Below are 57,671 nucleotides of genomic sequence, written 5' to 3' on the forward strand. Positions count from 1 at the left end.
GGGCCCCGGATCATTCCCGACCCGGTAGGGGCGCTGCGCTGTTCGGGCGCGGACCGTGTGTAACGATCCCGGCGCCCGGATCATTCCCGGCCTGGCGGGGGCGGGTTCGGTGCTGCGCTGTTCAGGCGTGGACCGTGTGTAACGATCCCGGGGCCTGGATCATTCCCGGCCCGGCGGGGGCCGGCGCGGTGCTGCGCGCGGTGGCCGTCGAGGCGAACGCCGTTAGTGGGGGCGTCGGAGCCAGGGTGCCAGCCACGGGACGGTCGCGAGGATGGCGACCGCGAGGGCGGCGATCACCCCTTGGCCTATTCGCCCCGCCGTGACACCCGGTGCGTGGTCCAGGACGTAGTTGGCGTACCCGTTGGCGAGGGCGTCGGTCAGGAGCACGAGGGCCCCCAGGACCAGCCCTTCGAGGCGGCGGAGCAGGAGCAGCCACGCCGCGAGCGGGTCGAGCACCGTCAGCGAGACGAAGTAGGCGGCCAGCCAGGGCGGCATCGAGGGGTACGGGTTCAACCCTCCCACGACGATGTGTGTGACGTGCGCTCCCGTGCCGTAGGCGAACACGACGACTGCCGCGCCGACCGCGAATCGCACCGGGAAGGGCACCCCGGCCCACCGGGCGCTCACGGGCTGACCGGGCCCGTGGCGTACGCGAGCAGCACCGCCTGGGCCCGGCCGCGCGCGGCGACCGCGGCGGCCACCGTGCGGGTTCCATCGAGCCGTACCGTCCCGGATCGCACGGTCACACCTTCGCAGACTTCGCCGCGGCGGCGCATCATCCCCCGTGTCCAGCCGCCCACGTGACCCCCCCATCTCGGACCGCCGGGCCCGCGGATCGGGCAGGTGCTCCGGAACGAGTGCCCGCCGCGCGCCGGGATTCCACGGTGCCGCCGGTATTCTCGCCGGTATTCTCGCGCCGCCGTGAAGGCTGGAGCACGGGGAAGGAGCGCGCCATGAACGGACCGGTGCTGCCAGGCTTCCACCCGGACCCGAGCGTGTGCCGGGTCGGCGACGACTACTACCTGGTGTGCTCCAGCTTCGAGTACTTCCCGGGCGTGCCGATCTTCCACAGCCGGAACCTCACCACCTGGCGGCAGATCGGCAACGTGCTGGACCGTCCCAGCCAGTTGCCGCTGGAGCGTGCATCGCCGTCCGGTGGCATCTGGGCGCCGACGATCCGGTACCACGACGGTCGCTTTTGGATGATCACCACGAACAGCGGCCGGGGCTTCATCGTCACCGGCGAGCGGCCGGAGGGCCCATGGTCGGAGCCGGTCCCGATCGACCTGCCCGGCGTGGATCCGGATCTGGCGTGGGACGAGGACGGCACCTGCTGGTGCACGTTCTCCGGCATCCAGCAGGCCCGCATCGACCCGCTGCGTGGCAAGGTCCTCGAAGGACCGTGGCCGGTGTGGTCCGGCGGCGGGCTGGCCCACCCGGAGGCGCCGCATCTGTACCGGGTGGACGGTTGGTGGTACCTGATGATCGCCGAAGGCGGGACCGGGCACGGGCACTGCGTGTCCATCGCCCGGTCCCGGTCGCCCCGGGGCCCGTTCGAGCCGGGGCCCGCGAACCCGATCGTTTCGCACCGCAGCACCACTTCGCCGATCCAGAGCACCGGCCACGCGGACCTGGTCCAGGCGGTGGACGGTGCGTGGTGGATGGTGCTGCTCGGTACCCGCCCGCGCGGCCACTTCCCGGGCTTCCACGTGCTGGGCCGGGAGACCTTCCTGGCCCCGGTCACCTGGGTGGACGGCTGGCCGGTCGTCGGCGATGTGGGCGCCACGACCACGGCGGCCGGTGGGTCGAGCGCCGCTTGCGGTCCCGCCGCAACCACCGCGGCCGGTGCGTCGAGCGGCGCCCGCGTTCCGACCACGGCCACCGGGGGCGGGTGTCGGGACGACTTCGACGCTCCCGCGTTGGCCCCGGAGTGGATCTCGCCGCGCAGCCGCCCGGACGGCTCGTGGGCGCTGGACGCCCGGCCGGGCTGGCTGCGCCTGCACGCGACCGGGTCGAGCCTCGACCGCCCCGGCCACACCTTTGTGGGCCGCCGGCAACAGCACGCCGATTGTCGGGTCAGCGCGCGCCTGGACCCCGGTGGGGGTCGCGCGGGCCTGTCGATCCGGCTGGATGAGGCGCACCACTACGACCTGGAGGTGGCTGGCGGGCGGGCCAGCGTCATCGCCCGCATCGGCCCGCTGCGGCAGGTCGTCGCCGGCCGGGCGGTGCCACCCGGCCCGGTGGAGCTCGTCGTCCGGATCCGGACCGCCGACGTGCTCCCGCCCGCCGTCACCGCCGCGGATCAGGTCACCGCGGGTCCGCTCGGTCTCGCCCCCGGTCCGGACACCATCGGCTTTCACCTCCGATCGGCCGGCGTCACCGACGACGGGCGGCCGTTGGCCGAACTCGACGGCCGTTACCTGTCCACCGAGGTTGCCGGCGGGTTCACCGGCCGCGTGATCGGCGTGTACGTCACGGAGGGCCACGCCGACTTCGACTGGTTCGACATCCGGCCGACCGGGGTCGACTCGGAGTGAGTGTCTGACCGGAGCGGCGTGGCGCCGTCATGCCGCCCGGCCGGCCAGCCGGGAATTTCGCGGTTAGTTAGGCGGGAGCCGGATCATGTGGCGGTGGACCGTTTGGCGAATTCCGCTCAGCTTTCCTCCGGCGAGGAATTCCATGGGGAATAGCTTCGTGCCCGTTCGCGAGGGGGAGTAGCCATCAGCAATGGCCGATAACGGGAAGTAGATATCTCCCTGCCACTTTCAACATATATCGCATGGGGGGGCTTGCGGCAAGACCCGGGTCATGCCGCAGAATCGCGGGCCGGAGCCGGAACGTCGCGGAAATGGACGCGCGACGTGCGCGTGCGCGAAGGCTCCGAGATCGGAGTTGATGACGTGAACCCGTCGACGGACAGCGCGTTCGATCTTCCCGACCGCCTCTCGTCGAAGGCCGACCCGAGCCTGACCGCCGGCGACGAGCGGCATTTCGCGGCCATCGCGGAGAGCCTCGAGCGGTCGATCGCCGAGCTGTCCGGCCGCCTCGACGCCGAGCGCAAGGCGCCCGGCGGCCTGGGCCAGGCGGCGATGGACCGCGACATGGAGGTCTACCGGCTGACCGCGCGGCTGCGCACCCTGCGCCGCTTCGGTCTGGATCTGTGCCTCGGACGCATGGTCAGGGCGGACGCTCCCGAGCCGGTGTACGTCGGCCGGCTCGGCCTCACGGACGGCGCGGGTCGCCGGCTGCTGCACGACTGGCGGTCCCCGGCGGCCGAGCCGTTCTTCGCGGCGACCCACGCCACCCCGATGGGGCTGGCGAGCCGTCGCAGGTACCGCTGGACCCGAGGCCGGATCACCGACTACTGGGACGAGGTGTTCACCCCGGACGGGCTCGACGGGCACGCCGCGCTGGACGACCAGTCCGCCTTCATCGCCAGCCTGGGCGGCAACCGGTCGGCCCGGATGCGGGACGTGCTCGGCACCATCCAGGCCGACCAGGACGCCATCGTCCGGGCGGGCTCCGGCGGCGCTCTGGTCGTCGACGGCGGCCCGGGTACGGGCAAGACGGTCGTCGCCCTGCACCGGACCGCGTACCTGCTCTACTCCGACCCGCGCCTCGGTCACCGTCGGGGCGGCGTGCTGTTCATCGGTCCGCACCAGCCGTACCTGGCCTACGTGGCCGATGTCCTCCCCAACCTCGGTGAGGAGGACGTGCAGACCTGCACCCTGCGGGACCTCGTCGCCGAGGGAGCCGCGGCGACGGTCGAGGCGGACCCGTACGTGGCCCGGTTGAAGTCGTCCGCGGATCTGGTGAGGGCGATCGAGGCGGCCGTCGGGTTCTACGAGGAGCCGCCCGCCACGGGGATGACGGTGACGACCGACGAGTCCGACATCTGGTTGAGCGCCGACGATTGGGCCGAGGCGTTCGACGCGGCGGAGCCCGGTATCCCGCACAACGAGGCGCGCGACCTGATTTGGGCGGAACTGCTCACGATCCTGATGGACAAGCACGACGGCGACGACGCGGGGGAGTTGCGCCGCCTGTCGCTGGCGTGGAACAGGGAGTTGCGCACGGCCTTCAACCGCGCGTGGCCGCTGCTCGAAGCGGCCGACCTCGTCGGTGACCTGTGGTCGGTACCCGCCTACCTGCGCAAGTGCGCTCCCTGGCTCGACCCGGACGAGGTTCGGGCTCTCCAGCGCGCGGACGCCCGGGCGTGGACGGTGTCCGACCTGCCACTGCTGGACGCGGCCCGGCAGCGGCTCGGCGATCCGGAGGCGTCGCGGCGCGCGCGCCGGCGCAGCGCCACCACCGCCGCCGAACGCGAGCGGATGACCAGGGTCGTGGACGGCCTGATCGAGGTCGCCGACGACGCCTACGGTGTCGGCCTGGTGACGATGCTGCGCGGCGAGGACTTTCAGGACGCCCTCGTCGACGAGGCCGCCCTGCCCGGCACCGAACCGGACCGGCTCGCCGGCCCGTTCGCGCACATCGTCGTGGACGAGGCCCAGGAACTCACCGACGCCGAGTGGCAGATGCTGCTGCTGCGCTGCCCCTCCCGGAGCTTCACCATCGTCGGGGACCGGACCCAGGCCAGGCACGGGTTCACGGAGTCGTGGCGGGAACGGCTCGAGCGGATCGGGCTCGACCGGATCACCCTGGCCTCGCTGACCATCAACTACCGCACGCCGACGGAGGTCATGGCGCAGGCCGAGCCGGTCATCCGGGCCGTGCTCCCGGACGCCAACGTGCCGACCTCCATCCGCGGCAACGGCCTTCCCGTCGGGCACGGATCCGCCGCGGATCTGGGCCCGATCGTCGAGACCTGGCTCGCCGCGCACGCCGAGGGGATCGGCTGCGTCATCGGCGACCCCACGTTCCCGGCGACGGCCCGGGTCCGGTCGTTGACCCCGGAGCTGTCGAAGGGGCTGGAGTTCGACCTGGTTGTCCTCGTCGATCCGGAGGCGTTCGGCGACGGCGTCGAGGGGGCGGTCGACCGCTATGTCGCGATGACCCGGGCGACCCAGCAGCTCGTCATCCTCACGAGTTCCTGACGCCGGCCGGGCCACCGTGGTCGCCGCCCGGCACCCGCTCGGTCAGTCCGTAGGTGCGCACCGCGGTGCCGGCGAAGATCTCCCGCCGGCCCGCCTCGGGCAGCCGCGGCAGGGCCTCCCGCAGAGCGGTACACACACCGGCGTAGTCGGCGACGAGCAGGCAGACCGGCCAGTCCGAGCCGAACATCAGGCGTCCGACACCGAACTCCTCGACCGCCACCGCGACGAACGGGCGCAGGGCGTCCACCGTCCACCCGGGGCCGGCCTCGGTGACCATCCCGGACAGCTTGCAGGTGACGTTGCCGTTGGCGGCCAGGGCCGCGAACCCGTCGCGCCACCGGCGCAGCCCCGCCGCGCCCTCGTCGATCCGCGGCTTGCCCAGGTGGTCGAGCGCGAACCGCAGCCCGGGGACGGCCCGCGCCGCCCGGGCCGCCGACGGTAGCTGATCGGCCCGGATCACCAGGTCGAACACCAGCCCGGCGGCGCCGATCTGAGCCAGGCCGCGGCGCACCTCCGGCCGGTCGAGGTAGTCGGGGTCCGGTTCGCCCTGGACCTGCGAACGCACCCCCACGAGCAGGTCGCCGCCGCGGAGGCGCCGGTACCGGGCGACGGTGGCGGGCACGCCGCCGCCCGCGACGTCGATCCAGGCCACCACGCCGAGGATCGGTTCGGTGTCGGCCGCGTAGCCCAGGAACTCGGCCACCTCGTCGGGATGGCATCGGCCGCCCTCGACCAGCACCGTCCCGTCAACCCCGGCGGTGGCCAGTTCGGCGCGCAGGTCCTCGGGGGTGAACGGCCGCCGGATCGGCGCCAGGCCCGGTTCGTCGAGCCAGCGGTAGCCCCGCTCGGGGCGCCACAGGTGGTGATGTGCGTCGATAATCATGTCGCCTCCGTCTCGGTCGGCGCACACCGCCGTCGGTGCCGCTCGGCCGGGCACCGCCGGCCGCCACGGCCCGTCCGGTGGGCGGCCGGCGGTCACGGGCGTTGCCGGCGCCGGTTGGCGCCCGCCGTTGCCGCGTACCGGTCCACGAGGTGCTCGTGCCGGTGGTCAAGGTACTCGATCGCCGGGCCCTGCGCGCTCCTGTGACGGCCACGAAGGCGCGGTGCGGTTCTTCGATGCCTGGTACGGCGCGGTCGGGGCGGGAGTCGGTGTGGGTCCGCGGTTGCGGCCGGTCGCCGGGTTGATCGGGGCGTAACCTGGGGCACTGTCACGGCGGGGAAGGCATCGCCGAACACGGCCGTCCACTCCTCCCGGGCGATCTGCTCCGCCCGCTCCCACGGCGGGACGTAGCGCATGCCCGTCGCGTAGTCGCACACCAGTCCACGGTGCTCCCACACCTTCTCGAAGGCGTCCGCGTACCGGTCGAGCAAGGGTCCGGCGTCGGGGTGAAGATGCGCCTTCTGGATGGTGAAGGTCTCCCCGAGCACCCGCAGGGTGTGCGGGAATGCCGCCGGATCGTACGGCGCCGGCGCTACCAGGTCTCGGTGTCCATCATCGAGTTCTTCCAACGGCCCACCGTGGCCGCGATGACCCAGGCGATCCGCCGACGGCGGGCGTCGTGAGCGGGCCGGACGGCGGTGCGTGTGGGGCGGCGCTGCTGCGTCACTACTTCTTCCACGCCGCCCGGCGGCATCCCGACACCCCCGCCCTGGAGTTGGCGGGCGTCCGGTTGAGCTACCGGGAACTGGCTGACCTCGCCGAGGCCGTCGCGGCGGACCTGCTGGCCCTGCCCGGCGGCCCACCACGTCGGGTGGCCCTGCTGGCTGGTCGCGGTCCGGCCGCCTACGCCGGGTACCTCGGTGTGCTGCGCGCCGGGGCGGCGGTCGTGCCGCTGGACCCCGGGGGGCCGGCCGGCCGCAACGGCTCGATGGCGGCGGCGGGGATCGACGCGCTGGTCAGCGACGGCACGGCCGCCGGTCAGGCGGAGGAGATCGGGTCCCGGACCGGCAGCCGCCGACTCGACCTGACCCCGGCCGGCGAGGTCACCGCACCGCGCGCCGCCGGTGCCCGCCCCGCTGCGCCCATACCGCCGGACGCGCTGGCCTACGTGCTGTTCACCTCCGGCTCGACGGGCGGCCGAAGGGGGTGCCGATCACCCACCGCAACGTCGTGCCGTACATCGGCCACCACCAAGGACGGTGCGGCGCGGGACCCGACAGCCGGTGGGCGCAGAGCGGTGAGCTGACCTTCGACGCCTCCCTGATCGCGATGTTCTGTGCCTGGGGGGCCGGCGGCACGCTGGTCGTCCCCCGTCCGCGGGAGCTGATGTCGCCACGCCGGTTCCTCGCCGAGCACGCCATTACGCACTGCGTGCTGGTGCCCTCGGTGATCTCGATCGCCACCGCGCTGCGCGGCCTGCCCGCCGGGTGTCTGCCGGACCTGCGCTGCACCGTCCTCGGGGCGGAGCGGGTGACCCTGGCCCAGGCGAGGGCCTGGCGGGCCGCGGCTCCCCGCAGCCGAATCGAGAACGCGTATGGTCCGACCGAGCTGACCATCTGCTGTACCGGATACTGGCTGCCCGACGACGAGTCGCGGTGGCCGGACACCTTGAACGGCAGCGTCCCGATCGGCCGGGTCTACCCGCACCTGGAAAGCGTCGTGATCGGCGACGACGGACGGCCGGCGGAGGAGGGCGAACTCGGCGTGCGGGGGGTGCAGCGGTTCGGGGGCTACCTGGACCCGGCCGACAACGTGGGCCGCTTCCTGACGTTCTCCGCTGGGCAGGCGTCGGTGCTGGGGCCGGGGGAGCCCCTGACGGACCGGCACTGGTACCGCACCGGCGACCGGGTCCGCGCCGAGCACGGCGAGCTCGTCTGCCTGGGCCGGCTGGACGACCAGGTGAAGATCGGCGGCCACCGGGTCGAGGTGGGTGAGGTCCAGGCGGTCCTGCGCGGGCACCCCGGGGTGGTCGACGTCCGCGTTCTGCTGCTGGACACCGGGGACGGCGCCCCCCGGTTGGTCGCCGCGTACACCGGCGCCCCGGAGGTGGCGGCGGACCTGACCGCGCTGGCGCGGGCCCAACTCCCGGCGTACATGCTGCCCGGACGGATCAGGTGGTTCGCCCGGCTGCCACTCGCGTCCAGCGGGAAGGTCGATCGCCGGGGCCTGATCCGCATGCTGGCCGACCGCGATGCGGCTCCGGCGGGAGGTGACCGGTGAACACCTCGACCGGCGGGATGCTGGCCCGGCTCACCGACCCGGCCACCGCCACGCTGGAGCTGGTGCTGTTCCCTGGCGCCGGGAACGGTCCCAGCGCGTTCAGCGGCTGGCAGCGGCTGGTCCCCGCGGTGTGGCGGGTCGCCGTGGTCTGCCTGCCGGGCCGGGAGAGCCGGGTCGGTGAGCCGTTCGCGCCATCGGTGCCGCGCGCGGTCGACGAGGTCGTCCCGGCGATCCGGTCCTGGCACCGCCCGGGCGCCCTACTGGTCTTCCTGGGGCACAGTCTGGGCGCGTGGTTCGCGCTGGAGGCGGCGTTGCGGATGGCGGCGGACCTGCTGGTGCCGGTCGGCTGCGGTCCGCGGGAGGGGCCGTTGACGCACGGCGATCCGGACCTGGCCCTGCTCCGGAAGGCGATTCACGAGCAGGTCGTCGCGGCCGGGATCGAACCCGATCTGCTGGACGAGGTGGTCGAGGCGACCGCGGCGGTGATGCGGGGCGACATCGCCGCGTGTCACGGGTACCTGCCGCCGCACGCGGGCCTGAGCTGTGACGTGGTCGCCTACCACGGGCGCGACGACCGGCCCGCCGCTGGATCCTGGGCCCGGTACACCCGGGGCCGGGCCGACGAGGTGGAGGTCGGCGGCGACCACCACTTCGTCAAGCGGACCCCGCAGGAACTGATCCGCGATCTGGACCGGCGGGTGCGCCGGGCCGGGCGGGTGCCGGACGGGAAGGGCGAGGTGCGGTGGTGAGTGGAACCGGCAGGCAAGACGCGACGCGGGCGGCCGATCGCGGTGCGGCGGGGCCTTTCGACCCGGCCGCCGTGAACCTCGTCGATCCCGAGCTGTACGCCAGCGGCGACCCGTACCGGATCTGGGCGGTGTTGCGGCGGCACGCACCGGTCTACCGGCACCCGGCCACCGAGATGCCCGCCTTCTGGGCGGTCACCCGCTACGACGACGTCAAGGAGGTGTACCGGGATCACGAGACGTACAGCTCAGCCCGGGGCATCCTGCTGCGCCCGGAGCGCGACGGACCGGACCCCGGAGGCGGCCGTACCCTTGCCCTCACCGACCCGCCGCGCCACCGCGAACTGCGCTCCCTCGTGGAGCGGTGGTTCGCCACCCGGGCCGTACGCGGGCTGGCGGACACCATGCGGCCGGCGGTGCGGGAGCACGAGATCGAGCCCGGCGACCGGGTCGTGCTCTGGATCCCGTCGGCCAACCGCGACGAACGGGTGTTCGACGAGCCCGATCGCTTCGACATCGGCCGGCGACCGAACCGGCATCTCGCCCTCGGCGCCGGCCGCCACTTCTGCCTCGGCTCCGTCCTGGCGCGCGCCGAACTGACGCTGCTGTTCACCGAGTTGCGCCGGCGGGCGGCGAGAATCGAGCCGGCGGGCCCGCCGGTCCGGTTGCGTTCCATCGTGGTCAACGGACTGGAACGGCTCCCGGTCCGGCTCATCCCCGCCGCCCTGTGACCGAACCGATCCCGGCACCCCCAATCCTTCCGGGTGAATTCCCGAACCGGCGGCATGACCGCAAAAACGACGGGTAGCGCCATTATTCGACGCATTCAGAATTGTTTACCGATCGGCCGTGACGGTGGGCAGTGTGGCGTATTCCGGTCCATGCTGCGGCCGTCAACCGGTGTGACACAAGGGATTCCTGCTCCGCAACGGTGGTCGGGCGCTCGGGTTACGAGCGGTTCGGACATATTTCTCGGACCGGTTCGTCGGGCGGGATTCCCGACGTTTCGGCGCGTTCTCTGCGGCCCCTTTAATACGCTCCCTGCGTGACTCCCGACGAAGCCGACCCGGGCATCTCCGCGCGCCCGGCGACCCCCGGTCCCGACCGTGCCGGCGAACCCGAGCACGCCACGATCCCGGTCTTTGTCGACGCGACCGGGCGGCGCAAGCGCGTGGTGCAGGCGGGGGTCGGCGTCCTGGCCGCGGTGGGCCTGACCTATACCGGGCTCGTCGCCCTGAGCCTGACCCACGGGCAGGGCAGCCCCCTCATCGCCGATCTGGCCAACCCGGTGCGCACCGTGGCGCCCACGCCGGCGCCGACGCGCACCCCGGGGCCGAAGGCGATGCCGCCGGTTCCCGCGCCGCGGCCCGAGCGGCCGGCGACCCGTACGGGGGTGTGGAGCCAGACCCCGCACACCAAGTCACCCGCGCGGCCGGTGCGCCCGTCCACGCCCGCGCCGACCCAGCCGAAGCCGAGCCCGCCGACGCAGAGTCCCCGGCCCTCCACGACGCCGACGCCCGGCCCGACCCGGTCCACCTCACCCACGCCCGTGCCGACCGCGCCGTCGAAGCGCCCGGCTCCGTCCGCGACGGACGGCAAGACTGATCCGCCGCCGACCACGGCCGGGGCGCGGGCCGAAGCCACCAAGACGTCCGGCGCCGGGAAGGCCGCCGGCGCCAAGAAGACCACCGCCGGGGCCACCACCGCAAAGGGATCCACTCGCTGATGAGCACCGCCATGCTGCCGGCGCCGCCCGGCCAGCCGGGCACGCCCCCGAAACTCCGCCGGCGCGTCCTGCCGCGCCCGCGGACCGTGGTCATCGCCCTGCTGCTGCTCGCGTTCGCCAGCCCGCTGGCGGTCGCCGCGTACACGAACTCGCAGCTGACCCCGGACATGGTGCACGAGGTCGGCGACCAGGACCGGGTGCCGGAGGCGGTCCACGACGGGGGACCGATCATCAACGCGACGGGACAGCAGCCCCGGTCGTACCGGCTGCCGCCGAAGACAATCGCCCTCACCTTCGACGACGGACCGGACCCGTCGTGGACCCCGCGGGTGCTGGACGTGCTGCGCCGGCAGGGAGTCAAGGGCACCTTCTTCGTGATCGGGTCGCACGTCGTGCGTCACCCGGCGCTGGCCCGCGCCGTCGTGGCCGGCGGGCACGAACTCGGCCTGCACACGTTCACCCACCCCGACCTCAGCACGCTGCCGGCCTGGCGGCGACGGATGGAGTACTCGCAGACCCAGATGGCGATCGCCAACGCGGCCGGGGTGAAGGCGTCCCTGCTGCGGTTCCCGTACTCGTCCGAGGCGCAGGCGGTGGACAACGCGGACTGGCCGGTGCTGCGGCAGGCGGGCGGGCTCGGCTACCTCGTCGTGATGGAGGACACCGACAGCCAGGACTGGTCCCGGCCGGGCGTGGACGCGATCCTGCGCAACATGACCCCGCCGGACGACCGTGGGGCGATCATCCTGATGCACGACGCCGGCGGTGACCGGTCGCAGACCGTGGCCGCGCTGGACCGGTTCATCCCGGCGATGAAGGCCCGCGGGTATCGCTTCACGACGGTGACCGAGGGGCTGAACCTGGCGCTGTCGCCGGGCGGCGGGGCGACCGCGAGGCAGCCGGTCGCGGAGAACCCGGCCGCGTCGCCGGCGGAGCGGCGGCGCGGCGCCTCGCTGGTCCAGGCGGTGCGGCTGGCCGACGCGACGATCCTCGTGCTCAAGGTGCTGTTCCTCGTGGTCGGGCTGCTGACGATCGCGCGTAGCCTGCTGCTGCTCGTGCTCGCCGGCCACCACGCCCGCCGCCGGCGGGCGCCGGACTGGTCCTGGGGGCCGCCGGTCACCGCGCCGGTGTCGGTGATCGTGCCGGCCTACAACGAGCACAAGGGCATCGCGCCGGCCGTCCGGTCGCTGGCCGGCGGCGACCATCCGGAGATCGAGGTGATCGTCGTCGACGACGGCTCCACCGACGGGACGGCGGAGATCGTCGAGGGACTCGACCTGCCGAACGTGCGCCTGCTGCGCCAGCACAACGGGGGCAAGGCCCACGCCCTCAACGCCGGACTGGCGGCGGCCCGGCACGACCTCATCGTGATGGTGGACGCGGACACCCAGGTCGCCGCCGACTCGATCCGCACGCTGGTGCAGCCGATGGCGGACCCGGCGGTCGGCGCGGTCGCCGGCAACGTCAAGGTCGGCAACCGGCGTAGCCTCATCGCCCGGTTCCAGCACATCGAGTACGTGATCGGGTTCAACCTCGACCGCCGTCTCTACGAGGTGCTGCGGTGCATGCCGACCGTGCCCGGCGCGCTGGGCGCCTTCCGTCGCGGGGCGCTGGCCGGCGTCGGCGGGATGAGTGACGACACCCTGGCCGAGGACACCGACGTCACCATGGCGCTGGGGCGGGCCGGCTGGAAGGTCGTCTACGAGGAGCAGGCGTACGCCTGGACCGAGGCCCCGGTGGCCCTGGAGCAGTTGTGGCGGCAGCGGTACCGGTGGAGCTACGGCACCATGCAGGCGATGTGGAAGCACCGCCGGGCGCTGTGGGAACGCGGCGCCTCCGGGCGCTTCGGCCGCCGCGGGCTGCCGCTGCTGGCCGTCTACGGGGTACTGCTGCCGCTGCTCGGCCCGGTCATCGACCTGATGGCGGTGTACGGGCTGCTGTTCTTCGGGTGGGGCCCGGCGGCCGGCGCCTGGCTGGCGATGCTCGCGGTGCAGTTGCTGACGGCGCTGGTCGCGTTCCGGCTCGACCGCGAGCCGCTGCGGCCGCTGCTCGTGATGCCGTTGCAGCAGTTCGCGTACCGCCAGGTGATGTACCTGGTGCTGGTGCAGTCGGCGCTGACCGCGCTGACCGGGGTCCGGCTGCGCTGGCAGAAGTTGCTGCGTACCGGCGATGCCACCCTGCCGCCCCAGCCGGGCCGGGACGCGGGCCGGGAGGTGCCCGCGAAGGTGGACGCCGAGGCGGGCTCCGGGGTGAGTCAGGAGGTGAGCCGAACATGATCGACACCGTCGGGACGGGGAGCCGATCCGCCACGCGCGACCGTTACATCGACACGCTGCGCGCCCTGGCGCTCGGCCGAGTGATCATCTACCACATGTTCGGCGTGGCCTGGCTCAGCTTCGCCTTCCCCGCGATGGGCGTCATGTTCGCGCTGGGCGGCTCCCTGATGGCCGGCTCGCTCGACCGGTCGCCGGAGGATGCCGTCACGAACCGGATCCGGCGGCTGCTGCCGGCGCTGTGGGTGCTCGGCCTGCTGCTGGTCCCCGCGATGCTCTGGCACGGCTGGCGGGACCACCCGACCTGGCAGACCCTGCTGCTGTGGGTGGTCCCGGTGGTCCAGCCGCCGGGCAACGAGTGGGCGGCGCCGGTGACCGAGGTGCTGTGGTACGTGGTCGCCTACCTGTGGTTGGTGGTGCTCTCCGCCCCCCTCCGCTGGCTGTACCGCCGCGCCCCGCTGCGCACCACACTGCTGCCGCTGGGCGCTCTCGCGCTGCTCGGGGTGCTGCCGCCCGTCGCCCACGAATCGGTGCAGTCCACACTGGTCGACCTGGCGACCTTCGGCGCCTGCTGGATCGTCGGCTTCGCCCACCGGGACGGCAGCCTGCGGCGCCTGTCGCTGCCGCTGCTCGCCGTCCTCGCCGTGGCCTGCCTCGGCGGCGGTGCCGGGTGGGCGGTGACGCACCCCGGTGACGAGGGGCTGGACCTCAACGACATCCCGCTGGCCCAGGGCCTGTACTCGCTCGGCTTCGTGCTGCTGGTGATGCGGGCCGCGCCGGCGATGGCCTGGCTGGCCCGGGTGCGGGTGCTGGACCGGTTGGTGGGGCTGCTCAACGCCCGCGCCGTCACCGTGTACCTGTGGCACAACGTGGCGATCGCGGCCTGCTTCATGGTCGGGGACGACGCCTTCCAGGTGTGGCGCCTTGACAACTCCGCCGCCGGGGCGGCCTACCTGGCCGTCGCGCTGGCGCTCCTGTTGGTCCCGGTGCTGGCGCTCGGCTGGGTGGAGGACGTGGCCGCGCGGCGGCGACCGCGCCTGTGGCCCTGGAAGCCCCAGGCGGGCCGCGGGGCGGGTCCGGTGCCGGCGCGAACGCGGAGGCAGACCACCGCGGTGGACAAGGCGCTCGCGGCGCCGGCCGAGGGGGCGACGGGCGCTTCGGGCGTCGCCGGGTGAGCCGGGGCCACGCTCAGCCGTCCGGCACCGGGACGGGTTCGGCCAGGGCGGGCGTGGATTCCAGCGGCAGGGCGGCGTAGCCGCGCCGGTACCGTTCGTCGGCCAGCACCCGCCGTACCGCCGCGTCCATCCGCTCCGCCAGCCGGTCGTCGAGGAACCGCTCCGGCTTGTCCTTGTCCACGCCGCCGGTCATCGGCAGCACGACCCCGATGCCCAACTGCTCGACCCGCGGCCCGATCAGCATCTGGTCGCCGAAGAACGGCACGACCACCATCGGCACCCGGTACAGGATGGCCTCGTGCAGGCTGTTGCTGCCGCCGTGGGTGACGAACACGTCGGCCTCGCTGAGCACCCGCTGCTGGTCCACCTTCGCCACCACGCGCCAGTTCGCCGGGTACCGCGGCAGCACGGGCCTGCCCTGCGTCGCGAAGACCACCGCGACCTCGGGTGCCGCCCACCGGCGGGCCAGCCCGGCCACGCACCGCCGGATTCCCCGCCGGGTCTCCTCCTGCGCGCACCACAGGTTGTCCATCACCTCGGTACCGAACGACAGGTAGACCAGGGCGGGGCCGGAGCGGTCCTGCCGCACCGGGTGCCCGTCGGACGGGTAGCCGGCGAACCGGTACCGGGCCGGGTGCCGGTTGGCCAGGAAGTCGGGCGGGGTCACCGCCGGGTAGGACCACAGCAGGTTCAGATCGCCCGGCAGGAACAGGCTGTTGGAGATGAGTTCCACCTGATCCGGCCGCACCGCGACCCCGTACCGCCGCGCGATGGCGGCCAGCGCCGCACGATTGTCCGGGGTGGACACGCTGCGGGCCAGGTACCCGTGCTCCACCAACGGCCCCATCAGCCCCGGAACCGAGCACCAGGACGGGATGCCGAGCACCCGTCCCACGAAGTAGCCCTCGATCGCGCAGAAGTCGTAGAGGATGAGGTCCGGCCGGAACGCCCGCGCCGCGGCCAGGCACTCGTCTAGCACGTCGCGGACCCGGGCGAAGACCCGCCCGGCCGCGGTGTTGGTGAAGGCGGCGGCCGCCTCGGGGGCGATGACGGTGGCGCCGAGGTCACCCAGATCGGGCGGGGTGTTGTTCCGGTCGACCAGCACGAACCGGAACTCGTACTCGGCGCGGTACTCACGCACCAGGCGCCGGAGGACGTTCAGGTGCCCCTCGTTCGGGATGGTGAAGACGAGTATCCGCCGGCCGCACCCCGGCACCGCTGACCGCACCGCGTGACCACCCCCGGGCGCAATTGTCGGCCGGCGTGCTGGCCCGCCGCTGGCGGTTCCGGCGTTACGGTGCGGTGGTGGGCGGCCGGACCGGCGTGGCGCGGCGGGTGGGTGACCTGCTGTCGCGGATGACCCTGCCGGAGAAGGCCGGGCTGCTGTTCCACCCGATGATCGCGATGGGGCCGGGCGGCCGGATCGCCCCCGCCGACCCGGACTACGGGCTGCTCTGCGCGCGGGAGATGATCCAGCGCTGGCACCTGAACCACTTCAACCTCGTCAACGGCGGTTCGCCCGGTGAGCTGGCCGAGTGGCACAACCGCGTGCAGGATCTGGCATCCGGTTCCCGGCTCGGCATCCCGGTCACGCTGTCCACCGATCCGCGGCACGGGCGGTCGGCGAACCCGAACACGGCCGTGCTCGCCGGCCCGTTCTCGGTGTGGCCCGAACCGCTGGGGCTGGCCGCGGCCCGGGATCCCGCGCTGGTGTACCGGTTCGCCGACACGGTCCGGCGCGAGTACCTCGCGGTCGGGCTGCGGGTGGCGCTGCACCCGCAGGTGGACCTCGCCACCGAGCCCCGCTGGCCGCGGGTCGTCGGGACCTTCGGCGCCGACCCCGCCCTGGTCGGCGCCCTGGCCGGCCCGTACGTCCGGGGCCTGCAGACGGACGTCCTGGGCCCGGACAGCGTCGCGGCGATGAGCAAGCACTTCCCCGGTGGCGGGCCGCAGCGCGACGGCGAGGACCCGCACTTCGCCCGGGGGCGGGAGCAGGTGTATCCGGGTGGCCGGTTCGACGACCACCTGCGCCCGTTCCGGGCGGCGATCGGGGCCGGCACGTCGCAGATCATGCCGTACTACGGGATGCCGGTCGGCACGCCGTACGAGCGGGTGGGCTTCGCCTTCAACGCGGGCGTCATCACCGGTCTGCTCCGCGGGGAACTGGGCTTCGACGGCATCGTCTGCACCGACTGGGGTGTGCTGACCGACGCGGCGTTCCACGGGGAGCCCCGGCCGGCGCGGGCCTGGGGCGTGGAGGGGCTGACCCCGCTGGAGCGCGCCGGCCGGGCGCTGGCGGCGGGCTGCGACCAGTTCGGCGGCGAGGCGTGCCCGGAGCTGGTCGTCGACCTGGTGCGCGGCGGAGCGCTCGACGAGCGGCGGCTGGACGCCTCGGTGCGCCGGTTGCTGCGGGAGAAGGTGACGCTCGGGCTGTTCGACCGCCGGCACGTCGACCCCGCGGCCGCCGAACGAACCGTGGGCCGCGCCGACTTCCGCGCCGCCGGCCTGGCCGCGCAGCGGGCCTGCGTCACGCTGCTGCGCAACGCCGACGTTCGATCGGCCGCGCGGCTGCCGTTGCGGCCGGGGCTGAGGGTGTTCTCGACCGGCGTGTCCCGCGAGGTGCTCGCCCGGTACGCGGTCGTCGTCGACCGCCCCGGGGATGCGGAGGTGGCGCTGCTGCGCATTCAGGCGCCCTACGAGCGGCGCGGTGGGGAGGTCGAGTCGTACTTCCACTCCGGGTCGCTGGCCTACCCGGCCGGGGAGTTGGCATCCGTGCTCCGGATCGCCGACGCGGTGCCCTCCATCGTGGACGTCTATCTGGACCGGCCGGCGGTGCTGACCGGTCTGATCGCGCACGCCGCCGCGCTGCTGGTCACGTTCGGGGTGAGCGACGAGGCGCTGCTCGACGTGCTCACCGGTCGGGACGCCCCGCGCGGCCGGCTGCCCTTCGACCTGCCCCGGTCGATGGCCGCCGTCGCGGCGGGCCGCCCCGACGTGCCGTTCGACGACCCCGACCCGCTGTTCGGCTACGGCCACGGGCTGGGCTACTGACTGAAGGTGGCCCGTGCCGGGAAGGGGGTACCCGGCCCGCGACCGCGGCCCGCCCGGGGAAAGGAGTCCGCCGTGCGCATCGGTCTGATTTCCACGCCGTGGACCGTGCTCCCGCCGCCCGCGTACGGCGGCATCGAGAGCGTGGTCGACGGGCTCGCGCGCGGGTTCGCGGCGGCCGGGCACGAGGTGCTGCTGGCCGCGTCCGGGGACAGCACCATGCCGGTACCGCTGGTGCCGGGCATGCCGCCGGCCGATCCCGGCGGAACGTGGCTGACGGAGGCCGAGCTGGGCCACGTGGTGCGCGCGTACCGGGCGATGGCCGGGATGGACGTCATCCACGATCACACCCTGGCCGGCCCGCTGTACCTGCACCGGCCGGCGGGCGTGCCGGTCGTGACGACCAACCACGGCCCGTTCCGCCCGGAGCTGTGGGACATCTACCGGGCGATGGATGGCCAGGCGGCGCTGGTCGCGCTCTCCCACCACCAGGCGTCCACGGCCAACGGCCTGCGCATCGCGCGGGTCATCCACAACGGCATTGATGTGGACGCGGTACCCGTGGGCGACGGCGCGGGCGGGTACTTCTGCTTCCTCGGCCGGATGAGCCCCCGCAAGGGTGTGCGGGAGGCCGCGCTGGTCGCCCGCGCGGCCGGCGTGCCGATGCGCATCGCGGCGAAGATACAGGACCGGAACGAGCAGGAGTACTACGAGAACGCGGTCGCGCCGCTGCTGACCTCCGATGTGGAGTTCGTCGGCGAGCTGGGCGCGCGGGAGAAGTACCGGTTGCTCGGCGGCGCCACCGCACTGGTGAACCCGATCCAGTGGCCCGAGCCCTTCGGGCTGGTGATGATCGAGGCGCTCGCCACGGGTACCCCGGTGGTGGCCACGCCGGCCGGTGCCGCACCCGAGATCGTCGACGACGGCGTCACCGGCTTCCTGCGCGCGGACGTGGCGGCGCTCGCCGCCAGCCTGGGTGAAGCGGGCGGCCTGGACCGGGCCCGGTGCCGCCGCGAGGTCCGCGGCCGCTTCACCGCGGCCCGCATGGTCGCCGACCACCTGGGCCTGTACGCCGACCTGCTGAACCGGTAACGCGGGCGGGTGCGGATTTCCGGGAATGTGCCACCCGTATACCGGAAGGTCTTTGAAAGTTTCGGCACCCTGGCTATATTGACGGTTATCCATTAGCCGACGAGCAGGGGGCGATGTGAGACCTGTCATGGGCCGAGCGGTGACGGCGGCCGCGGTCGCCGCGGTGTGCGCGGCGGCCACCTTCCTGGTATTCAGGGCGCAACCCGCGGGCGCCGCCGACGAACAGCCGTGGACGATGGGCGGCCAGAACATCAGCAACACCCGATCCAATCCGAGCGAGTCGATCCTCAGCACGTCGACCGTCGGGGGCCTGACGCTGAACTGGAGCTACACCACCCGGGGCGACGTGTCCGCGACCCCGGCCGTGGTGGACGGGGCGGTCTACTTCCCCGACTGGGGCGGCTACTTCCACAAGGTGGACGCGAGCACCGGCGCGGTGATCTGGTCCCGTGCCGTCTCGTCGTACGTGGGCGCCAGCGGCACGGTGGTGGCCCGCACCAGCCCGGTCGTGGTGGGCAACACCGTCTACATCGGTACCCAGACCGGGGCGCGGGTGCTGGCCATCGACACCGCCACCGGCAACCTGAAGTGGAACACCCAGGCCGACTCGCACCCGGACGCCATCCTCACCGGCGGCGCCGTCTACTACAACGGCGTGCTGTACGAGGGCGTCTCCTCACTGGAGTTCTCGCACGCCACGGAGCCCGGCTACGACTGCTGCACGTTCCGCGGCAGCCTGGTGGCCATCGACGCGGCGACCGGGGCGCTGAAGTGGAAGTCGTACACCCTGCCGGACCAGGGCCCGGGCGGCGACATCTACAGCGGGGCCTCCGTGTGGGGCACCACGCCGAGCATCGACCCGGCCAGCAACTCGATCTTCGTCGGTACCGGGCAGAACTACTCGGTCCCGCAGAGCGTGGAGCAGTGCCAGGCCAACGGCGGCACGCCGGCGCAGTGCCTGGCGTCGTGGAACCGCAAGGACTCCATCGTCGCGATGGACCTGACCACCGGCGCGATCAAGTGGGCCACCGGGCCGGCCCGCTTCGACGTGTGGAACTTCGCCTGCCTGCAGGGGCCGTCCCCGCAGAACTGCCCGAACCCCGGCCCCGACCATGACACGGGCGAGGGCACGCACCTGTTCGATCTGCCCGGCCCGAACGGGACGACCCGCCGCGCGGTCATGGCGGGCCAGAAGAGCGGCGACGTGTGGATGCTCGACGCGGCCACCGGCGAGATCATCTGGGGTACCTCGGTCGGCCCCGGCTCGACCCAGGGCGGCATCGAGTGGGGCACCGCCAACGACGGGCAGCGCATCTTCTTCACGGAGAGCAACGCCGGTAACGAGAGCCACCGGCTGCCGAACGGCCAGACGATCAACTACAGCTCGTTCGGCGCGCTGGACGCGCGGACCGGGCAGGTTCTCTGGCAGGTGCCCGAGCCGCACGGCGGGCGCTCGATCGGCCCGGTCACGTACGCCAACGGCGTGGTCTACGTGGGCTCGATGAACAACTGGATGTACGCGCTGGACGCCAACAACGGCCGGGTGCTGTGGCAGTACCAGGGCGCGGGCTCGTCCAACGCCGGGCCGGCGATCGTCGGCGGCAAGCTGTACTGGGGCAACGGGTACGCGCGTGGCGGCACCGCCAGCACGCGGTTCTACTCGTTCCGGGTCCCGGGCTCCCCGACGAACTCGCCGACCGCCACGCCCACCGCCACGCCGACCAGGACGCCGACCGCCTCCCCGACCGTCTCGCCGACGGTGTCACCGACGGTCTCCCCGACCGTCCCGCCGACGACGCCGCCGAACGGCGCGTGCGGCGCCACGTACGTCATCGTCAACCAGTGGCCGGGCGGGTTCCAGGCCGAGGTGACGGTGCGTGCCGGCAGCCGGGCGATCAACAACTGGACCGTCACGTGGACGTTCGCCAACGGCCAGACGGTCTCGCAGTTCTGGAGCGCCACCATGACCACCAGTGGCGCCAACGTCACCGCGCAGAACGTCTCCTACAACGGCGCGGTGCCGGCCAACGGCAGTACCTCGTTCGGCTTCCTCGGTGCCTTCACCGGGAGCAGCAACGCGGTTCCGACCCTCACCTGCGCCGGCTCGTAACGCCGCACGGATCGAGGCCGGGGGCGGTCGGTGCCGACCGCCCCCGTAGCCGGGGACCGCCTCGCCGGATCAGCCGATGAGCTGACCAGCCTCCGCGGCGGGTCCGGCGACGTGACTCGGGTCCAGCACCCGCGACAGGAACGAGCGGGTCCGCTCGTGCCGCGGCCTGCTGAGCACCTCCGCCGGTGGGCCCTGCTCGACGATGCCGCCGCCGTCCATGAACACCACCCGGTCGGCGACGTCGCGGGCGAAGGTCATCTCGTGCGTGACCACCATCATCGTCATGCCGTCCTCGGCGAGCCCGCGCATCACGGCCAGCACGTCACCGACCAGTTCCGGGTCGAGCGAGGAGGTGGGCTCGTCGAAGAGCATCAGTTGGGGGGCCATCGACAGCGACCGGGCGATCGCGACCCGCTGCTGCTGGCCGCCCGAGAGCTGGGCCGGGTACGCCGCCTCCTTCTCGAGCAGGCCGACGCGGGCCAGGTGCTCCCGGGCGATCCGCTCGGCGCCGGTGCGGTCCCGGCGCAGCACCCTGCGCTGGGCGACGGTGAGGTTGTCCAGCACGGTCAGGTGCGGGAACAGGTTGAACGCCTGGAAGACCATGCCGATGCCGCGGCGCACCGTGTCGATGTCGACGTCCGGGTCGGTGACCTCGACCCCGCCGACCCGGATCCGGCCGGCGGTCGGCTCCTCCAGCAGGTTGACGCAGCGCAGCAGGGTCGACTTGCCCGACCCGGAGGGCCCGATCACGCAGACCACCTCGCCGTGGCCCACGTCGAGGTCGATGCCCTTGAGCACCTCGATCCGGCCGAACGACTTGTGCAGCCCCCGGATCTCGATGGCGGGCTGGTGCGGGCGCGCGCTCATGGAGCAGATCACCTGGCCTTCGCGTAGCGCAGTTCGAGGCGGCGCACCACCTGCGACAGTGGCAGCGTGATGAGCAGGTAGGTCAGGCCGGCGACGAGCAGGGGAGTGGCGTTGACCATGTCGTTGAGGGTGTCCCGGCCCATCTTGGTGATCTCGATGGTCTGCGCGGTCACCCCGAGCAGGTAGGCCAGCGAGGAGTCCTTGGTCAGCAGGATCAGTTCGTTGGTCAGCGGTGGGATCACGATCCGGAACGCCTGCGGGATGATGATCGTGCGCATCGCGGTGAGGTACGACATGCCGAGCGTGCGCGCCGCCTCCATCTGCCCCTTCGGTACGGCCTGGATGCCGGCGCGGATGGTCTCGGCCATGTACGCCGCGGCGGTCAGTCCGAGGCCGATCGCGACCTGGCCGATGACCCCGCCGGGGATCTCCCGGTCCGGGAACGCGATCGGGATGCCGTACCCGACCAGGAACAGCACCAGCAGCGCGGGCAGCCCGCGGAACAGTTCGATGTACGCGGTGGCCACCCACCGGTACGGCGCGACCCGGGACAGCCGCATCAGCGCGAGGACCGTGCCGAGGATCAGGCCGAAGGCGAACGCGGCCACGGTGTAGACGACGGTGTTCCGCAGGGCCACGACGATGACCCTGGGGAACATCGAGGCGATGATGTCGGTGCGGAAGAACGCCTCCCGTAGCCGCCCCCAGTCCGCGGCGGAGAGCACCGCGGCGACGACGGCGGCGAAGACGGCGTACTGGAGCAGGAGGATCAGCCGCTCACGTTGGCGGCGTCGCAACTTCACTCGTCGGCGCTCCTGGCGGGAAGGAGGGGGTTAGCGGGCGGGCGCCTTGCCGATCCACCTCTCGTAGATCTGGTGGTAGGTGCCGTCCTGCCGGGCCCGGCCGAGCACCTCGTTGATCTTCTTGAGCAGTTCCGGGTTGTCGTCCTTCTTCACCGCGAAGCCGTACTGCTCGCCGGTGTCGAACTCGGCCGTGACCTCGAACCCGCCGGGCTGCTCCTTCAGGTACTCGGTCCACACGGGCAGGTCGCTGACGCCGGCCTCGACCTGGCCGTTGGCCACGCCCTGCTGGAGTGCGGCGAGATCCTCGAACTCGACGAGGATCAGGCCCTTCTCCTTCTCGAACTGGCGGACGTAGTCGCGCGCCGTGGTCGCGGACTGCACGCCGACCCGCTTGCCCCGCAGGTCGTCGAGCGACCGGTACGGCTTGCCGGCCTTGACCAGCATCGCCTGGTTGGCGGCGAAGTACGGGTCGGAGAAGTCCAGGACCTTCTTCCGGTCCTCGGTGATCGTCATGCCGGCCGCGGCCGCGTCACACTTGCCGGTGTTCAGATCCTGGCCCGACTTGATCCCCTCGAACGGCGTGTCGACGATCGCCTGCTCGACGCCGAGTTCCTTGGCGACCAGGTCCATCACGTCGATGTCGAACCCGATCACCTTGCCGCTGGTGTCCTTCGACTGGAAGGGCGCGTAGGGCAGGTGGGTGCAGACGGTGAGCTTGCCCTTCGCGACGAGCTTCACCCCGCTGGCCTGGGTCTCGCCCTGGTCCTTCTTCGCGCACCCGGTCAGGGCGAGGGCGGCGATGGCGATGACGAGGCCGGCCCTGCGCACGGTGGTAGCTAACCTCACGGCGGTTCCTTCCGGTTCGGCCGCTGGTGGGGGCCCGCGGCGGCGGCCAGGCTGTGCGGTCGACGGCCGGGCGCTGCCACCCGGTTTCGCGACGGTACATCTCGGCGTCGGACCGTACGCCATCGCCCCCTGTGGAACGTCCGCGACGCGCCGACGGCCGGCGCAGCTACCGACGCGCCGGTCGTCATCGGGCTGTTGACCTCGGAAAACAGGCTTGCCGTGACCGTCCCTTCCGGATCGCCCGCGACCGTCTCTTCCGGACTTTGCCCGCACGGCCGTCCCTTCCGAACCGTGGGCGTGGTCGTCCCGGCCGGGCCCGCGTGCCGAGCGGCGCGGCGCCGGGTCTCACTCCGTGCCGAGGGCCTCGACCACGGGGCGGCGGACGGCGCGGCGGGCCGGCAGCACCGACGCGGCGAGGGCGGCCACGATGGCCACGGCGAGGATGACCCCGAGCCGATCCCACGGCAGGACCACCGCGAACTCGCCGCCGATCGCGTTCAGCAGGCCCATTCCGCCCGCGCTCACGGCGGTGCCAAGGCCGATCCCGAGCAGCGCGCCGACCAGCGAGATCAACACCGCCTCGACGGCCAGCATGACCCGCATCCGGGTCCGGGTCAGGCCGACCGCGCGCAGCAGCGCGTTCTCCCGGGTGCGTTCCAGGACGGACAGCGTGAGCGTGTTGGCCACGCCCACCAGGGCGATCACGACCGCCAGGCCGAGCAGCGCGGTCACGAACCCGAGCAGCGTGTCGACCGTGCCGGTCAGCGACTTCTTGTACCCGGCCAGGTCCATGAAGGACACCGTCGGGTAGTCCGCGACCACCGCGTCGACGGCGGCCTGCCCGGCCTGCTCCGTGACCCCGGCCGCGAGGTCCAGGTCGGCCCGGTAGCCACGGGCGTCCGGGAACAGCGCGGCGAAGTCGGCGTCGGGCAGGGCCACGTTGTGCCCCGGGGGCACCGCGCCGGTCCGGTCGTCGGCGCCGCGCTTCATCACCACGACCGCCGCGACGGTGAACTCCCGGCCCCCGACGGCGAGCCGCGATCCCGCCCGCAGGCCGCGCTCCCGCGCCAGCGGCTCGTCGACAACCGCCGCGCCGGCGCGCAACCGGGCCACGTCGCCGTCCACCACCCGCTCCACCATCCGGGCCAGCAGCACCGGGTGCGCGGCGGCCACCCGCACCCCGCCGGACACCCGCGTCCGCTGCTCGTGCACGATGCTCAGCTGCGGCAGCGCCCGCAGCCGGGGCAGGAGCGTCGCCGGCAGGTGGTCGGCCGTCGAGGTGAGCACATAGTCCGCACCCACCTCGTTGTCCACGCTGCGCTCGATGCCCGCCTTGGTGCTCTGCGCGCCGACCACGAACGCGGCCACCAGCCCGACGCCGATGACCAGCGCGGTGGCGGTCGCGGAGACCCGGCGCGGGTTGCGCACCGCGTTGGCCACGGCCAGGCCGCCGGCGGCGCCGAACACCCGCCGGACCGGCCAGCCCAGCAGCCGCACCAGGGCGGGCACCAGCACCGGGCCGAACAGCACGATGCCCGCGAAGGCGAACACGCCGCCCGCGGCGACCGACAGCGGGCTGCCCGTGGCGCCGGCGGACACCAGCGCCGCGACGCCCAGGGCCAGGGCGGCGGCGCCGAGGCCGAGCCGCACCCATCCGGCACCCCGCGCGGGCTGGACCGCGGCGTCGGTGAGCGCGGCGACCGGGGGCACGCGGGTCCCCCGCCAGACCGGCGCCAGCGCGGCGCCGACCGTGATCGCCACGCCGGCCACCAGCGGCACCGCGAAGCCGGAGCCGGTCAGCGTCAGCCGGCCCGCGATCGGCGTGCCCATCGCCCGGAGCAGGGCGTGCACGCCGGCCGCGATGCCCACCCCGGCGGCCACCCCGGCCAGCGACGCGACCAGGCCGGTCAGCGCCGACTCGAGCAGTGCGGAGCGGAACACCTGCCCCCGGGTCGCACCCAGCAGGCGGAGGAGCGCCGTGCGCCGGGTCCGCTGGGCGAGCACGATCGTGAAGGTGTTGGCGATGACGAAGGCGGCCACCAGTACCGAGATCGCGGCGAAGGCCAGCAGCGCCGACTGGAAGCGGCCCACGTCGCGGACCGCCTCCCGCAGGCCGTCGTCCAGCAGTTGCCGGTGGGTGCGCACGACCGCCTCCGCGCCGACCACCGCCCGTACCCCGGCGGCCAGGTCCGTGTCGGAGACTCCGGGCCGCGCCGCCAGCAGGATGCGGCTGTACCCGTCGGCGCCGGTCACCGCCAGCGCGTCCGGGCCGGTCAGTCCGATGTAGGCGCCGCCGTAGTCGCGTACGCCGCCGGCCACGTCCACCACCCCCACCAGGGTGTACCTGCCGGCCGCGCCGCCCTCCCCGCCGATGCGCACCGGCTCGCCGAGGGTGAACCGCTGCCTCTCGACGGTCCGGGTGTCCAGCACGGCCTCCCCGGTGCGCTCCGGGAACCGGCCCGCGGCGAGATCGTACGACCGGAGACCGGCGTCGGCGGGCACGCTGGCCACCACGGAGAAGCCCGGCACCGGGCGGCCGTCCCGACCCACCACACCGCCGCCGCCCAGCACCTCGCCCTCGGCGGCGCGGACCCCTTCGACCGCCCGCACCCGGTCGACCACGGCCGGCGGGATCGTCGTGTCGTCCCCGTACCGGACGGCCACGTCGGTGTGTCGGTCGAACCCGCCGACCCGCTCGTACGAGGCCGCCCGCATCCCGTCCGTGACCATCAGGGTGCCGGCGATGAACGCCACGCCGAGCACGATCGCGATCGAGGGCAGGGCCAGCCGCAGCGCGTCCGCGCGCAGCGAGGACAGGGTCATCTTCACGACGTCGACGCTATGGGCGGCACGCCCCGGTGGCCTCCGCCCGCGCTCTCGATCCGTGTGCCTCGCCGGTCGCGACGCGCCGCCCGGCGCCTCCCCCTCAGGTCGCAGGCGCCGTGCGACCGGAGGCGGTCAGGGCCTGCTGGCGAGCTGGGTGAGGTTCCCGCGTCCTGGTCGTCGACGAAGACGCTGGCCAGGTTGATGCGGATCATGTTTCCTCCCGAGGAATGGGCCACCGGTCGGCGACCGCGCGCAGGGGGGCGAAGTCGGCGTGGTGGACCTTGTACCGGCCGCGCCGTTCGGCCGTGACCAGCCCGGCGGCAGCGAGGATGTCGAGGTGCTGGGAGACCGCCTGGCGGGAGGAGCCGATGCCGTGCCGGGCCGTCAGGCGCGCGCAGAGTTCGACGAGGGTCTGCCCGTCCCGCTCGGCCAGCTCGTCGAGGATCGCCCGGCGGGTGGGGTCGGCGATCGCGGCGAAGATGTCGGTCACGCCTGGGTGCGCGCGGATTCCGGCGCGGGCATCGTGGACTCCCTTCCCGGCCGGCGGGTGCCGGCACCACCGGCCACAATAGGCAAGTAGGAGCTTGCGTGTCCAGTCCGTGCGCCGACCCGACCCTCAGGCGCCCGGCCTGACCAGCCCCGTCTCGTACGCCAGCACCACCACCTGGACCCGGTCGCGCAGCTCCAGCTTCGTGAGGATCTTGCCGACGTGGGTCTTCACGGTCGCCTCGGCCACGTGCAGCCGCTGCCCGATCTCGGTGTTCGACAACCCCTGCGCGACCAGCAACAGCACCTCCCGCTCGCGCTCGGTCAGCTGGCCCAGCCGAGGGTCGGCGGCCGGGCCCGGCCCGAGCTGGCCGGCGAAACGCTCCAACAGCCGGCGGGTGATCGGCGGGGCGACCACCGAGTCGCCGCTGGCCACCACCCGGATCGCCGTCAACAGTTCCTCGGGCGGCACGTTCTTCAGCAGGAATCCGCTGGCGCCGGCGCGCAGTGCGGCGAACGCGTCGGCCTCGGTGTCGAACGTGGTGAGCACCAGCACCCGGGGCCGCTGGCCAGCGGTGGCGTCCGCCCCCTGGCACAGCCGCCGGGTCGCCTCCACGCCGTCCATGATCGGCATCCGGATGTCCATCACCACCACGTCGGCCGGCGTGGCGGCCAGCAGCCGCAGCGCGTCCGCCCCGTCGACCGCCTCGCCGACCACCTCCATGTCGGACTGCGCGCCCAGCACCATGCGGAACCCGGCGCGCACGAGGGCCTGGTCGTCGACGATCACCACCCGGATACTCACGCCACCTGTTCCTCCGCTCGTGGCGACGGCGGCCGGGGCAGGCGCGCCGTCACCTCCCAGCCCCCGCCCGGGCGCGGCCCGGCGTGGAAGCTGCCACCGTACACGGCCACCCGCTCCCGCATGCCGACCAGTCCGTGCCCGCCCGAGGGCGCCGCCCCGGCCGCCCGGCCCGCGCCGTCGTCGACCACGCGCAACACGACGGCGTCGCACGCCCGGCAGTCGAGCGTCAGGTCGACGCTCGCGCCCGCGCCGCTGTGTTTGAGCGCGTTGGTCAGCGCCTCCTGGGCCAGCCGGTACACCGTCAGCGCCAACCCCGTGGGCAGGTCGCCCGGCGATCCGCCGACCGTGCCGTGGACGGTGAGCCCGGCCGCTCGCGACCGCTCCAGCAGCGAATCCAACTCGTCCAATGCGGGCGGGCGGCGTCCGGTTCCGGCGGTCGCCGGCTCGGCCCGGTCCCCGTCCGGCGGCCCGGCCGCGCGCAGGACGCCGACCAGCAGGCGCATCTCCTCCAGCGCCTGCCGGCCGGTCTCCGCGATCGCCCGCACCGCGCCGCGGGCCGTGTCCCGGTCGCGGTCCAGCGTGTAGCCGGCGCCGTCCGCCTGCACGATCATGACTGCCAGGCTGTGCGCGACCACGTCGTGCAACTCCCGCGCGATCTGCGCCCGCTCCTCGACCACCGCCGCGCGGGCCCGCGCGTCCCGTTCCCGCTCCAGGGTCGCCGCCCGCTCCTCCAGGCTCAGCACGTACAGCCGCCGGGTCCGCACGTTCAGCGCGGCGAGCCAGACCGCCCCGCAGACCAGCGCCAGGTACAGCGCGTTGGCCCACCACAGGCCGACCGGCAGGGCCCACGCCCCGAGCACGGCCCCAACGGCGGCGCCGGCGCCGGCGATGAGCCCGTCCCGCAGCCGCCTCGCGTACTTCACGACGCTGTACATGGCGATCAGCACGGCCACGTCGTACGGGCGCGGGCCCGACCCGAACGCCGTCTGCAACAGCGCCAGGGCACCCACAGCGACGGCCGTCGCGGACGGGTGCGCCCGCCGGAACAGCAGCGAGGCCGCCATCGCGAGCCCGACCAGGGCCACCCACCACTGCTGGCCCGGCGCCAGGACGCCCAGCCCGGCCAGCACCGCCACCCACCCGGAGACGGCGGCGTCGAACAGGATGCCGCGCAGCGGGCGGCCGAAGGCGGTGCGTGCCACGGCCACCGAGCCTAACGGGCGCGTCGCGGGTCCGCGGGGCGCCGGCCGCGGGCGGCGGTCAGCCGCCACCACGCGAACGCCAGGGCACCGATGAGCACCTGCGGGACGAACGTGGCCGCGCGCCAGGTGATGTCCACCGCCAGCGCCTGGCTGGCGGTCGCCCCGAAGACGGCGAGCAGGCCGATGAGCGTGGCATCGACGGTGCCCAGTCCGCCGGTCGAGACCGGGATGAACGCCACGATCACCGAGAACGAGTAGGCCGCCAGCGACTCGGCCCAGCTCACCCGGAAGTCGGTGTGGCTGCCGCGCTCGAGCCCCTGCAACGCGACGAGCAGGATCGCCCACGAGGCGAGCAGGGGCAGGACGGACGAGCCGATGACTGCCGGCCACCGGTGGCGCATGACGTCCACGACGGTGGACCGGAAGTCCAGGATCCTGGCGGCGACGCGCACGCCGCGGCGGCGGATCAGACGCCCGGCCACCCGGTTGAGGAGCCGGTCCAGCGCGCCGCCGACCGCGCGGGCCCCGCGCTCGCTGTGCAGGACCACCGCGATGCCGGCCAGGGCGGCGCCGGCCACCAGGGCGACGGCCACCGCGATCGACACGTAGTGCCAGGTGGCCTCCCCGGTCAGCAGCAGCGCCAGGACGCCGACGGCCGGCATGACCAGGGTGGCCAGGACATTGAACACCGTGGAGATGGCGGACGCGCTGGCGGCCTTGCCGGGCCCGAACCCGTAGCTTTCCAGCATCCCGTACTCGACGCCGAGGCTGAGGGCGCTGCCGCCGGGCAGCGCGTTGCTCACGGCGAAGGACGACTGGTCCACGACGAAGGCGGGAAAATACCGCAGCCGGGGCAGCGCGGCCTGCATCGGCCACGCGCCGATCGCCACGTTGGCGGCGGCGGCCGCGGCGAGCGCGGCGACGAACGGTGCCGGCATCCGCCGGATCGCCGACCACGCCTGCGAGTAGTGGGCGAACCGCGGGAAGATGCCGGCGAAGACCGCCACGAGCACGCCCGCCGTCACCGCCGACGCGAGTGCGGCCCGCCACCGGTGACGGCGGCGCCTGGACGGGCCCCCGCGACCGGTCCCCTCACCCGCGGGATCCCCGGTCATCACCCCATCCTGGCCGACGCCCCCGCCGCCCGCGGCGCAAACGGCGGTGGCGAGCCGCTCGCGCGGCTCGCCACGGTGTCGGTGGTGCGGTTCGGGTCAGATCAGCCAGCGGTGCTTCTGGACGAGGGGCAGTTGGGCCCAGCGGCGGCCGAGGCCCCAGGTGTGCCCGGCGTAGGCGGCGGCGAGCAGGACCACGACGACCGCGTACACGAGGTGGTAGTCGGTCAGCGGGTTGGTCGAGCCGGTCGGGGCGCCGGCGCTGGTGTACTGGGCGAGCGGGAACTCGGTGAGCCACATCATGCCCATGATCAGGGCGCCGGAGGCGGCGGCGACCCGCAGGCCCACCCCGGTGATCAGCGCGATGCCGACCGCGGCCATGCCGACCATGAACAGCGTGTTGGCCCACCAGGTGCCGGCGATGGCGTGCGCCACCGACTGGGCGGGGCCGACGTCCACCGAGGCCAGGAAGCCCTTGGTGGGGGAGCCGCCGTTGATCCACGCCTTGGCGGCCGGGGTCGAGTAGCCGAGGCCGAACGTCTTGTCCAGGAACGCCCAGAGGAAGACGAAGCCGGTGGCGACCCGCAGCACGGCCAGCGCACGGGCGGCGGTCTTGGTCAGCATGTGCCCGGGCACCTCGGCGCGCTCGAGCGGGGTGGTGACGGTGCGGGTGGTGCTCTGGATGGTCATCGTGGCCCCTCCATCCCTCTCTTTCGACACCACAAGCATCAACCGGTTGCGCCCGGCGGCGCCCGGGTCGGAGCGCACCGAACGCCGGGACCAAAGTCCCCTCGATCCGGCCCCTGCGCCCGGGACGGGGCCGCCGCCAGGGCCGAACGACCCGGCGGGAGTCGTCCTCCGGCCCCTGCCCGCCGGGGTCCGCCCGGGTGATCATGGAGGCAGGTTCTTTCCATCGCTGGGAGGTAGCCATGACGCAGGTTTTCGCGATTCCGGTTCCCCAGATCCGCGTCCACGGCGGGGAGGCGGCGACGTGGCAGGAGTACGCGATCGAGAAGGTCGCCACCGTGCTGCGGCAGGCGCCCGGGCCGGTGCTGCACGTCCGCCTGCTGCTCGACGCGTTCGGGCGGGGCGGTCGCGCGGAGGCGCACGTGGACGTCAACGGGGTGACGGTGCACGCGCACGCGATGGGCGGGACCGTGCAGGAGGCCATCGACCTGATGCAGGACCGGCTGCGCGGCCAGGTGCGCCGGATGCGCCGCCGGCCCACCGACCGCTTGACGCGTTGAGCGTTTCTCCGGTGCGCGCCACGGTCTGCCCGCTCTACGGTGTCCTCAGCGCAGAGGGGTGTCCTCGGCGCTGAGGGCACGGGCGGGACGAAGCGGGGGTCGGCAGGCGTGTGTGGATCGGTTTCGGCGATCGGGCTGGAGGACCGCGAGCGGGAACTGTGGCCCTACCTGCGGGAGCGGCTGCGGCGACCGGGTCACCTCATGGCCATCATGCGGGGCGTGCTCGGGGACGTGGAGGTCGCGGCGGTCGTCGCGGTGACGCCCCAGGGCGCGGTGACGACGCTGGCCCTGTTGACCACCGCCGAGACGATCGCCCAGGAGATCCACCTGCCCCCGCAGGACCGGGACCGGCCGGGGGTGCGGCGGGGCCGGATCGGTGACTACGACGTCGACGTCCTGGTCGGCGCGGGCCCGGACGGCGTGACGCGGCCGTTGGCGGTCCTCGCCACGCCGTGGATCGAGCAGCACCTGCTGCTGTACGCCCGCACGCTCTGGCACCGGCGCCCCGCCCGGAGCACGGGTCCGGCGGCGGCTCAGCGGCCGGCCAGCAGCGGCACGGCGATCAGCGCGCCCACCACGGCGACGCCGAGGAACAGCCAGGCCACGTAGTCGCCGACGTGGCCGCTGTGCAGCCGGTGCAGCAGTTCCACCGGGGCGGGGGAGCGGACCGGCCCCCGCCACCCGGCCCGCCGGGGCCGGTACACGCCGAGCAGCGCGACCGCGACCGCGAGCGTCACCGAGACCAGGCCCAGTACGACACCGGTGGTGGTCCAGCCGAGCCCGGGGAGCGGGGCTACCGGGGTCGGCGGCGCGGCGTCCAGGGTCTGCCCGGCGTAGCCGGTGCGGTCCAGGAACATCCGGGCGGCCCGGCCGGCGGCCACCCACAGGGGCGGCACCACGCCGGGCAGGGCACCGGCGAGCAGCAGCAGCACGATCGCGGCCAGCATGGTCCGCGGTACCGCCCGCACCAGGGAGGGCGTCTCCGGCTGCTCGCCGCTGCCCTGCGTCTCGCTGGCCGGTGGCTGCGGCGGGTGGCCCAGCCCCAGGAAGACCCGCAGGCCGGCGCGGAGCACCGCCCCGCCGGTCACCGCCGAGCCGACGACGAACGCGGCCACCAGCCACGGGTAGCCGGCGCGGCCGGCGGCGTCCTCGGCGACCGCCTTGCCGATGCCCGGACCCAGCGGCGGCGCGCCGGCCAGCGCGACCCCGCCGGCGAGGAAGAACCAGCCGCCCGGGTCCCGGCGGCTGCCGCGCCCGAACAGGTCCCGCTCGTCGACGCTGCCGAACCGGTCCAGCAGCAGCCCGGTCACCAGGAACAGCGCGCCCTTGATGCCGGCGTGCCCGAGGACGTAGAGCGCGGCGCCGGCCACCGAGCCGGGGGTCAGCACGGCGAACGCGACGACGAACAGCCCGGTGTGCGCGATGGTCGAGTAGGCGAGCAGCCGCTTGATGTGCCGCTGGATCAGGCACATGCCGGAGCCGACCGTCACGGTGAGCAGCCCCGGGACGAGCAGCGCGGTGCGCAGTACCCCGCCCGGCAGAACCCCGGCGAAGGCCGTGGTGTAGACCCGGGCGACCGCGTACACGCCCAGTTCCACCATGACGCCGGACATGAGCACGCAGATCGGGGCCGGCGCGACGGCGTGGGCGTCGGCCAGCCAGAAGTGCATGGGTGCCACCGCGGCCTTGACCAGGAAACCGGTGACGACGAGCACGAACGCGACGATGACGAGCGCGTCGGCCCGCTGGCCGCCCAGCGCCCGGCCGATCCGGGCCAGCCCGAGTTCGCCGGTACGCGCGTAGATCAGGCCCACGCCCATCAGGGACAGGTACGCGCCGAGCGAGTTGATGACCGCGAACGTCAGGCCGCCCTGGACGGAGTCGGGCTCCTCGATCCGCAGGGCGGTCAGCGCGTACGCGGCGGCACCCATGAGTTCGAAGAAGACGAACATGTTGAACAGGTCGCCGGTGAGCGCGAACCCGACCAGTCCGGCGAGGAACAGCAGCACCAGGGTGTGGTAGTGCGCCTGGAGGGAGGCCAGGTACCGCCAGCTGTACAGCATCGCCACGGCGGTGAGCAGGCCGGCCAGGCAGGCCAGGCCGGCGCCGAGCGGGTCGGCCACCAGGACGACGCCGACCGAGCGCCCGCCCACCGGCGACCAGCCCCCCGACCAGGTCACGGCCCGGCCGCCGAGCGTGCTGGCGGCCAGGAACCCGGTGGTCGCGGCGACGCCGGCCGCGGTGGCCGTGGCCAGCACGTCGATCACGAGGCGGGGAGCCCGCCGCCCGGCCACCAGGACCACGCAGGCGGCGAGGATCGGCGCGACGACGGCCAGCGGCGCCAGCGCGGAGCGGGACATCAGCCCCTCAGGCGCGTCAGGGCGTCCGGGTCCACCGTGCGGTGCCGGGCGTGTACCTGGATGGACAGGGCCAGCAGCAGGGCGGTGACGGTGGCCGAGACCACGATGTCGGTCAGCGCCATCGCCTGCACCACCGGGTCGACGACCCGGGTGCTCGGCGCGGGCCCGCCGGCGAACACGGGTGCGGGGGCGCCGCTCTGGTACCCGACGGCGAGCAGCAGCACGTAGGTGCCGCTCTGGGCGACCGACAGCGACACCACGGCGTGCACCAGGTCCCGGCTGCGCACGATGCCGAACGAGCCGACCAGCATCAGCCAGCCGGCGACGGTGTAGGCGTACCAGTGCACCGCCGCCTCAGCCCTTCCCGTCCCGTTCGGACGCGATGCGCAGGGCCTGATCCAGGAACTGGGCCAGCAGCACCACCACGCCGCCGGCGACCGCGACGCCGACGGCGATGTTGAGCAGGGGCACCGTGCCGCCGGAGAGCAGGTCCGCGAACGACCCGTGCGGCAGCACGTTGGCGAGGAAGCCGGCGCCGGTGGCCAGCCCGCCCACGCCGATGCCGCCGAACGCGGCGGTGCTCAACCCCTCGGACCACCGGTACCAGTGCAGCGGGCGCAGGCGTTCCAGGGTCTCGTACCGGCTGGCCAGGTACAGCAGGTGCAGTCCGGTGGCCAGCACCACGCCACCCTGGAACCCGCCGCCCGGGGTGAGGTGGCCGTGCACGACGACGTCCAGCCCGATCAGCAGCGTCCCGGGCAGCACCGCCACGCTGACCAGCGTCACCGCCGCCAGCGCCCGGTCGTCGCCGGCCAGTTCCCGGCGGACGTCCCCGGTCGACGCCCGCAGCACGATGGTCGCCCCGACCACCGAGGCGAGCAGGATGGTCTCCTCGACCAGTGTGTCCAGGCCGCGCTGGTCGAAGTTGATCGACGAGACCACGTTCGCGGTGGCGTTGCGCAGGGCGGCCGCCACGGCGAGGTCCCGGTACGGGTGGCTGGCGGTGCCGAACGGCGGTGCCCCGGCGATCGCGAGCCCGAACAGCGGCGCCAGGACCGCCGCCGCGACGCCGAACATGACCAGCCGGACGGTGCGGCTCACGGCGGGTTCCGGTCGATCTTCCGGACGGCGAGCATCACCATCAGCGGCACGACCGCGGTGCCGACGGCGATCTGCGACAGCGCCACGTCCGGCGCCTGGAGGACGAAGAACAGCACCGCCAGCGCCAGCCCGAACAGCGACAGGGTCACCGCCTGGCGCCCCGGTTCGGCGGTACCGGCGACCGCGGCGCCGCCGAGGGCCACCAGGGTGAGCGCGGCGCCGATGAGGATGGTGTTCACCCCGGTCGCCCCTCGCCGTCCGGGCTCTGCTTCCGGGCCGCGTGCGCGGTCGCGGCGGCGAGGACCGGTCCGGTCACGGTGAGCACGAGCACGGTGAGCAGGGTCAGCGCCGAGGCGAGGTGCCAGCCGGCGTCCACGGCCAGCCCGACGCCGATCAGGGGCGCGCCGACGGAGGTCACCGGCGTGAGAAAGTGCAGGCGCGCGAGCAGGTCGCGGGGGCGTGCCGCACCGGCGGTGGCGGCGAGCGCGACCACCGTGCCGGCCCCCACCAGGACCTGGGCCACGAGGTGCCGCCCGCTCACCCGCGCAGGCCGATCAGGCGGACGAACACCAGGGTGCCGGCGAACGACAGGACCGCCAGGACGAGCGGCACGATCAGGTACGACGACGCCCCGTACCCGTGGGACAGTTCGAGCAGCACCAGCACCGTCAACGCGCTGCCCAGTTCGAGGCCGACCAGCCGGTCCAGGGCGCCGCGCCGCGACCCCAGCAGCAGGGCCGGGGCCAGGCCGCCCAGCATCAGCACCAGCGCGGCGAGCAGCCAGGAGGTCACCCGGTCACCGCCCGGCTGGCGTCGGGCGGGCCACTGCCGAGTGTGTGCAGCAGCACCGGGCCGCCGTCACGCGGCCAGTCCACCACCAGCGTCCCGGGCGACGCGCAGATGATGGGTGTGCCCCAGGCGCGGCGGGCGGCGGCGCGCGCCGGTGGCTCCGCGGCGGGCCGCCGCTCGACGAGGTGCCCGTCCCGCCGCCGGGGGGCGAGCGGCAGCAGCCGCGCGGTGTCGACCGGTATCGACACCGCCAGCCGGCCCAGCCACGCGGCCCACCGGGGATCGGGTCGCCAGCAGGCAGCGACGGCGCGCCGCCCGGCGATCGCGGCGGCGGCGCACAACCCGGCGCCGGCGGCGCCGGTGACCAGGTCGAGCAGGTCGAGGCCGGACAGGGTGGCCGTCCAGACCAGGGTCAGCCCGATCCACCACGCCGCCAGTTCGACGGCCGGTCCGCGACGCACGGCGCACACCGCCCGCCGGCCGTTACCGAACATCGGCACCTCCACACTCCCGGCCAGGGGCGGCTACCCGCGGTACCCGGGCCGAAACGTGTGGTTCGGGCGGTTCTATGCCGGTCCGTCCCTGGTGGGGTCTCCCGCTGCGGGAGGTGCCGGTGATGCCGCAAGGGCTACGCGTCCTCGGCGAACGGCGGAACGATCAGCCGAACTGCCGACCTCCCGGGCGATGTGTCAGCCGCCGCAGTCTATCCAGTGACCGCTGAGCCAGGCGCTGCCCGTCAGGGCGACCGGTGTGACGGTCCGGACCGTGATGGGCGCCGGGCCGGCGTTGACCACTGCCAGTTGCGCGGACAGGTGGATGACTCCCGTGGGGCCGACGCTGCCGGCCACCAGTGCTGCGGGGAAGGCGACGAGCTTGATGGAATCGGCCCGGCGGCCCGACCACCTCGCCGCCGCGTTCGCCCGCACCGGTGCCCGGCTGTTCTACTGCCAGCCGCTTCACGCCAACCCGCACGGCGCGACGCTGGCACCGCACCGCCGGTCCCACCTCGCCGCGTCCGTCCGCGACGCCGGCGCGTTCCTGATCGAGGACGACTACGCCCGGGACCTCACCATCGACGGGGACGCCCCGCCGCCGCTGGCCGCCGACGACCCCGACGGTCACGTCATCTATCTGCGCTCCCTGACCAAATCGACCGCTCCCGGCCTGCGCGTGGCCGCGATCGGCGCGCGCGGCCCGGCCGGCGCCCGGCTGCGCGCGGCCCGGCTGCTCGACGACTTCTTCGTCGCCGGCCCGCTGCAACAGGCCACGCTCGACTTCGTCACCGCCCCGGCGTGGACGCGTCACCGCCGCGCCCTGCGCACCGCGTTGCGCACCCGCCGCGAGGCGCTGCGGCCGCGCTCCAGCGGCACCTGCCTGAGCTCGCCCCGCAGCCGATCCCGCGCGGCGGCCTGCACCTGTGGGCCAGCCTGCCCGAGGGCACCGACGACGTCGCGCTGGCCGCCGCGGCGGCCGCCGAAGGCGTCATCGTCTTCCCCGGCCGTCCCTGGTACGCGTCCGAGCCGCCGGCGCCGCACCTGCGCCTCACCTACGCCGCGGCCCCGCCCGACCGCATGGACGAGGCCGTCCGCCGCCTCGCCCGCGCCCTCCGGAAGGCGCGGGAGTGATCACCGCCGCCGTACTCCCCGTCTCAAGGCGCGATGCCGCACCGCCGCCCCCTTCGCCGTCTCCCCGGGCCGCCGCATCCCGAGGGCGCCCGTCGCCGTACCCCCGGAGCTTCGCATGCGCATATTCAGATCACTCGCCGTCCTCTTGGCGCTCGCCGCCCTGCCCGCCGCGTGCGGCGGGAAAGCGATCTGCTCGGGTCGCTGGTCCGGTGCCGCCGCCGCGGCGTATGCGGCGAGCGCGGGTTCCGGCGCCCGGCGGCTGGAACCGGTCGGTGGGGCCGGCGCCCGGTCCGCATCTCCATCCACTGTGGATACCGCGGCAGTGGTCGCGACGGTGCAGCGGGAGACGCTGCCGCTGGAGGTCAGCTACTTCCGTTCGGTCGCCCGGTTGCGCCGTGCCCTGGCCGCCAAGGAGGAACTGTGGCCCGCCGTGCTGGGCCGGCCCGAGTCCGGCATCCGGGGCCGGGGCCGCTCCCGCGAGGCCGCCGCCCCGGTCGCCGCCGCCCGGTGGATGCACGTCGCGTCGCTGGCCCGGTCCCAGACGCGGGGCATGCACGTGCTCGCCGAACACCCGGAGGACGTGCCGGTCATCGCCCGGCAGAGCGACTGCCAGACCTGTTTCATGTGCGAGGCATACTGCCCCGCCGACGCGGCTCTACGTCTCCCCGGTTGCCGACGAGCCCGAGCAGGTCGACGAGGACGCGCTCGCGGCCGCGGGGCTGCTGGGCAGTTGGCGGTCGCGGCTGGGTTGGCACAAGGGGCAGACGCGGCTCGCCGCCATCGACACCACCCCGTTCCTGCACCGTATCGAGCCCGTCCCGCTGGACGGCTGAGCCTTCGAGGAGGCACCATGCCACCCGTGAACTCGCAACTCGTCCCGCCGGGCGCGCCCCTGCCGGAGTTCGTCCTGCCGGACGTGGCCGGCGCCACCGTCAAGTCCACCGACTTCGGCGGGCCCGCCCTGCTGGTCGCGTTCCTGTCCAACCACTGCCCGTTCGTGCGGCACATCGAGCGGCGCCTCGCCGAGGTGACCGGTGAACTGGCGGGCCGGGGTCTGGCCGTGGTCGGCATCGCCAGCAACGACACCGACATCAAGCCCGATGACGACGTCGCCGGCCTGCACGAGCAGGTCGACCGGGCCGGCTTCGCCTTCCCGTACCTGGTCGACGCGGCGCAGCAGACGGCGAAGGACTTCAACGCCGCCTGCACGCCCGACTTCTTCCTGTACGGCGTGGACCGCAGGCTCGCCTACCGGGGTGCCTTCGACGGTGCCTGCCCCGGCAACGGCATCCCGGTCACCGGCGAGCTGCTCGCGGCGGCGGTCGACCTGGTCCTGGCCGGCCGGCCGGTGCCCGAGCCGCACGTGCCCAGCCTGGGCTGCGGCATCAAGTGGTCGCCGGGCAACGAACCGGGCATCGTTGTCCACTGACGTCGCGACGGCCAGCGGCCGCGGCCTGGGGGCGCACGGCTCGCCCGGCCGCGGCCGCCTGCTCAGCATCGCCCTGATCGTCGGCGGCCAGAGCTTCCAGGCCCTCGCCTCCGGCGGTATCGCGCTGTTCCTGCCCCTGATCCGCACCGACCTGGGGCTGAGCTTCGCCCAGGCGGGCACCCTCGCCGCGGCCAGCACTTTCGTGTACGCGCTGATGCAGGTGCCGTCGGGCTTGCTCAGCGACCGGTTCGACCCGAAGCGGCTGTTCGTCGCCGGGCTGCTCGGCACGAACCTCGCCACGATGCTGCTCTCCGTCGTCCCCTCGTACCCCGGTCTGCTGGCCGTGCAGGCCGGCTCGGGGTTCTTCCGGGCGCTGGTCTTCGCCCCGGGCCTGATGCTCATCCGCACCCAGTTCCCCGACAACCGGCGCGCCACCGCGATGGGCCTGTTCGTCGCGGGCGGCTTCTCCTCCAGCATCGCGCTGAACCTGCTCGGTCCGCTGCTGGTCGGGCCGCTCGGCTGGCGGGCCCTGTTCGCGGTCTTCGGCGCCCTCGGCCTTGCCACCGCCATCGCCTACCACTGGGCCGGCACCGGCGTACCCCGCCGCTCCGGCCACGGCGCGACGCGGGTGCGGTGGCGTGTTCTCCGCCACCGTGTGGTGTGGCTGACCGGTCTCATCCAGTTCGTCCGGCTCGCGCTCGTCCAGGGCTCCGCCGCCTGGCTGCCCACGTACGTCGTGGTCGAGCGGGGGCAGTCGCTGTCGACGGCCGGCCTGGTGGTCGCCCTCGGCGCGGCCGTCACGGCGCCGGCGAACATGGTCGGCGGGTGGCTGTCCGACCGGCTGAACCGCCCCCTGGCGGTGATCGGCGGCTCCCTGGCCGTGTTGGCCGCCACGTTCGCCGCCCTGCCCGCGGTGCCCGGGCTGCCCGCCCTGCTGGCCGTGCTCGCGGTGCAGTCGGTGTTCATCCAGGTCTACTTCGGACCGTTGTTCGCCGTGCCGATGCAGTACGTCGACCCGCGGGGCGCCGGGCTGGTCACCGGCTTCGGCAACTTCTGCGCCAACCTGGGCGGCTTCGCCTGCACCTACCTGCTCGGCGCCCTGATGGACGCGACCGGTTCGTTCGCCACCGGCTTCGGCATCATGGCCGGCATGGCGGCCCTCGCGCTGGCCACCACGCTGGTACTGGCCCGCTGGGCGGCGGCCGCCGGCCGCCGGTGAGGACGGTGACCCGGGTGGTCACTTGACCCGCCACGCGACAAGCCCCAGCCCGTCGCGACGGGCTGGGGCTTGTCGAATCTCGATTGCCGGCCTACTACATGTAGACGCGCGCGCTGCAGCCCTCGTTGTCCTCGCAGACGACGAAGCTCGCGATCGCGTGGGACTCGCTGTACCTGGTGCAGCCCGTGGCACTGCCGTTCTTGTCCTCGAAGCTCATGACGATCAGCGGGGACCCGACGAGGTTGAACTTACCCCACACGCCATGGCCATCGGATTCGTTGTCGCAGACTTCCTGGGTCGAGGAGGTGCTGCTGTAGTTGGTGACGCAGGCCCGGTCGTAGCCGTGGTACGCGCACTTGGTCGTCGCCGCGTGCGCTACGCCTGGCAGTCCGGCGACCGCCAGGGCGATGCCGAGCGCGGAAGCTCCTATCGCGCGGCTGAGCATTCTCTTCATCTGTCCCCCGTGTCGGACGGCACCGTGCGGCGCACAGTGCGATGTGTACTGATCAACGGATCTTATGGAGGGTCATATCCAAGGTCAACTCTCTCCGGAAACGCAGCCCGCCCCCGAGCCTGTCTGGCGTTACCCGCTGTGGTTCGCCCGGTACTCGTCAGCGACTCTCCCGAGAGCGCCCTCGCAGCGATGCTCTTCGCGCGGCGATAGGCCGCCCGGCACGGACGGCGATCGCGGGGGAACCGCCGGGCCGCCAGCGGAGATGCCCACTGGGCGGCCCGGCGGGCGTTCTCAGCCGGCGGCCCGCACGAACTCGGTCGTGTAGGTCCTGCCCAGGTCGATCTGGTCGGCCTTCGCCTTGACCGCCTCGTTCGACGGCTTCAGGACATCGAGTACGGTCTGCGGGCCGTCGGCCGGCATCACGCCGTCGGCGGTGAACATGCCCTTGGAATCGTTGATCGACTGCTCGTAGAGCTTCGGGTCGGAGCCGGCGAAGTCGGCCGGCATCTCCGTGGCGATCTCCGCGGCGCTGTGCGTGTCGATGAACTTCAGTGTCTTGACGACGCGTTGACCATCTTCTGGATGGTCTGCTTGTGCTGGGCGACGAAGTCGCACGGCATGTAGAGGGAGGAGCCAGGGTAGAGGCCGCCGAGCGCGGCCCGGGTGCCCTCCTGCGTCCGCATCTCGATGAAGACCTTCCCCTTGCCGGAGCTGGTCAGCTTGGCGATCGTCGGGTCGGTGGTCATGCCGGCGTCGATACCGCCGTTGTCGAGGGAGGCGATGAACTGCGGACCGGCCCCCGCCTTGACCGTCGTGTACCGCGAGGGTTCCACGCCGTTGCGGACGGCCAGCGCGCGGGTGATCATGTCGGTCGAGGAGCCCATGCTGGTGACGCCGAGCTTCTTGCCGGCGAAGTCCTTCGCTGAGGTGATCGTGCCGGCCTTGCCGGTCGCGACGACCTCGGCTTCGCCGGGAACGTCGGCGAACTGCACGACGCTTTCCACACACTTGCCCCTGGCCTGCAGGTCGACGGTGTGGTCGTAGAAGCCCACGACGCCGTCGACCTGGCCGGCGAGCATGACGTTCTCCGCCTGGGCACCGGACGGCTCGCTGAGCAGTTGGACCTCGACGCCGGCCTCCTTGAAGTAGCCGAGCTGCTCGGTGAGCTTGGCCGGCAGGTAGATGACCTTGTCCAGGCCGCCGACCATGATCTTGATGGTGCTGTGCTGCTCGCCGCCGTCGCCGGCCGCGGGGGCCGGATCTCGTCGACGTCGCGGGGCCGGGGCAGGTCCACCGTGACGATCGTCTTGACGGTGGCCGGTGCCGCGGTCATCACGACGACCCGGTCGGCCAGGGCGATCGCCTCGGTCAGGTCGTGGGTGACGAAGACGACCGCCGCGCCGGTGCCGACCCACAGCCGCAGCAACTCGCCCTGCATCAGTTCGCGGGTCTGCACGTCGAGCGCGCCGAACGGCTCGTCCATGAGGATGATCTCGGGCTCGGTGATCAGGGTCTGCGCCATCGCCACGCGCTTGCGCATGCCGCCGGAGAGTTGGTGCGGGTAGTACCGCTCGAATCCGGCGAGGCCGACCGTGTGGATCCAGGTCTGCGCGCGGGCGCGGGCGTCGGTCTTGGCGATGCCCCGGTAGCGCAGGCCGAGGGCGATGTTGTCGCTGACCGTGCGCCACGGCAGCGTCGCGTCCTGCTGGAACATGTACCCGACGGTGCGCGGGATCCCGGTGACGGGCGTTCCGGCGACGGTCACGCTTCCCCCGCTGGTGGGTTCGAGGCCGGAGATCAGCGACAGGGTGGTCGACTTGCCGCAGCCGGTGGGACCGACCACGGCGACGAACTCGCCGTGTGCCACGTCGAACGTGACCTCCCGCATCGCGGTGAACGAGCCGCCGTTCGCGGATGGGAAGATCTTGGTGGCCCGATCCAGCCGGATGGCGGGTGTGTTCTGGGTCATAGCGGCCGACCGTAGCGGTGACGAAGAGATTTCCGCGCGGTTACGTCCATTGCGCGGCCAACTCGCGTACATCCCTTTCTGCGCGTTCTGCTCACCACGTTTATGCAGGTAGCGTGATGCCGTGAAGCGACGCCCGCTGCGCTTGGCCACGCAGACGATGCTGTTGCAGGTGGTTGTGGTCGCCGTGGTGGCCGGCGCCGGGTTCACGCTCGCCACCCTGCTGCTGCGCACCGAGTTGGAGCGGCAGTACGAGCAGCGGGCGCTGGCCATCGCCCGCTCGGTCGCCCAACGTCCCGGGCTCGGGGACGAGGTCGGCGCCGGCACGCCGGCGGCCACCGGTGAGGTGCAGCGGTACGCCGAACAGGTGCGCGGGGCCAACGACGCGTTGTTCGTCGTGATCGCCGACCGCGACGGGATCCGGTTCTCGCACACCGACCCGCGGCTGATCGGCGAACACGTCAGCACCGACCCGTCCGGGCCGCTGTCCGGCCGCGAGGTGGTCAGGGTCGAGCGCGGCACCCTCGGGCTGTCCGCCCGCGGGAAGGTCCCGCTGCGCGACTGGTCCGGGGCGGTCGTCGGCGAGGTCAGCGTTGGTATCGACGCCGAGGAGGTCGACAACCGCCTGCGGGAGTTGCTGCCGGCCGCGGAGATCTTCACGGCCCTGGCCCTGGCCGCCGGCGTCGGCGGGGCGGCGCTGCTGGCCGTCCGCCTCAAACGGCGCCCCTTCGGGCTGGAACCCACGGACCTCGCCGATCTGGTCCGCGAGCAGGTCGCCGTCCTGGAGGGCGTACGCGACGGGGTGCTCGCGGTGGACGCGGAGGGGCGGGTGAGCGTCGCACCGCAGGGAGATGTGATGACCAACGGGGCAAACAGCCCTCTGACACGGCGATCCGCCAGGAGCCGTCGGAGTGCTTCGTCGGTTGCGAGGTGTCGTGGCGACGATCCACATTGCCACTGACGACGCTGATGAGGCGCCCATCAGGTGCGGTGAGGTCTATTTTCCCCATCGGCTCACCGTGCTGCACGATCCGGCGCGGTTCCACATGGCGCTGTCCGCGATGCGCGTCGGACCGATCTCGGCCGGTCTGCTGTCTTACTCGGGCGAGGTGCGGCTTGTCTGCGGCGAGCTGGAGACCGGGTACGAGGTCAATGTTCCGATGAGCGGCTCGTTGCTCACGCGTACCGCCTACGGCGAGGTATGCGCCAGTCCCCACCTGGCTGCCGTCTACAACCCCGACAGTCCAGCGATGCTGCACGGCTGGGCGGACGGCGGTAGCCTGTTCGGGCTGAAGATCGACAGACCGGCGCTGGAATCGCACCTGGCGGACCTCGTCGATGTCCCCGTACGGACGGGGGTGCGGTTCGGCAGTGCCCTCGATCTGCGGCATGCTCCTGGCCGCCAGTGGTGGATGCTCGCCCGCTCGCTGGTCGAGCTGGCCCGTGACCCGGGCGGACCGCTGTCAGCGCCGATGATCGCGCGGCCGCTGAGCGAGAGCGTCATGACCGCGCTGCTGTATGCCGTAGACCACCCCTATCGCGACCAACTCGCCGAACCCCAGCGCCGAGCCGCCCCGGCGGCGATCCGCCGGGCGGTGCAGATGCTCGAAGACGATCCGGAACTGCCCTGGACGGTGGCCGACCTGGCCCGGCGGGCGGGCCTGAGCGTCCGGTCCTTGCAGGAGGGATTCCTACGTCATGTCGGGCCGCCGCCGATGACCTACCTGCGCGCCGTGCGCCTGCGCCATGTCCATGCCGACCTGCGGACCGCGGATCCGGCGCGGCAAACCGTGGCCCGGCTCGCCCTCCGATGGGGTTTTGGGCATCTCGGACGATTCGCGGCCGCTTATCGGAAGCGCTACGGGGAAACGCCATCCGCCACTCTGCATCGGACGGTGCACGGCCGGCCCACGCGAATCGGCCAGCGGCACCGCGCCGAGCGGATCGACCGCGAAGGGCCGTCGTCCTAACCTACGGGGCACGGACGACGTGACGGAGGCATGATGGTGCTTGGCGACAGTGACACGGCGTTCGACTTCAATCCCATGGTCGCCCCGCACCGGCAGGACCCACACCTGTTCTATCGCGCGGCACGTGAACGGCCGATTGCGTTCAGCCCATCGATCGGCGCTTACATGGTCAGCCGCTACGCCGACATCCGGACCGTCCTCGACGAACCGGACACCTTCTCCTCGGCCGCGGCGGTGCCGTTGATATACGACAACCCACCGGAGGTGGTGGCCGAGCTGAAGGCCGGCAACGTGCCGGAGACCACCGCGGTCGTCAACGAGGACGAACCGGGGCACCGACAGATGCGTGCCCTGTTCGACGCGGCGGTCCGTGGCGCCCGCGTCCGCGCGCTGCTGCCCCTGATGAACCAGCGCGCGGCGGACCTCATCGACGGCTTCACCGACGGCGCCGCGGATCTCGTCAGCGAGTACGCGATCCCGTACGTGCAGACGATAATCAGCGCGGTCATCGGTTTCCCGCCCGAGGACACCGAGCAGATCCAGGTGTGGACCGATGACGTCACTACACTCTGGAACCCGCTCGCCCCGCTCGACGACCGGATTGCCTCCGCCCGCCGGATGGGTGACTACACCCGCTATCTTCAGAACTTGATCGACGATCGCAAGGCACATCCGCGCGACGACATGATCTCGGTGCTCGTGCACGGCGCGAACGGATTCCCCGGTGTGTCCGACGACTACGTGCACAACATCGTCCGGGGCGCCGCCCGGGTCGCCGGGTTCGACACGACCCGCGACGCGATCACCGCGACCGTACTCGTCGCGCTGCAGAACCCGACCGTCCGAGCTGGAATCATCGCTGAACCGGTGCGGATGATCCCGAAGGTGACCGAGGAAGCCCTGCGCCGTGACGCCCCGCACCGGGGGCTCTTCCGAGTCACGACCCGAGCGGTCGAGCTCGGTGGCACCGTCCTGGCCCAGGGCTCCCTTGTACTGCTGTTGTTCGGCTCGGCAAACCGCGACGAGACGGTGTTTCCCGACGCGGACGCGGTCGACCCGAGCAGACCCAACGCTCACGACCACCTCGCCTTCGGCAGGGGCCTGCATGCCTGCCCCGGCGCACCGTTGGCCCGCGCCGAAATCAGGGTCGCGTTGCAGACGCTGTTCGACCGGCTACCCGGCCTGTACCTCGCGGAGGGCTACACACCGGCCTATATCGCAAGCTATTTCTTCCGCGGGCTGGAGTCCCTGCCCGTGCGCTGGTGAGGCGCCGGCGCATCGGCACGGCATCGCGGTGCGTCCGCCCCCGCGCCCGCCAGCAGCGGCCGCAGGTACGCGAGTTGGTGCCGTACCTGGTGGATGCCGCCGCCGTCGTGGTCGTTGAACTCCCACACCACGATGTCCTTCGGCCCGGCGTAATGGTTGTACGCGGCGTACACCGTCGAGGGCGGGCAGACCCGGTCCATCAGCGCGACGGAGAACAGCGCCGGGGACTGGCAGCGGGCCGCGAAGGACATGCCGTCGAAGTACCCGAGCGTCGCGAACACCTCCGCGACCGGCTGGCGGTGGTCGGCGCACCAGCGGGCGACCTCGGTGTACGGGCCGCGGTCGCTGATCCGTACCGCCCGGCTCCAGTGGCACAGGAACGGCAGGTCGCACAGCACCGCGGCGACCGGGCCGGCGAGCGCGGCGGCGGCGAGCGCGATGCCGCCGCCCTGGCTCACCCCGCCCACGGCCACTCGATCGGGGTCCACCATGGGTAGTGAACGGGCCGCCTCTACCGCGCAGGTCGCGTCCACGAACACCCGCCGGTAGTAGTACGCGGCCGGGTCGTGCAGGCCGCGTACCACCGGGGGTGCGGAGTCGCCGCAGCCGGGGTCGGGCGTGTCGCCACCCTGGCCGCGGGCGTCGACGACCAGGTGGGCGTACCCGGCGCTGGCCCAGAGCAGGTGCTCGATGGGTAGGCCGCGCCCGCCGCCGTACCCGACGAACTGCACGAAGCAGGGCAGTGGCTCGGGGTGGCCGGCGGGTAGCGTGAGCCAGGCCCGCACCGGCTCCCCGCCGTACCCGGGCACGACCACGTCGTAGGTGACCACTGTGGATAGTCCGGCGTCGACCTTCTCGAACCGGGCCGGTACCGGATCCCTGGTCCGGCCCAGGGCGAGCGTCTGCTTCCAGAACAGGTCGAAGTCCGGCGGCTCGGCGAGCGGCGGGCGGTAGCCGGCGAGCGCCGCGGGGTCCAGGTCGTACGCGGTCGGCGCCGGCGGATCGTCGGCGTAGGGCACGGCCGTCATGGGCCCTCACTTTCCCGATCCGGCCAGCAGGCCGCGGACGAAGGTGCGCTGGAGCGCGAAGAAGATCACCATGGGCACCGCCATCGCGACGAACGCGGCCGCGGTCAGCAGCTGCCAGCCCTGGCCGGTGGTGGCGCTGACCAGGTTGCTCACCGCGACGGTCAGCGGCGCCACCCCGGGGTCGCCGCCGAGGAAGATGAGCGCGATGAGCAGGTCGTTCCAGACCCAGATGAACTGGAAGATGGCCACCGACGCGAGGGCCGGCCCGGACAGCGGCAGGGTCAGGCGCAGGAACGCGGTCAGCGTCGACGCGCCGTCGAGCGCCGCGGCCTCGAACATCTCCTCCGGCAGCCCGGCGAAGAACGTGCGCAGCAGGTAGACCGTGAACGGCAGCCCGAAGCCCAGGTGCACCAGCCAGATCCCGGCGAATGTGCCGGTCAGGCCGGTGGCGTTGTAGAGGCGCAGCACGGGGACGAGGGTCATCTGCAGCGGCAGCGCGAGCAGCGCGATCATCGCGACGGTCACCGCGCGGCGGCCGGCGAACGACATCCGGGCCAGCGCGAACGCCGCCACCGCGCCGACCGCCACCATCGCGGCGACCGCCGGGACGGTGATCAGCAGGCTGTTGCCGAGCGCGGTGCCGAAGCCGCTGGTGGCCAGCACGTCCCGGTAGTTGTCCAGGGTGAGGATGCCCTCGCCGGCCCGCCACCAGCCGGTGGTGGAGATGTCGTACGCCGGGCGGAAGGAGCTGACCAGCAGCCCCAGCACTGGCACCGTCCACAATCCACAGAACAGCAGGAGCACGAGGTGGGTGGGGAGGCGGCGGGCCGCCCGGGTGCGCCCGTCGCGCCGGCTCCTGACCGGGGCCGGGCGGGTCGCGGCCGGTGCCTCGGGCCGGGGCAGGGTCTGGGTCATCGGTTCGGCCCCCCGGCCCGGGTGGCCCGGGCGTTGACGATGAGGATCGGCACGGCGAGCACCGTGAGAAGCACCGCGATCGCGCTCGCCCGGCCGTCGTGCTGGTCGACGAAGAGCTGCCGGTACATGAGGTTGGCGATGACGTCGGTGCGGTAGTTGCCGTTCGTCATCACGTACACGATGTCGAATGCCTTGAACGCGCTGACCGCGACGAGGGTCGCGGTGACCAGGATGGTCGGGCGCAGGTGCGGCAGCGTGACGTGGCGGAAGACCTGCCACGGTCCGGCGCCGTCGATCCGCGCCGCCTCGTGCAGTTCCGCCGGTACCGCCTTGAGCGCGGCGGAGAGGATGACGGTCGCGAAGCCGGCGGTCATCCACACGCCGACGCCGATGAGGGCGCCGTTGTTGGTGCGGGTGTCCACCAGCCACGCGACGGGGGCGGCGCCGGTGGCGGTCAGCACCGCGTTGAGCGTGCCGGTCTGGGGCAGGCCGGGCGGCCGGTACTGGTACATGAAGCGCCAGATCACCGCGCCGGCGACGAACGGGATCGCGGTCGGCAGGACGACGGCCGCCTTGGCCACCGCCTCGTACCGCACCCGGTCGGTCAGCACGGCGACCAGGAGCCCGGCGCCCAGGCAGCCGCCGGTGAGCAGGACGAGCCAGAGCAGGTTGTTGCGCAGCGCGGTGTGCACCTCGGCGCTGGTCGCCAGGTACCGGTAGTTGTCCAGCCCGGCCCAGCCGCGCGAGCCGGCGTCGCGCAGGGAGAGCCAGACGGTGTTGGCCAGCGGCCAGGCGAGGTAGACGCCGACCGGTACGAGCGCCGGGGCCAGCCACAGCCAGGGCACGAGCCGGCGGTGGAAGCGGTGCGGCAGCACCGCCTCCAGCCGGCCGACCACCCACAGCCAGCCCAGCACGAGCGCCGGCACGGCCACCGTGAAGGTGAGCGCGGCGAGGACGCGGGTCGTCGGGACCATGCCGGCCTTCAGCTCCGGTACGCGCTCGTGCGGGCCCGCTCCAGCCCCGCGAGTTGCGCGTCCAAGGTGGACGGATTGGCCACGTACGCCAGGACCGCCTTGTGGAAGGCCTGGGTCATGGCCGGCGGCATGGCGTTCTGGGCGGCGTACTGGACGGTGCGCGCGTCCGCGTAGACCTGAGCGGCCCGGCGGGACAGCGTGGACGTGTACGCCTCCGGCGGGGTGCGGCGGTTGGCGCCGATCCACTGCCCGGTGCCGGCCACGAGGGCGCTGAACTCGGGTGTCGCCGCGTACCGCATGAACGCCCGGCCCTGCGGGCTGTCCTTGAGCAGCGCGAGCGTCTCGCCGGAGATCTCGACGGAGCCGGCGCGCGCCGGGTCGACCGGTGGGAACGGGAAGAAGTCGATGTCGGTGCCGGGCACGACTCCGGGGACGCTCTGGGCCAGCGCGTTGCCGAGGAAGTCGGCCTGGACGTGCAGGTGGCAGGCGGGCGGCTTGGCGAACAGCCCCTGCGGGCTGGTGGTGAAGTCGGTGGTCAGCACGGCGGTGGCGCCCCCGCTGACCTGCTTGGCGTCGGTGGCGATGGCGCCGAAGCGCTGGAACGCCCGCTTGATCTCCGGTGCGGTCCAGGGCAGGTCGCCCTGCCACCACTTCGTGAAGACCTCCGGGCCGGCCTGCTGGAGCACGAACTCCTCGATCCACACGGCGCCCGGCCAGCCGCTGTTGGGCCCGGATTCCAGGCCGATGCACCACGGCGTGCCGCCGGCCGACGCCTGCTCGGCCCAGCCGGAGAGGTCGTCCCAGGTGGCGGGCGGCCGGGGGCCCCGGTACGTCTTCGGGTCGTACCAGACGAGGCCCTGCACGGCGGTGTTGTAGAAGATGCCGTGGAGCTTTCCGTCTACTGTAGAGAGTTTCAGTAGCCCGTCGGGATAGTCGGTGCGGACCGCGTCCATGTCCAGGAACGGGTCGAGCGCCACCAGCTTGCCCCGCTGCGCGAGCTGGGCCACCTGGCCGGCGCTGGAGTTGGAGACGACATCGGGTGGGTTGCCGCCGGCGATGCGGGTCTGTAGGACGGCGTAGACGTCGCCGGTGCTCTCGTACTTGATCTTTATGCCGGTCGCCTCCTCGAACGGGGCGAACGTGCCGAGGTACGCGTCGAGTTGGGGGCCGCTCAGGACGCCGAGCAGGTTGAGCGTGCCGCCGGGGCGGGTGCCGTCGGCGGCGCGGGTGGCGGCGGCGCGGGCGGCCTGGATCCGGTCCGCCGCCTGGGTGGGGGGTGCCTGGGTCCGCGATCCGGAGCCGCCGCAGCCGGTCGCCAGGACGGCTAACAGGGCGGTGCCGAGCGCGGCGAGGGTGCGCGTTCTCATCGGTTGCTCCCTCAGTCGGTGAGGTGTGGCGGTGATGACGTGTATGGAACGCCCGTGTTACAAAGTTGTCAACAGCTTCGCTCGAAGCACTTCGACAACTCGGCTACCCTTGCCGGGCGTTCTGGCTCGCCCGCCGGGCGCAGGGGTCGGGGAGGAGGCGCGGGTGACCGGCAAGATCACCATCTACGACGTGGCCGCGCGGGCGGGTGTGAGCATCTCGACGGTCTCGCTGGTGCTCAACTCGCCGGCCCGGGTGCGCCAGGCAACCCGCGAACGGGTCCTGTCCGCCGCCGACGAACTGGGCTTCGTGCCCAAGGCGGACGCGGTCACCCGGGCCCGCCGGGGCGTCGGCCGGATCGGCGTGATCGCGCCCTTCAGCTCGTACCCGTCATTCAGCCGCCGCCTGGCGGGGGTGTTCGCGGCGGTGGACGCGGAGGCCCTGGAAGTGGTGGTCTTCGACCAGCAGTCCGCGGCCTCGGCCACCTCACCGCTGCTGTCCAGCCTGCCCATCACCCGCCGCCTCGACGGGCTGATCATCATGGGGCTGCCGCTGGAGGAGTCGGTGATCGAGCGGCTGCGCGCCCAGCGGCTACCGACCGTGGTGATCGACTCGCCCCGGCCGCGCTTCGAGGCCGTGGTGACCGACGACGAGACCGGCGGCGAACTCGCCGCGCGGCACCTGATCGCCCGCGGTCACCGCCGGTTCGCGTACGTGGGGGAGGCGCAGCGGTCGCACGCCTACGTGTCGCCGTCCGAGAGCCGGCTCACCGGCTTCCGCCGGGTGCTCGCCGAGCACGGGATCGCGCTGGCCGACGAGGCGGTGCGGCTCGTCCCGCACGACGTGGACCGGGCCCGGGCGGCAAGCCACGAGGTGCTGGACCTGCCCGAGCCACCGACCGCGATCTTCGCGCACGACGACACCCTGGCGGGCGGGGTGCTGGCGGCGGCCCGCGACCGTGGCCTCGCGGTACCGGAAGGGCTGGCGGTGGTCGGCTTCGACGACTCGGACCTGGCCCGGGTCCTGGACCTGACGACCGTCCGGCAGCCGTTCGAGGAGTCGGGGCGGCTGGCGGCGCGCGCGCTGCTCGATCAGATGCAGGGCCACCCCACCGGCCGCCGCACCACGGTGCTCGACCTCGAATTGGTGGTCCGCGCGACGACGTGACGCCCGGCGCCGCCGGGCCCAGCCGGGTGCGGCGCCGACCGACCCCGCCCCGTGTGCGGCGCGGCCGGGCCCAGCCGGGTGCGGCGCCGCCCGGAGCGGTGTGTGGGCCGGCCCGGGCCGCAGCGGTCCGCGGCCCGGGCCCGGCTCAGGCGGCCACGCGGTAGAAGCGGCGCACCGCCGCGGGCACGGCCACCACCAGGATGCCGGCCGTCCAGGCCAGCGCGATGGCGGTCGCGCCGGCGGCGGGCCGGCCCTGCATCAGGGCCCGGACCGCGTCGATCACGGCGGTCAGCGGCTGGTGCGCGGCGACCGGGCGCAGCCAGCCCGGCATCGTCTCCACCGGCACCAGGGCGCTGGAGGCAAACATCAGCGGGAAGACCACCAGGATGCCCGCGGCCAGCGCCGCCTCGCCGCCCCTGGCCCGCAGGCCGAGGTACGCGAAGACCCACGTCAACGCGTACCCGAAGGCGACGGCGAGCGCGACGGCGCCGGCCGCCGCCAGCGGGCCGCCCGGCAGGCGCAGCCCCGCGAGCACGCCGGCGGCCAGCATCGCGAGCACGACGAAGAGGTTGCGCCCGGCGTCGGCGAGCGTGCGCCCGGCGAGCACGGCCGGCGCCGACATCGGTAGCGTCCGGAATCGTTCGATCGTGCTGCTGGCCAGGTCCTCGGCCACCCCGACCGCGGTCTTCGCGCTGTCCCAGGCGACGACCTGCACGAGCACGCCGGGCACCAGCCAGTCCACGTACCGCATGCCGGGCGTCGCCACCGCCCCGCCGAACACCTGCGTGAACAGCAGCACCAGCACGACCGGCTGCGCGGTGGACAGCAGGAGCAGTTCGGGCTGGCGGCGCCAGTGCCGCAGGCTGCGCCCGGCGAGGACGAGCGTGTCGGTGAGGCTCCACCGGACCGCACCCAGGGCGTCCGTTGTGGTCACGCCGCCCTCCCCGCCATGGCCGGTACCGCCGCGCCCGGCGCGGTGAGCGCCAGGAACGCGGCGTCCAGCGTCGGCCGGCCGGTGCGGTGCTTGAGCTGGTCGACCGTGCCCTCCGCGACCACCCGGCCGTGGTCGACGACCACCACCCGGTCGGCGAGGCGGTCGGCCTCCTCGAGGTACTGGGTGGTCAGCAGCACGCTCGTGCCGGCGGCGACGAAGTCGTCCACCACCGCCCAGAGCTGGTCCCGGCGCAGCGGGTCGAGGCCGGTGGTGGGCTCGTCGAGGAAGAGCACCGGCGCGTGCGCGACCAGGCTGGCCGCCAGGTCGAGGCGGCGGCGCATCCCCCCGGAGTACGTGCGGGCCAGCCGGTCCGCCACGCCGGTGAGGTCGAAGCGGTCGAGCAGTTCGGCCGCCCGGGCGCCCGCGGCCCGCCGGGACATCCGGTGCAACCGTCCGAACAGGATCAGGTTCTCGTGGCCGGTGAGCCGGCCGTCGACCGCCGCGTGCTGGCCCGCCACGCCGATCGCCGCCCGCACCCGGCGCGGCTGCCGCCGCACGTCGAAGCCGGCCACCTCGGCCCGGCCGCCGTCCGGCGCGACCAGCGTCGTCAGGATCCCGACGGTGGTGCTCTTGCCGGCGCCGTTCGGGCCGAGCAGCGCGAGCACGGCGCCGGCCGGTACCTCCAGGTCCACGCCGCGCAGCGCCTGGACGCCCGCGTACCGCTTGACCAGTCCCTCGGCGCGGATCGCGGCGGTCATGCCGGCCCCGGGTGCGGGCCGGCCGATGGCGTCAGCCGCGACTCCCGGCGGGGCGGGGCCAGCTCGTGCAGCAGCTCCAGCCGCTGCGGCGTGAGCGGCTCCCGGAACAGTGCGAGGTGCTCCCGGATCACCGCGGGCGGCCATTCCCACCAGCGCAGCTCGAGCAGGCTCTCGACCATCGCGGCGGGGAACCGTGGGCGCAGGTGGCGGGCCGGCACGCCGACCACCACCTCGTAGTCGGCGACGTCGCGGGTCACCACCGCCCCCGCGCCGATCACCGCGCCGACGCCGATCCGCACCCCCGCCCGGATCGTGGCGCCCGCGCCGATCCAGGCGTCCGCGCCGATCGAGGTGCGCCCCACCGCCGGCCAGGGGTCGTCGCAGAAGCCGAACTCGTGGTTGACCGGGAACACGTGCGTGGTCGGCAGCTGCGGCCAGTGCGGGCTGGCGCCCACGGTCACCTTCTCGGCGATGCCGGCGTACGGGCCGACGTCGGTGTTGAACAGCGAGGCGAACCGCCCCACGATCGAGTACGGGCGGATGCTGCTGCACCACAGCAGCGAGTACTCCATGATCAGTGCGTTGTGCTCGACGACCGTGTCCTTCAGCTTCACCTGGTTGAGGCTGACCGTCGCGCCGTTGCGCCGGGCCCGCAGCACGGTGAGCAGGTTTCCCAGCGAATACGTTCGCGGCCACGCATTGATGGTTCTCGGCATGATATCACCCGCTGGCGGCGCCGCGGTGGACACCAGCCCACCGGTGAGCGTGGCAGTACTACTCGTCATTTCCGCACCCCTCGCGATCGGATTCACCGTCCGGTCGCAACGATAGGGGCGCGGGCTCCCGCGCGTCGTCGGCCGCGGGACGGAATTCGCCATTCGGCCGGTCGGCGGAATGTGTAACCCGGGAATGTCGGTCAGGTTAATCCCTGACGATAGGCGAAGACGGCCAGCTGTACCCGGTCGCGCAGCTCCAGCTTGGTGAGCAGGCGGGAGACGTGCGTCTTCACGGTGGACTCGCCGAGCACCAGCTCGTGGGCGATCTCGGCGTTGGTGCGGCCGTGGGCGACGAGCCGCAGCACGCTGCGCTCCCGCTCGCTCAGCCGGCGGCCGCCGGCCGGGCGGGGTGCCGCGGGGGCCGCCCGGTAGAGGTCGAGCAGCCGCCGGGCGAACGGCGGCGACAGCCACGCCTGCCCGCGGGCCACCGCGCGGACCGCGGCGATCAGGCTGGTGCCCGCCTCGGCGGTGAGCACGTAGCCGTCCACGCCGGCGCGGGCGGCCGGATCGATCGGGACCTCGTCGACCGCGCCGGCCAGCAGGACGACCGGCCCCGCGCCACCGCGTCGCAGGTCGGCGGCGGTCGCCGGGCCGCCGGCGCCGGCCTCGACCAGGACCACGTCGGGCGCCAGGCGGGCCACCTCGGCCACCGCGCCCGGCCCGCCGGCGGTCGCCCCGACGAGCTCGAAATCGTCCACGCCGGCCAGCACCGCCCGCACGCCGTCGTGCAGCATGGACGGCTCCGCCACCAGCGCAATTCTGATCATCGACATGCGATTCCCCCCGGACGGCCGGCCAATTGTAGCCGGCCCCGCGGGCTCCGGCGGCCAGGCCGGAAACGCGTCTCAAGCCGGCCGTAAATTGCGTGTAAATTGGCTCGCCGTTACGTAACCCCCGCTTGATGTTTCCGGCTGGTTAGATGATCTCGCGCGCCCGATCTCATCGACCCCTCCCGGGAGAGGGCTTTCGTTTCGGCGCCGGCCGGGGTAACGATCGGGGTGGCCGGCGAGGTCCCATGCGGACGCCGCTTAAGCATGACTGCCGGCGAATTGCAATGTGTGGCGAGTGTGACGTGAGTCGCAGTATCGACGGGGGCGCCGGGCCCGGACCTGGCTGCCCCGTCGGGGAGAGTTGCCAGGGTGGCGACGCTGAACGATGAGGACGATGACCCGTACCTCTGGTTGGAAGACCTTGACGGTGCTGAGGCCACCGGGTGGGTGCGGGACCGCAACGCGGAGACCACCACCGCGGTGACCGGGAGCGGGCGGTTCGGCGCTCTGCGGCGGGGGATCCGGCAGGTGCTCGACGCCGAGGACCGCCTACCGTACCCGGACTGGATCGGCGATCGCTTCTCCTACAACTTCTGGAAGGACGCGGCGCACCCCCGTGGGCTCTGGCGCCGGACGACCCTGGAGCAGTACCGCCGGGCCGAGCCCGAGTGGGAGGTGCTGCTCGACGTCGACGCGCTGGCCGCCGAGGAGGGCGAGAACTGGGTCTGGAGCGGGGTCACCGTGTTGCGCCCCGGTTACCGGCGCTGCCTGGTCAGCCTGTCCCGGGGCGGAGCGGACGCGGTGGTGGTCCGCGAGTTCGACCTGAACCGCCGGGTCTTCGTGGCGGACGGCTTCACCCTTCCCGAGGCCAAGACCGACGTCTGCTGGATCGACGAGGACCACATCTACGTCGCCACCGACTTCGGGCCCGGGTCGCTGACCACCTCCGGGTACGCGCGGGTCGTCAAGCGGTGGCGGCGAGGCACGCCGCTGGCCGCGGCCGAGGTCGTCCACGAGGGACGCGCCCACGACATGACGGTCGGCGCCGTTCACGACCCCACGCCGGGGTTCGAGCGTGACTTCGTGCTCCGCTACCTGGACTTCTACCGGCACGAGAGCCACCTGCTGACGGCGGCCGGCGAGCGGATCAGGGTCGCCGTCCCGGACGACGCCCACTGGAGCGTCCACCGGGAATGGCTGGTGATCCGGCCCCGCTCGCCGTGGGTGGTCGAGGGCGTCACCTACCCCGCGGGCGCCCTGCTGGCGGCCCGCTTCGACGCGTTCCTCGCCGGCGCGCGGGAGCTGGCGATCCTCTTTCGGCCCGACGCCCGCACGGCGCTCGACAGCTACGCGTGGACCCGGAACCATCTGATCCTGGCCACCCTCGCCGACGTGCGCAGCCGGCTCGAGGTGCTGACACCGGCCGAGGGGCAGTGGCGGCGGGAGCCGCTGCCGGGAGTGCCGGAGGACGACTACAGCCGGGTCATGGACACCGACCCGGATCTCGGCGACGACTACCTGATCGCCTCGGACGGGTTCCTCCGGCCGGCGACGCTCCGCCTGGGGCAGGTCGGCGGCGCCGTCGAGACCCTCAAGCGGGAACCGGCGTTCTTCGACGCCGCGGGCCTGGCGGTCCGCCAGTTCTTCGCCACCTCGGCCGACGGTACGCGGGTGCCGTACTTCGTGGTGGGGGAGCCGGGCACACCGGGTGGGCCGACCCTGCTCACCGGGTACGGCGGGTTCGAGATCTCCCAGACCCCCTACTACAACGGGCCGATCGGCCGGGGATGGCTGGCCCGGGGCGGCACGTACGTCGTGGCGAACATCCGGGGCGGTGGGGAATACGGCCCGCAGTGGCACCGCGCCGCGATGCGGGAGAACCGGCCGAGGGCGTACGAGGACTTCGCCGCGGTGGCCGCCGACCTGGCCGCCCGGGAGATCACCACGCCGGGGCGGCTGGGTATCGAGGGCGGCAGCAACGGCGGGCTGCTGATGGGGGTCATGCTGACCCGCTACCCGGCGCTGTTCGGCGCGGTCGTCGCGCAGGTCCCGGTGCTGGACATGCGGCGCTACCACCGGCTGCTGGCCGGCGCCTCGTGGATGGCCGAGTACGGCGACCCGGACCGGGAGCGGGACTGGGCCTACCTGCGGGAGTACTCGCCCTACCACAACATCCGCCGCGAGCCGGGGTACCCGCCGGTCCTGCTGGTCACCTCGACGCGGGACGACCGGGTGCACCCGGGGCACGCCCGCAAGATGGCGGCCCGGCTGCGCGAGTACGGCCACGACGTGTCCTACTACGAGAACGTCGAAGGCGGCCACGGCGGCGCCGCCAACAACGAGCAGCGCGCCTTCCTCCGGGCGCTGGCGCTGGAGTTTCTCTGGCGGAAGTTGACCGCGCCGGTGAGCCGTGCCATACCGCGTCAGGTTTCCGCCGCCGAGGCGAGAGAGCAGGCGCAGACCGCCGAGAAGCCGTAGCGCCCGGCACGGCTCAGCGCGACGGGATCAACTCGATGATCGAGCGCGAGCCGGCCGGCGTGACCGAGGTGACGTGCAGGCCGGCCGAGCCGGCAAGTTCACCCAGCTCGTCGAGGGTGCGTTCCCGGCCACGGACGTAGCAGAGCATGCGCAGGTCGCCTTCGGTGTCCGGTGCGCCGCCCTCCGCACCGCCGATGACATCGCTGACGTGGTCGACGACGAACACCCTCCCCGCCGGCGCGGCCGCCTCGGCGCAGCGCCGCAGGATGCGCGCGGCGTCCTGGTCCGGCCAGTCGTGCAGGACGCCCGAGAGCAGGTAGCCGCCCGCGCCAGCGGGAAGGGCATCGAAGAAGCTGCCGACCCGGGCGTCGGCCCGGTGGGCCAGACCGGCGGCGGCGATGGCCTGTTCCGCGCGGGCCACCGGGCCGGCCAGGTCGAGCACCGTGCCGCGCAGGTCGGCATGGGCGCGAAGGATGGCGATCAGCAGGCTGGCGTTGCCGCCGCCCGCGTCGATGATGTGCCGCAGGGTGCCCCAGGGGTAGGCGGTGGCGACCGCGGGCGCGTCCGCCACGAGCCGGGCTCCCATCAGGGCGTCGAAGGACGCGGCGCGCCCGGCGTCGGCCGACAGGTCGTCCCAGAACGGGCGGCCGAACTGGCGCGGGAACGCCGGCTCGCCGGCCCGGACGCTGTGCAGCAGGTGGACGAGGCACAGGTCGGCGCGCCCGATGGCGCCGTCCAGATCGATCCAGGCGCGCACCCCACCGGGGTGATCGTCACGCAGTTGCTCGCCCCGGGTCGTCAGCCGGTAGGCGCCGCTCTCCGCGCGGGCCAGCACACCGGCGGTGACCAGGTGGCGCAACAGGCGCTCCAGGGCGTCGGGGTCGGCTTCCACGGCCGCGGCCAGCGCCTCGGTCGTCTGCGTGCCGGCGGCGATGCGGTCGGCCAACCGCAGGGTTGCCGCCACCCGGATCGCCATCGGCGTCACCAGGTCGGCGGCCGCCCACAGCCACCCACCCCAGCCGGTCGCCTCCTGCTCGGTCATGAACGCCTCCCCGTTCGGCGGTGGCCCGATTCGCCCGGTCGGCAAGCCTGCGGTCGTCGCCCTGGTAGTGCAACACAGCAACGTCGCCCGGCTGACCACCGAGGCGGTGGGGGCAGCGCGGTGTCGCGTCGTTCTGGCAGGATCGCCCGGGTGAGGAGGCTTGCGCCGCTGCTCGTCGTCGCCGTGCTGGTCGGGGCCGGTGGATGCGGCCCGGTCGACTCGCTGGGCGGGACCGAGCGGTTCACCCAGGGTGGCATCAGCATGGAACCCACGGTCAAGGCCGGGCAGGACATCACCGCCCGCGCGGTCAAGGGTGAGTACCGGCCGACGCGCGGCGACATCGTCCTGTTCCGCCAGGCCGGCGCGCAGGAGGGTGAGCGGGAGGTCACGTACCTCAAGCGGGTCATCGCGATCGGCGGCGAGACCGTTGCCTGCTGTGACGAGGCCGGGCGGGTGACGGTCAACGGCAAGCCGCTGGACGAGCCCTATGTGGCCGATGACTCGCCGCTGGACGAGCCGCCGAACCCGGAGCACTGCGGGCCGCGCCGCTTCGGCCCGGTGGCGGTGGCCAAGGGCACCGTCTTCGTCATGGGCGACAACCGCGCGAATTCGAACGACTCCCGTTGCTCCGGGCCGATACCGGCGGCGTCGGTGTTCGCCGTCATGACCACCTGACCGGTCCCGCGCTTCGCGCCGGAGTTCGGGAA

The 57,671-nt window shown here is 73.3% G+C and carries 51 protein-coding genes and 3 pseudogenes; 21 read left to right on the forward strand and 33 right to left on the reverse strand.

Annotated features, from left to right (window positions below):
- Positions 1-222 precede the first annotated feature (222 nt).
- Positions 223-627, reverse strand: a complete 405-nt coding sequence (locus tag KJS59_RS14780; protein ID WP_213453456.1) for a hypothetical protein — start codon at positions 625-627, stop codon at positions 223-225.
- A 326-nt stretch (positions 628-953) separates the two neighbouring features.
- Here KJS59_RS14780 and KJS59_RS14785 point away from each other — a divergent pair, with 326 nt between their 5' ends.
- Positions 954-2,537, forward strand: coding sequence for a glycoside hydrolase family 43 protein (locus tag KJS59_RS14785; protein WP_213453457.1), 1,584 nt, complete (start codon positions 954-956; stop codon positions 2,535-2,537).
- Between the two features lie 363 nt (positions 2,538-2,900).
- Complete coding sequence (gene helR / locus KJS59_RS14790) at positions 2,901-5,054, forward strand: RNA polymerase recycling motor ATPase HelR (protein ID WP_249714184.1); 2,154 nt, start codon at positions 2,901-2,903, stop codon at positions 5,052-5,054.
- Here helR and KJS59_RS14795 read toward each other — a convergent pair.
- Entirely contained in the window at positions 5,041-5,937 is an 897-nt protein-coding gene (locus KJS59_RS14795) for an amidohydrolase family protein (RefSeq protein ID WP_213453458.1), read from the reverse strand. The two genes, helR and KJS59_RS14795, sit on opposite strands and share 14 nt — an antisense overlap.
- Positions 5,938-6,029: 92 nt before the next feature.
- Positions 6,030-6,563 (reverse strand): hypothetical protein, encoded by a 534-nt coding sequence (locus KJS59_RS14800; protein ID WP_213453555.1) that lies wholly within the window; start codon positions 6,561-6,563, stop codon positions 6,030-6,032.
- Here KJS59_RS14800 and KJS59_RS14805 point away from each other — a divergent pair.
- From KJS59_RS14805 to KJS59_RS14830, 6 genes and pseudogenes are all read left to right on the forward strand, one after another.
- A pseudogene (locus KJS59_RS14805) lies at positions 6,500-8,214 on the forward strand (AMP-binding protein). The gene KJS59_RS14800 and the pseudogene KJS59_RS14805 overlap by 64 nt on opposite strands.
- Complete coding sequence (locus KJS59_RS14810; RefSeq protein ID WP_213453459.1) at positions 8,211-8,963, forward strand: thioesterase II family protein; 753 nt, start codon at positions 8,211-8,213, stop codon at positions 8,961-8,963. Before KJS59_RS14805 ends, KJS59_RS14810 begins: the two are co-directional and overlap by 4 nt.
- A gap of 71 nt (positions 8,964-9,034) precedes the next feature.
- Positions 9,035-9,691 carry a cytochrome P450 gene (locus KJS59_RS31805; protein ID WP_283775783.1) on the forward strand — a complete coding sequence of 219 codons (657 nt, stop codon included), beginning with the start codon at positions 9,035-9,037 and terminating at the stop codon, positions 9,689-9,691.
- A 314-nt stretch (positions 9,692-10,005) separates the two neighbouring features.
- Positions 10,006-10,686, forward strand: coding sequence for a hypothetical protein (locus tag KJS59_RS14820; protein WP_213453460.1), 681 nt, complete (start codon positions 10,006-10,008; stop codon positions 10,684-10,686).
- Complete coding sequence (locus tag KJS59_RS14825; protein WP_249714185.1) at positions 10,686-12,962, forward strand: bifunctional polysaccharide deacetylase/glycosyltransferase family 2 protein; 2,277 nt, start codon at positions 10,686-10,688, stop codon at positions 12,960-12,962. Before KJS59_RS14820 ends, KJS59_RS14825 begins: the two co-directional genes overlap by 1 nt.
- On the forward strand, positions 12,959-14,134 hold the full coding sequence (locus KJS59_RS14830; RefSeq protein WP_213453461.1) for an acyltransferase family protein: 1,176 nt from the start codon (positions 12,959-12,961) through the stop codon (positions 14,132-14,134). The genes KJS59_RS14825 and KJS59_RS14830 overlap by 4 nt, the downstream gene beginning before the upstream one ends.
- Before the next feature lie 13 nt (positions 14,135-14,147).
- On the opposite strand, the gene KJS59_RS14835 is transcribed toward KJS59_RS14830, so the two are convergent.
- Complete coding sequence (locus tag KJS59_RS14835; protein WP_213453462.1) at positions 14,148-15,362, reverse strand: glycosyltransferase; 1,215 nt, start codon at positions 15,360-15,362, stop codon at positions 14,148-14,150.
- Between the two features lie 77 nt (positions 15,363-15,439).
- On the opposite strand from KJS59_RS14835, the gene KJS59_RS14840 reads away from it, so the two are divergent.
- The 3 genes from KJS59_RS14840 (at position 15,440) to KJS59_RS14850 (ending at position 20,384) form a co-directional block, all read left to right on the forward strand.
- Positions 15,440-17,185, forward strand: coding sequence for a glycoside hydrolase family 3 protein (locus KJS59_RS14840; RefSeq protein WP_249714187.1), 1,746 nt, complete (start codon positions 15,440-15,442; stop codon positions 17,183-17,185).
- 72 nt (positions 17,186-17,257) lie between these two features.
- On the forward strand, positions 17,258-18,274 hold the full coding sequence (locus KJS59_RS14845) for a glycosyltransferase family 4 protein (RefSeq protein WP_213453463.1): 1,017 nt from the start codon (positions 17,258-17,260) through the stop codon (positions 18,272-18,274).
- Between the two features lie 127 nt (positions 18,275-18,401).
- Positions 18,402-20,384, forward strand: a complete 1,983-nt coding sequence (locus KJS59_RS14850) for an outer membrane protein assembly factor BamB family protein (RefSeq protein WP_213453464.1) — start codon at positions 18,402-18,404, stop codon at positions 20,382-20,384.
- Positions 20,385-20,453: 69 nt separating this feature from the next.
- Here KJS59_RS14850 and KJS59_RS14855 read toward each other — a convergent pair whose 3' ends face one another.
- The 9 genes from KJS59_RS14855 to KJS59_RS14895 all read right to left on the reverse strand — a co-directional run bounded on the left by KJS59_RS14855 (position 20,454) and on the right by KJS59_RS14895 (position 30,021).
- Complete coding sequence (locus tag KJS59_RS14855; protein WP_213453465.1) at positions 20,454-21,251, reverse strand: amino acid ABC transporter ATP-binding protein; 798 nt, start codon at positions 21,249-21,251, stop codon at positions 20,454-20,456.
- 8 nt (positions 21,252-21,259) lie between these two features.
- A complete protein-coding gene (locus KJS59_RS14860; RefSeq protein ID WP_213453466.1) occupies positions 21,260-22,054 on the reverse strand; it encodes an amino acid ABC transporter permease in 795 nt (264 codons plus the stop codon).
- Positions 22,055-22,084: 30 nt separating this feature from the next.
- Positions 22,085-22,900 (reverse strand): ABC transporter substrate-binding protein, encoded by an 816-nt coding sequence (locus tag KJS59_RS14865; RefSeq protein WP_213453467.1) that lies wholly within the window; start codon positions 22,898-22,900, stop codon positions 22,085-22,087.
- A gap of 345 nt (positions 22,901-23,245) precedes the next feature.
- Positions 23,246-25,723 carry an ABC transporter permease gene (locus KJS59_RS14870; protein ID WP_213453545.1) on the reverse strand — a complete coding sequence of 826 codons (2,478 nt, stop codon included), beginning with the start codon at positions 25,721-25,723 and terminating at the stop codon, positions 23,246-23,248.
- Positions 25,724-25,934: 211 nt separating this feature from the next.
- Complete coding sequence (locus tag KJS59_RS14875; RefSeq protein WP_213453468.1) at positions 25,935-26,216, reverse strand: ArsR/SmtB family transcription factor; 282 nt, start codon at positions 26,214-26,216, stop codon at positions 25,935-25,937.
- Between the two features lie 126 nt (positions 26,217-26,342).
- Positions 26,343-27,017, reverse strand: coding sequence for a response regulator (locus KJS59_RS14880; RefSeq protein ID WP_213453469.1), 675 nt, complete (start codon positions 27,015-27,017; stop codon positions 26,343-26,345).
- Positions 27,014-28,219, reverse strand: coding sequence for a sensor histidine kinase (locus tag KJS59_RS14885; RefSeq protein ID WP_213453470.1), 1,206 nt, complete (start codon positions 28,217-28,219; stop codon positions 27,014-27,016). The genes KJS59_RS14880 and KJS59_RS14885 overlap by 4 nt, the downstream gene beginning before the upstream one ends.
- An 11-nt stretch (positions 28,220-28,230) precedes the next feature.
- Positions 28,231-29,334: a lysylphosphatidylglycerol synthase transmembrane domain-containing protein gene (locus KJS59_RS14890; protein WP_213453471.1), complete on the reverse strand. Its 1,104-nt coding sequence runs from the start codon at positions 29,332-29,334 to the stop codon at positions 28,231-28,233.
- Between the two features lie 96 nt (positions 29,335-29,430).
- Complete coding sequence (locus KJS59_RS14895; protein WP_213453472.1) at positions 29,431-30,021, reverse strand: DoxX family membrane protein; 591 nt, start codon at positions 30,019-30,021, stop codon at positions 29,431-29,433.
- Positions 30,022-30,260: 239 nt separating this feature from the next.
- Here KJS59_RS14895 and KJS59_RS14900 point away from each other — a divergent pair, with 239 nt between their 5' ends.
- Both KJS59_RS14900 and KJS59_RS14905 read left to right on the forward strand, forming a co-directional pair.
- Entirely contained in the window at positions 30,261-30,578 is a 318-nt protein-coding gene (locus tag KJS59_RS14900) for an HPF/RaiA family ribosome-associated protein (RefSeq protein ID WP_213453473.1), read from the forward strand.
- A gap of 108 nt (positions 30,579-30,686) precedes the next feature.
- On the forward strand, positions 30,687-31,187 hold the full coding sequence (locus KJS59_RS14905; RefSeq protein ID WP_213453474.1) for a hypothetical protein: 501 nt from the start codon (positions 30,687-30,689) through the stop codon (positions 31,185-31,187).
- Here the strand turns inward: KJS59_RS14905 and KJS59_RS14910 are convergent.
- From KJS59_RS14910 to KJS59_RS14940, 7 genes are read right to left on the reverse strand one after another with little or no spacing between them, the layout of a single operon-like run.
- Positions 31,112-32,938, reverse strand: a complete 1,827-nt coding sequence (locus KJS59_RS14910) for a complex I subunit 5 family protein (RefSeq protein ID WP_249714190.1) — start codon at positions 32,936-32,938, stop codon at positions 31,112-31,114. The genes KJS59_RS14905 and KJS59_RS14910 overlap by 76 nt on opposite strands.
- Positions 32,938-33,285: a sodium:proton antiporter gene (locus KJS59_RS14915; protein WP_213453475.1), complete on the reverse strand. Its 348-nt coding sequence runs from the start codon at positions 33,283-33,285 to the stop codon at positions 32,938-32,940. Before KJS59_RS14915 ends, KJS59_RS14910 begins: the two co-directional genes overlap by 1 nt.
- Positions 33,286-33,292: 7 nt before the next feature.
- A complete protein-coding gene (locus KJS59_RS14920; protein ID WP_213453476.1) occupies positions 33,293-34,039 on the reverse strand; it encodes an MnhB domain-containing protein in 747 nt (248 codons plus the stop codon).
- Complete coding sequence (locus KJS59_RS14925) at positions 34,036-34,278, reverse strand: Na(+)/H(+) antiporter subunit B (RefSeq protein ID WP_213453477.1); 243 nt, start codon at positions 34,276-34,278, stop codon at positions 34,036-34,038. The genes KJS59_RS14920 and KJS59_RS14925 overlap by 4 nt, the downstream gene beginning before the upstream one ends.
- The gene (locus KJS59_RS14930; protein WP_249714200.1) at positions 34,275-34,580 is read right to left on the reverse strand and encodes a monovalent cation/H(+) antiporter subunit G; all 306 of its coding nucleotides are present in this window, start codon (positions 34,578-34,580) and stop codon (positions 34,275-34,277) included. Before KJS59_RS14930 ends, KJS59_RS14925 begins: the two co-directional genes overlap by 4 nt.
- Positions 34,577-34,831, reverse strand: a complete 255-nt coding sequence (locus KJS59_RS14935; protein WP_213453478.1) for a monovalent cation/H+ antiporter complex subunit F — start codon at positions 34,829-34,831, stop codon at positions 34,577-34,579. The genes KJS59_RS14930 and KJS59_RS14935 overlap by 4 nt, the downstream gene beginning before the upstream one ends.
- Entirely contained in the window at positions 34,828-35,289 is a 462-nt protein-coding gene (locus KJS59_RS14940) for a hypothetical protein (RefSeq protein ID WP_213453479.1), read from the reverse strand. Before KJS59_RS14940 ends, KJS59_RS14935 begins: the two co-directional genes overlap by 4 nt.
- A gap of 415 nt (positions 35,290-35,704) precedes the next feature.
- On the opposite strand from KJS59_RS14940, the gene KJS59_RS31180 reads away from it, so the two are divergent.
- Positions 35,705-37,882, forward strand: a complete 2,178-nt coding sequence (locus KJS59_RS31180) for a redoxin domain-containing protein (protein WP_249714202.1) — start codon at positions 35,705-35,707, stop codon at positions 37,880-37,882.
- The gene (locus tag KJS59_RS14955) at positions 37,872-39,101 is read left to right on the forward strand and encodes an MFS transporter (protein ID WP_249714204.1); all 1,230 of its coding nucleotides are present in this window, start codon (positions 37,872-37,874) and stop codon (positions 39,099-39,101) included. Before KJS59_RS31180 ends, KJS59_RS14955 begins: the two co-directional genes overlap by 11 nt.
- Positions 39,102-39,195: 94 nt before the next feature.
- Here the strand turns inward: KJS59_RS14955 and KJS59_RS14960 are convergent, their stop codons facing one another.
- The 4 genes and pseudogenes from KJS59_RS14960 to KJS59_RS31190 form a co-directional block, all read right to left on the reverse strand.
- Entirely contained in the window at positions 39,196-39,555 is a 360-nt protein-coding gene (locus tag KJS59_RS14960; protein ID WP_213453480.1) for a hypothetical protein, read from the reverse strand.
- 291 nt (positions 39,556-39,846) lie between these two features.
- Entirely contained in the window at positions 39,847-40,062 is a 216-nt protein-coding gene (locus tag KJS59_RS31185) for a hypothetical protein (RefSeq protein WP_249714206.1), read from the reverse strand.
- 41 nt (positions 40,063-40,103) lie between these two features.
- A complete protein-coding gene (locus tag KJS59_RS14965) occupies positions 40,104-40,763 on the reverse strand; it encodes an ABC transporter substrate-binding protein (RefSeq protein WP_249714208.1) in 660 nt (219 codons plus the stop codon).
- Positions 40,764-41,083: 320 nt separating this feature from the next.
- Positions 41,084-41,596: pseudogene (locus KJS59_RS31190) on the reverse strand (ABC transporter ATP-binding protein); the annotation flags it as partial.
- Between the two features lie 49 nt (positions 41,597-41,645).
- On the opposite strand from KJS59_RS31190, the gene KJS59_RS14975 reads away from it, so the two are divergent.
- From KJS59_RS14975 to KJS59_RS14985, 3 genes are read left to right on the forward strand one after another with little or no spacing between them, the layout of a single operon-like run.
- Positions 41,646-42,482, forward strand: coding sequence for a sensor histidine kinase (locus tag KJS59_RS14975; RefSeq protein ID WP_213453481.1), 837 nt, complete (start codon positions 41,646-41,648; stop codon positions 42,480-42,482).
- Positions 42,457-43,491, forward strand: a complete 1,035-nt coding sequence (locus tag KJS59_RS14980) for an AraC family transcriptional regulator (protein ID WP_213453482.1) — start codon at positions 42,457-42,459, stop codon at positions 43,489-43,491. Before KJS59_RS14975 ends, KJS59_RS14980 begins: the two co-directional genes overlap by 26 nt.
- Before the next feature lie 33 nt (positions 43,492-43,524).
- Positions 43,525-44,757 carry a cytochrome P450 gene (locus KJS59_RS14985; RefSeq protein ID WP_213453483.1) on the forward strand — a complete coding sequence of 411 codons (1,233 nt, stop codon included), beginning with the start codon at positions 43,525-43,527 and terminating at the stop codon, positions 44,755-44,757.
- Here KJS59_RS14985 and KJS59_RS14990 read toward each other — a convergent pair.
- The 4 genes from KJS59_RS14990 to KJS59_RS15005 are packed head-to-tail and all read right to left on the reverse strand — an operon-like array spanning position 44,715 to position 49,041.
- Positions 44,715-45,785 (reverse strand): acetylxylan esterase, encoded by a 1,071-nt coding sequence (locus tag KJS59_RS14990; RefSeq protein ID WP_213453484.1) that lies wholly within the window; start codon positions 45,783-45,785, stop codon positions 44,715-44,717. The two genes, KJS59_RS14985 and KJS59_RS14990, sit on opposite strands and share 43 nt — an antisense overlap.
- A 6-nt stretch (positions 45,786-45,791) precedes the next feature.
- The gene (locus KJS59_RS14995) at positions 45,792-46,700 is read right to left on the reverse strand and encodes a carbohydrate ABC transporter permease (protein ID WP_213453485.1); all 909 of its coding nucleotides are present in this window, start codon (positions 46,698-46,700) and stop codon (positions 45,792-45,794) included.
- Positions 46,697-47,674: a carbohydrate ABC transporter permease gene (locus tag KJS59_RS15000; protein ID WP_213453486.1), complete on the reverse strand. Its 978-nt coding sequence runs from the start codon at positions 47,672-47,674 to the stop codon at positions 46,697-46,699. Before KJS59_RS15000 ends, KJS59_RS14995 begins: the two co-directional genes overlap by 4 nt.
- A gap of 8 nt (positions 47,675-47,682) precedes the next feature.
- Positions 47,683-49,041, reverse strand: coding sequence for an ABC transporter substrate-binding protein (locus KJS59_RS15005; protein WP_213453487.1), 1,359 nt, complete (start codon positions 49,039-49,041; stop codon positions 47,683-47,685).
- A gap of 163 nt (positions 49,042-49,204) precedes the next feature.
- Between KJS59_RS15005 and KJS59_RS15010 the strand changes: the two genes are divergently transcribed.
- On the forward strand, positions 49,205-50,206 hold the full coding sequence (locus tag KJS59_RS15010) for a LacI family DNA-binding transcriptional regulator (protein WP_249714210.1): 1,002 nt from the start codon (positions 49,205-49,207) through the stop codon (positions 50,204-50,206).
- A 145-nt stretch (positions 50,207-50,351) separates the two neighbouring features.
- Here the strand turns inward: KJS59_RS15010 and KJS59_RS15015 are convergent, their stop codons facing one another.
- The 4 genes and pseudogenes from KJS59_RS15015 to KJS59_RS15030 form a co-directional block, all read right to left on the reverse strand.
- On the reverse strand, positions 50,352-51,140 hold the full coding sequence (locus tag KJS59_RS15015; protein WP_213453488.1) for an ABC transporter permease: 789 nt from the start codon (positions 51,138-51,140) through the stop codon (positions 50,352-50,354).
- A gap of 65 nt (positions 51,141-51,205) precedes the next feature.
- Positions 51,206-51,898 (reverse strand): annotated as a pseudogene (locus KJS59_RS15020) (ABC transporter ATP-binding protein); the annotation flags it as partial.
- Positions 51,895-52,683 carry a CatB-related O-acetyltransferase gene (locus KJS59_RS31810; protein ID WP_283775784.1) on the reverse strand — a complete coding sequence of 263 codons (789 nt, stop codon included), beginning with the start codon at positions 52,681-52,683 and terminating at the stop codon, positions 51,895-51,897. The gene KJS59_RS31810 and the pseudogene KJS59_RS15020, both read right to left, overlap by 4 nt.
- A gap of 131 nt (positions 52,684-52,814) precedes the next feature.
- Positions 52,815-53,441 (reverse strand): response regulator transcription factor, encoded by a 627-nt coding sequence (locus tag KJS59_RS15030; protein ID WP_213453490.1) that lies wholly within the window; start codon positions 53,439-53,441, stop codon positions 52,815-52,817.
- A gap of 372 nt (positions 53,442-53,813) precedes the next feature.
- On the opposite strand from KJS59_RS15030, the gene KJS59_RS15035 reads away from it, so the two are divergent.
- Complete coding sequence (locus KJS59_RS15035; protein ID WP_249714212.1) at positions 53,814-55,922, forward strand: prolyl oligopeptidase family serine peptidase; 2,109 nt, start codon at positions 53,814-53,816, stop codon at positions 55,920-55,922.
- Positions 55,923-55,935: 13 nt separating this feature from the next.
- Here KJS59_RS15035 and KJS59_RS15040 read toward each other — a convergent pair whose 3' ends face one another.
- Positions 55,936-56,964 carry a methyltransferase gene (locus KJS59_RS15040; protein ID WP_213453491.1) on the reverse strand — a complete coding sequence of 343 codons (1,029 nt, stop codon included), beginning with the start codon at positions 56,962-56,964 and terminating at the stop codon, positions 55,936-55,938.
- 150 nt (positions 56,965-57,114) lie between these two features.
- Here KJS59_RS15040 and lepB point away from each other — a divergent pair, with 150 nt between their 5' ends.
- Positions 57,115-57,639, forward strand: a complete 525-nt coding sequence (lepB, locus tag KJS59_RS15045; RefSeq protein ID WP_213453492.1) for a signal peptidase I — start codon at positions 57,115-57,117, stop codon at positions 57,637-57,639.
- Positions 57,640-57,671 lie beyond the last annotated feature (32 nt).

Source organism: Rhizomonospora bruguierae (assembly GCF_018397995.1).
Lineage (GTDB): Bacteria > Actinomycetota > Actinomycetes > Mycobacteriales > Micromonosporaceae > Rhizomonospora > Rhizomonospora bruguierae.

What these genes read in the sequence shown, in the direction of transcription:
- KJS59_RS15005 (WP_213453487.1), bottom strand. Translation starts at nt 49,041, where the DNA reads ATGAGAACGCGCACCCTCGCCGCGCTCGGCACCGCCCTGTTAGCCGTC.
- KJS59_RS14990 (WP_213453484.1), bottom strand. Translation starts at nt 45,785, where the DNA reads ATGACGGCCGTGCCCTACGCCGACGATCCGCCGGCGCCGACCGCGTAC.
- KJS59_RS14795 (WP_213453458.1), bottom strand. Translation starts at nt 5,937, where the DNA reads ATGATTATCGACGCACATCACCACCTGTGGCGCCCCGAGCGGGGCTAC.
- KJS59_RS14855 (WP_213453465.1), bottom strand. Translation starts at nt 21,251, where the DNA reads ATGAGCGCGCGCCCGCACCAGCCCGCCATCGAGATCCGGGGGCTGCAC.
- KJS59_RS15040 (WP_213453491.1), bottom strand. Translation starts at nt 56,964, where the DNA reads ATGACCGAGCAGGAGGCGACCGGCTGGGGTGGGTGGCTGTGGGCGGCC.
- KJS59_RS14895 (WP_213453472.1), bottom strand. Translation starts at nt 30,021, where the DNA reads ATGACCATCCAGAGCACCACCCGCACCGTCACCACCCCGCTCGAGCGC.
- KJS59_RS14960 (WP_213453480.1), bottom strand. Translation starts at nt 39,555, where the DNA reads ATGAAGAGAATGCTCAGCCGCGCGATAGGAGCTTCCGCGCTCGGCATC.
- KJS59_RS14830 (WP_213453461.1), top strand. Translation starts at nt 12,959, where the DNA reads ATGATCGACACCGTCGGGACGGGGAGCCGATCCGCCACGCGCGACCGT.
- KJS59_RS31810 (WP_283775784.1), bottom strand. Translation starts at nt 52,683, where the DNA reads ATGACGAGTAGTACTGCCACGCTCACCGGTGGGCTGGTGTCCACCGCG.
- KJS59_RS14900 (WP_213453473.1), top strand. Translation starts at nt 30,261, where the DNA reads ATGACGCAGGTTTTCGCGATTCCGGTTCCCCAGATCCGCGTCCACGGC.
- KJS59_RS14785 (WP_213453457.1), top strand. Translation starts at nt 954, where the DNA reads ATGAACGGACCGGTGCTGCCAGGCTTCCACCCGGACCCGAGCGTGTGC.
- KJS59_RS14965 (WP_249714208.1), bottom strand. Translation starts at nt 40,763, where the DNA reads ATGGTCGGCGGCCTGGACAAGGTCATCTACCTGCCGGCCAAGCTCACC.
- KJS59_RS14850 (WP_213453464.1), top strand. Translation starts at nt 18,402, where the DNA reads ATGGGCCGAGCGGTGACGGCGGCCGCGGTCGCCGCGGTGTGCGCGGCG.
- KJS59_RS14995 (WP_213453485.1), bottom strand. Translation starts at nt 46,700, where the DNA reads ATGACCCAGACCCTGCCCCGGCCCGAGGCACCGGCCGCGACCCGCCCG.
- KJS59_RS14910 (WP_249714190.1), bottom strand. Translation starts at nt 32,938, where the DNA reads ATGTCCCGCTCCGCGCTGGCGCCGCTGGCCGTCGTCGCGCCGATCCTC.
- KJS59_RS14985 (WP_213453483.1), top strand. Translation starts at nt 43,525, where the DNA reads ATGGTGCTTGGCGACAGTGACACGGCGTTCGACTTCAATCCCATGGTC.
- KJS59_RS14870 (WP_213453545.1), bottom strand. Translation starts at nt 25,723, where the DNA reads ATGACCCTGTCCTCGCTGCGCGCGGACGCGCTGCGGCTGGCCCTGCCC.
- KJS59_RS31180 (WP_249714202.1), top strand. Translation starts at nt 35,705, where the DNA reads ATGGAATCGGCCCGGCGGCCCGACCACCTCGCCGCCGCGTTCGCCCGC.
- KJS59_RS14825 (WP_249714185.1), top strand. Translation starts at nt 10,686, where the DNA reads ATGAGCACCGCCATGCTGCCGGCGCCGCCCGGCCAGCCGGGCACGCCC.
- KJS59_RS15030 (WP_213453490.1), bottom strand. Translation starts at nt 53,441, where the DNA reads ATGATCAGAATTGCGCTGGTGGCGGAGCCGTCCATGCTGCACGACGGC.
- KJS59_RS31185 (WP_249714206.1), bottom strand. Translation starts at nt 40,062, where the DNA reads ATGCCGGCCGACTTCGCCGGCTCCGACCCGAAGCTCTACGAGCAGTCG.
- KJS59_RS14890 (WP_213453471.1), bottom strand. Translation starts at nt 29,334, where the DNA reads ATGACCGGGGATCCCGCGGGTGAGGGGACCGGTCGCGGGGGCCCGTCC.
- KJS59_RS15000 (WP_213453486.1), bottom strand. Translation starts at nt 47,674, where the DNA reads ATGGTCCCGACGACCCGCGTCCTCGCCGCGCTCACCTTCACGGTGGCC.